Source organism: Kaistia sp. MMO-174, assembly GCF_037147815.1.
In the GTDB taxonomy this organism is placed as follows: domain Bacteria; phylum Pseudomonadota; class Alphaproteobacteria; order Rhizobiales; family Kaistiaceae; genus Kaistia; species Kaistia nematophila.
Map to the genome: position 1 here is coordinate 1 of NZ_JBBCUO010000003.1, position 52,643 is coordinate 52,643.

67 protein-coding genes, 1 tRNA gene and 1 pseudogene (1 of these 69 running past the window's edge) are annotated in these 52,643 nt (G+C 65.5%); 29 read left to right on the plus strand and 40 right to left on the minus strand.

Features of this window, described 5'->3' with window-relative positions:
• Positions 1-118: 118 nt before the first annotated feature.
• From WFK98_RS11790 to WFK98_RS27375, 14 genes are all read right to left on the minus strand, one after another.
• Positions 119-1,057, minus strand: coding sequence for a hypothetical protein (locus tag WFK98_RS11790; RefSeq protein WP_336800337.1), 939 nt, complete (start codon positions 1,055-1,057; stop codon positions 119-121).
• A gap of 3 nt (positions 1,058-1,060) precedes the next feature.
• A complete protein-coding gene (locus WFK98_RS11795) occupies positions 1,061-1,603 on the minus strand; it encodes a helix-turn-helix domain-containing protein (protein ID WP_336800338.1) in 543 nt (180 codons plus the stop codon).
• A complete protein-coding gene (locus WFK98_RS11800) occupies positions 1,600-1,995 on the minus strand; it encodes a VRR-NUC domain-containing protein (protein WP_336800339.1) in 396 nt (131 codons plus the stop codon). Before WFK98_RS11800 ends, WFK98_RS11795 begins: the two co-directional genes overlap by 4 nt.
• Positions 1,992-2,345 carry an HNH endonuclease gene (locus tag WFK98_RS11805; protein WP_336800340.1) on the minus strand — a complete coding sequence of 118 codons (354 nt, stop codon included), beginning with the start codon at positions 2,343-2,345 and terminating at the stop codon, positions 1,992-1,994. The genes WFK98_RS11800 and WFK98_RS11805 overlap by 4 nt, the downstream gene beginning before the upstream one ends.
• Positions 2,342-2,671, minus strand: coding sequence for a hypothetical protein (locus WFK98_RS11810; protein WP_336800341.1), 330 nt, complete (start codon positions 2,669-2,671; stop codon positions 2,342-2,344). The genes WFK98_RS11805 and WFK98_RS11810 overlap by 4 nt, the downstream gene beginning before the upstream one ends.
• Before the next feature lie 105 nt (positions 2,672-2,776).
• Positions 2,777-3,226 (minus strand): single-stranded DNA-binding protein, encoded by a 450-nt coding sequence (ssb, locus tag WFK98_RS11815; protein ID WP_336800342.1) that lies wholly within the window; start codon positions 3,224-3,226, stop codon positions 2,777-2,779.
• Entirely contained in the window at positions 3,226-3,870 is a 645-nt protein-coding gene (locus WFK98_RS11820; protein WP_336800343.1) for an RAD52 family DNA repair protein, read from the minus strand. The genes ssb and WFK98_RS11820 overlap by 1 nt, the downstream gene beginning before the upstream one ends.
• A complete protein-coding gene (locus WFK98_RS11825; RefSeq protein ID WP_336800344.1) occupies positions 3,870-4,379 on the minus strand; it encodes a siphovirus Gp157 family protein in 510 nt (169 codons plus the stop codon). The genes WFK98_RS11820 and WFK98_RS11825 overlap by 1 nt, the downstream gene beginning before the upstream one ends.
• The gene (locus tag WFK98_RS11830; RefSeq protein ID WP_336800345.1) at positions 4,376-4,594 is read right to left on the minus strand and encodes a hypothetical protein; all 219 of its coding nucleotides are present in this window, start codon (positions 4,592-4,594) and stop codon (positions 4,376-4,378) included. Before WFK98_RS11830 ends, WFK98_RS11825 begins: the two co-directional genes overlap by 4 nt.
• A gap of 32 nt (positions 4,595-4,626) precedes the next feature.
• A complete protein-coding gene (locus tag WFK98_RS11835) occupies positions 4,627-5,463 on the minus strand; it encodes a ParB/RepB/Spo0J family partition protein (protein WP_336800346.1) in 837 nt (278 codons plus the stop codon).
• Positions 5,464-5,466: 3 nt separating this feature from the next.
• Positions 5,467-6,426 (minus strand): hypothetical protein, encoded by a 960-nt coding sequence (locus WFK98_RS11840; protein ID WP_336800347.1) that lies wholly within the window; start codon positions 6,424-6,426, stop codon positions 5,467-5,469.
• 75 nt (positions 6,427-6,501) lie between these two features.
• A complete protein-coding gene (locus tag WFK98_RS11845) occupies positions 6,502-6,936 on the minus strand; it encodes a hypothetical protein (protein WP_336800348.1) in 435 nt (144 codons plus the stop codon).
• Between the two features lie 364 nt (positions 6,937-7,300).
• Positions 7,301-7,429, minus strand: coding sequence for a hypothetical protein (locus tag WFK98_RS11850; protein WP_336800349.1), 129 nt, complete (start codon positions 7,427-7,429; stop codon positions 7,301-7,303).
• A complete protein-coding gene (locus tag WFK98_RS27375; RefSeq protein WP_442907408.1) occupies positions 7,426-7,629 on the minus strand; it encodes a helix-turn-helix domain-containing protein in 204 nt (67 codons plus the stop codon). The genes WFK98_RS11850 and WFK98_RS27375 overlap by 4 nt, the downstream gene beginning before the upstream one ends.
• Positions 7,630-7,716: 87 nt before the next feature.
• On the opposite strand from WFK98_RS27375, the gene WFK98_RS11855 reads away from it, so the two are divergent.
• The 14 genes and pseudogenes from WFK98_RS11855 (at position 7,717) to WFK98_RS11915 (ending at position 15,011) form a co-directional block, all read left to right on the plus strand.
• Positions 7,717-8,493: an XRE family transcriptional regulator gene (locus WFK98_RS11855; protein WP_336800350.1), complete on the plus strand. Its 777-nt coding sequence runs from the start codon at positions 7,717-7,719 to the stop codon at positions 8,491-8,493.
• A 352-nt stretch (positions 8,494-8,845) separates the two neighbouring features.
• Positions 8,846-9,391 carry a hypothetical protein gene (locus WFK98_RS11860; protein WP_336800351.1) on the plus strand — a complete coding sequence of 182 codons (546 nt, stop codon included), beginning with the start codon at positions 8,846-8,848 and terminating at the stop codon, positions 9,389-9,391.
• 138 nt (positions 9,392-9,529) lie between these two features.
• Positions 9,530-9,793, plus strand: coding sequence for a hypothetical protein (locus tag WFK98_RS11865; RefSeq protein WP_336800352.1), 264 nt, complete (start codon positions 9,530-9,532; stop codon positions 9,791-9,793).
• A 105-nt stretch (positions 9,794-9,898) separates the two neighbouring features.
• Positions 9,899-10,084, plus strand: coding sequence for a hypothetical protein (locus WFK98_RS11870; protein ID WP_336800353.1), 186 nt, complete (start codon positions 9,899-9,901; stop codon positions 10,082-10,084).
• Entirely contained in the window at positions 10,081-10,362 is a 282-nt protein-coding gene (locus tag WFK98_RS11875; RefSeq protein ID WP_336800354.1) for a hypothetical protein, read from the plus strand. The genes WFK98_RS11870 and WFK98_RS11875 overlap by 4 nt, the downstream gene beginning before the upstream one ends.
• A gap of 97 nt (positions 10,363-10,459) precedes the next feature.
• The gene (locus WFK98_RS11880) at positions 10,460-11,809 is read left to right on the plus strand and encodes a DUF4942 domain-containing protein (RefSeq protein ID WP_336800355.1); all 1,350 of its coding nucleotides are present in this window, start codon (positions 10,460-10,462) and stop codon (positions 11,807-11,809) included.
• Complete coding sequence (locus WFK98_RS11885) at positions 11,806-12,489, plus strand: hypothetical protein (protein WP_336800356.1); 684 nt, start codon at positions 11,806-11,808, stop codon at positions 12,487-12,489. The genes WFK98_RS11880 and WFK98_RS11885 overlap by 4 nt, the downstream gene beginning before the upstream one ends.
• Entirely contained in the window at positions 12,482-12,673 is a 192-nt protein-coding gene (locus tag WFK98_RS11890; protein WP_336800357.1) for a hypothetical protein, read from the plus strand. The genes WFK98_RS11885 and WFK98_RS11890 overlap by 8 nt, the downstream gene beginning before the upstream one ends.
• Positions 12,667-12,978 (plus strand): hypothetical protein, encoded by a 312-nt coding sequence (locus tag WFK98_RS11895; RefSeq protein ID WP_336800358.1) that lies wholly within the window; start codon positions 12,667-12,669, stop codon positions 12,976-12,978. The genes WFK98_RS11890 and WFK98_RS11895 overlap by 7 nt, the downstream gene beginning before the upstream one ends.
• A complete protein-coding gene (locus WFK98_RS11900; RefSeq protein WP_336800359.1) occupies positions 12,975-13,178 on the plus strand; it encodes a hypothetical protein in 204 nt (67 codons plus the stop codon). Before WFK98_RS11895 ends, WFK98_RS11900 begins: the two co-directional genes overlap by 4 nt.
• Complete coding sequence (locus WFK98_RS11905) at positions 13,175-13,444, plus strand: hypothetical protein (RefSeq protein ID WP_336800360.1); 270 nt, start codon at positions 13,175-13,177, stop codon at positions 13,442-13,444. Before WFK98_RS11900 ends, WFK98_RS11905 begins: the two co-directional genes overlap by 4 nt.
• Positions 13,445-13,517: 73 nt before the next feature.
• Positions 13,518-13,688: pseudogene (locus WFK98_RS27380) on the plus strand (helix-turn-helix domain-containing protein); the annotation flags it as partial.
• A gap of 14 nt (positions 13,689-13,702) precedes the next feature.
• Positions 13,703-14,845 (plus strand): tyrosine-type recombinase/integrase, encoded by a 1,143-nt coding sequence (locus WFK98_RS11910; RefSeq protein WP_336800361.1) that lies wholly within the window; start codon positions 13,703-13,705, stop codon positions 14,843-14,845.
• 91 nt (positions 14,846-14,936) lie between these two features.
• A tRNA-Thr gene (locus WFK98_RS11915) sits at positions 14,937-15,011 on the plus strand.
• Between the two features lie 101 nt (positions 15,012-15,112).
• On the opposite strand, the gene WFK98_RS11920 is transcribed toward WFK98_RS11915, so the two are convergent.
• Positions 15,113-15,757: an alpha/beta hydrolase family protein gene (locus WFK98_RS11920; RefSeq protein ID WP_336800362.1), complete on the minus strand. Its 645-nt coding sequence runs from the start codon at positions 15,755-15,757 to the stop codon at positions 15,113-15,115.
• Positions 15,758-15,960: 203 nt separating this feature from the next.
• Between WFK98_RS11920 and WFK98_RS11925 the strand changes: the two genes are divergently transcribed.
• On the plus strand, positions 15,961-16,170 hold the full coding sequence (locus tag WFK98_RS11925) for a hypothetical protein (protein WP_266338207.1): 210 nt from the start codon (positions 15,961-15,963) through the stop codon (positions 16,168-16,170).
• A gap of 39 nt (positions 16,171-16,209) precedes the next feature.
• On the opposite strand, the gene WFK98_RS11930 is transcribed toward WFK98_RS11925, so the two are convergent.
• The 8 genes from WFK98_RS11930 to WFK98_RS11965 all read right to left on the minus strand — a co-directional run bounded on the left by WFK98_RS11930 (position 16,210) and on the right by WFK98_RS11965 (position 27,167).
• Positions 16,210-17,349, minus strand: coding sequence for a hypothetical protein (locus tag WFK98_RS11930; RefSeq protein WP_336800363.1), 1,140 nt, complete (start codon positions 17,347-17,349; stop codon positions 16,210-16,212).
• 42 nt (positions 17,350-17,391) lie between these two features.
• Positions 17,392-18,489 carry a hypothetical protein gene (locus WFK98_RS11935; RefSeq protein ID WP_336800364.1) on the minus strand — a complete coding sequence of 366 codons (1,098 nt, stop codon included), beginning with the start codon at positions 18,487-18,489 and terminating at the stop codon, positions 17,392-17,394.
• Positions 18,486-19,562, minus strand: coding sequence for a glycosyl hydrolase family 8 (locus WFK98_RS11940; RefSeq protein WP_336800365.1), 1,077 nt, complete (start codon positions 19,560-19,562; stop codon positions 18,486-18,488). The genes WFK98_RS11935 and WFK98_RS11940 overlap by 4 nt, the downstream gene beginning before the upstream one ends.
• Positions 19,559-22,279: a cellulose biosynthesis cyclic di-GMP-binding regulatory protein BcsB gene (locus WFK98_RS11945; RefSeq protein WP_336800366.1), complete on the minus strand. Its 2,721-nt coding sequence runs from the start codon at positions 22,277-22,279 to the stop codon at positions 19,559-19,561. Before WFK98_RS11945 ends, WFK98_RS11940 begins: the two co-directional genes overlap by 4 nt.
• On the minus strand, positions 22,276-24,480 hold the full coding sequence (bcsA, locus tag WFK98_RS11950) for a UDP-forming cellulose synthase catalytic subunit (protein ID WP_336800367.1): 2,205 nt from the start codon (positions 24,478-24,480) through the stop codon (positions 22,276-22,278). The genes WFK98_RS11945 and bcsA overlap by 4 nt, the downstream gene beginning before the upstream one ends.
• A 110-nt stretch (positions 24,481-24,590) precedes the next feature.
• A complete protein-coding gene (gene bcsN, locus WFK98_RS11955; RefSeq protein WP_336800368.1) occupies positions 24,591-25,460 on the minus strand; it encodes a cellulose biosynthesis protein BcsN in 870 nt (289 codons plus the stop codon).
• A 334-nt stretch (positions 25,461-25,794) separates the two neighbouring features.
• On the minus strand, positions 25,795-26,214 hold the full coding sequence (locus WFK98_RS11960; RefSeq protein ID WP_336800369.1) for an HIT domain-containing protein: 420 nt from the start codon (positions 26,212-26,214) through the stop codon (positions 25,795-25,797).
• The gene (locus tag WFK98_RS11965) at positions 26,211-27,167 is read right to left on the minus strand and encodes a UDP-glucuronic acid decarboxylase family protein (RefSeq protein WP_266338214.1); all 957 of its coding nucleotides are present in this window, start codon (positions 27,165-27,167) and stop codon (positions 26,211-26,213) included. The genes WFK98_RS11960 and WFK98_RS11965 overlap by 4 nt, the downstream gene beginning before the upstream one ends.
• A 321-nt stretch (positions 27,168-27,488) precedes the next feature.
• Between WFK98_RS11965 and WFK98_RS11970 the strand changes: the two genes are divergently transcribed.
• A complete protein-coding gene (locus WFK98_RS11970) occupies positions 27,489-28,391 on the plus strand; it encodes a DMT family transporter (protein ID WP_336800370.1) in 903 nt (300 codons plus the stop codon).
• Positions 28,392-28,529: 138 nt separating this feature from the next.
• Here WFK98_RS11970 and folD read toward each other — a convergent pair whose 3' ends face one another.
• Together folD and purU are read right to left on the minus strand one after the other, a co-directional pair.
• Positions 28,530-29,462, minus strand: coding sequence for a bifunctional methylenetetrahydrofolate dehydrogenase/methenyltetrahydrofolate cyclohydrolase FolD (folD, locus tag WFK98_RS11975; RefSeq protein WP_266338216.1), 933 nt, complete (start codon positions 29,460-29,462; stop codon positions 28,530-28,532).
• Positions 29,434-30,294 (minus strand): formyltetrahydrofolate deformylase, encoded by an 861-nt coding sequence (gene purU / locus WFK98_RS11980; protein ID WP_336800371.1) that lies wholly within the window; start codon positions 30,292-30,294, stop codon positions 29,434-29,436. Before purU ends, folD begins: the two co-directional genes overlap by 29 nt.
• Positions 30,295-30,470: 176 nt before the next feature.
• On the opposite strand from purU, the gene WFK98_RS11985 reads away from it, so the two are divergent.
• Both WFK98_RS11985 and WFK98_RS11990 read left to right on the plus strand, forming a co-directional pair.
• Complete coding sequence (locus tag WFK98_RS11985; RefSeq protein WP_336800372.1) at positions 30,471-31,163, plus strand: fumarylacetoacetate hydrolase family protein; 693 nt, start codon at positions 30,471-30,473, stop codon at positions 31,161-31,163.
• 96 nt (positions 31,164-31,259) lie between these two features.
• Positions 31,260-32,042, plus strand: a complete 783-nt coding sequence (locus WFK98_RS11990) for an NAD kinase (protein ID WP_266338219.1) — start codon at positions 31,260-31,262, stop codon at positions 32,040-32,042.
• Positions 32,043-32,139: 97 nt separating this feature from the next.
• Here WFK98_RS11990 and WFK98_RS11995 read toward each other — a convergent pair whose 3' ends face one another.
• On the minus strand, positions 32,140-32,715 hold the full coding sequence (locus tag WFK98_RS11995) for a nitroreductase family protein (RefSeq protein WP_336800373.1): 576 nt from the start codon (positions 32,713-32,715) through the stop codon (positions 32,140-32,142).
• A gap of 234 nt (positions 32,716-32,949) precedes the next feature.
• Between WFK98_RS11995 and WFK98_RS12000 the strand changes: the two genes are divergently transcribed.
• Positions 32,950-33,969 carry a hypothetical protein gene (locus WFK98_RS12000; protein WP_336800374.1) on the plus strand — a complete coding sequence of 340 codons (1,020 nt, stop codon included), beginning with the start codon at positions 32,950-32,952 and terminating at the stop codon, positions 33,967-33,969.
• A gap of 836 nt (positions 33,970-34,805) precedes the next feature.
• Here WFK98_RS12000 and WFK98_RS12005 read toward each other — a convergent pair.
• Positions 34,806-35,165, minus strand: coding sequence for a hypothetical protein (locus WFK98_RS12005; RefSeq protein ID WP_266338222.1), 360 nt, complete (start codon positions 35,163-35,165; stop codon positions 34,806-34,808).
• A gap of 25 nt (positions 35,166-35,190) precedes the next feature.
• Here WFK98_RS12005 and WFK98_RS12010 point away from each other — a divergent pair, with 25 nt between their 5' ends.
• Together WFK98_RS12010 and WFK98_RS12015 are read left to right on the plus strand one after the other, a co-directional pair.
• On the plus strand, positions 35,191-35,643 hold the full coding sequence (locus WFK98_RS12010; RefSeq protein WP_336800375.1) for a hypothetical protein: 453 nt from the start codon (positions 35,191-35,193) through the stop codon (positions 35,641-35,643).
• A gap of 36 nt (positions 35,644-35,679) precedes the next feature.
• Positions 35,680-36,027, plus strand: a complete 348-nt coding sequence (locus WFK98_RS12015; RefSeq protein WP_336800376.1) for a hypothetical protein — start codon at positions 35,680-35,682, stop codon at positions 36,025-36,027.
• A 57-nt stretch (positions 36,028-36,084) separates the two neighbouring features.
• Here WFK98_RS12015 and WFK98_RS12020 read toward each other — a convergent pair whose 3' ends face one another.
• Positions 36,085-36,366, minus strand: coding sequence for a hypothetical protein (locus WFK98_RS12020; protein WP_336800377.1), 282 nt, complete (start codon positions 36,364-36,366; stop codon positions 36,085-36,087).
• A gap of 510 nt (positions 36,367-36,876) precedes the next feature.
• Between WFK98_RS12020 and WFK98_RS12025 the strand changes: the two genes are divergently transcribed.
• Positions 36,877-37,311, plus strand: a complete 435-nt coding sequence (locus tag WFK98_RS12025; RefSeq protein ID WP_336800378.1) for a hypothetical protein — start codon at positions 36,877-36,879, stop codon at positions 37,309-37,311.
• A gap of 100 nt (positions 37,312-37,411) precedes the next feature.
• Here the strand turns inward: WFK98_RS12025 and thrS are convergent, their stop codons facing one another.
• Together thrS and blaOXA are read right to left on the minus strand one after the other, a co-directional pair.
• Positions 37,412-39,382: a threonine--tRNA ligase gene (gene thrS, locus WFK98_RS12030; protein WP_336800379.1), complete on the minus strand. Its 1,971-nt coding sequence runs from the start codon at positions 39,380-39,382 to the stop codon at positions 37,412-37,414.
• Positions 39,383-39,591: 209 nt separating this feature from the next.
• On the minus strand, positions 39,592-40,425 hold the full coding sequence (gene blaOXA, locus WFK98_RS12035) for a class D beta-lactamase (protein ID WP_336800380.1): 834 nt from the start codon (positions 40,423-40,425) through the stop codon (positions 39,592-39,594).
• Positions 40,426-40,527: 102 nt separating this feature from the next.
• On the opposite strand from blaOXA, the gene WFK98_RS12040 reads away from it, so the two are divergent.
• A complete protein-coding gene (locus tag WFK98_RS12040) occupies positions 40,528-41,421 on the plus strand; it encodes a LysR family transcriptional regulator (protein ID WP_336800381.1) in 894 nt (297 codons plus the stop codon).
• Positions 41,422-41,426: 5 nt separating this feature from the next.
• Here the strand turns inward: WFK98_RS12040 and WFK98_RS12045 are convergent, their stop codons facing one another.
• Entirely contained in the window at positions 41,427-42,377 is a 951-nt protein-coding gene (locus tag WFK98_RS12045) for an AraC family transcriptional regulator (RefSeq protein WP_336800382.1), read from the minus strand.
• 125 nt (positions 42,378-42,502) lie between these two features.
• On the opposite strand from WFK98_RS12045, the gene WFK98_RS12050 reads away from it, so the two are divergent.
• Positions 42,503-43,396: an SDR family oxidoreductase gene (locus WFK98_RS12050; protein WP_336800383.1), complete on the plus strand. Its 894-nt coding sequence runs from the start codon at positions 42,503-42,505 to the stop codon at positions 43,394-43,396.
• A gap of 57 nt (positions 43,397-43,453) precedes the next feature.
• Here WFK98_RS12050 and yidD read toward each other — a convergent pair whose 3' ends face one another.
• The 4 genes from yidD to WFK98_RS12070 are packed head-to-tail and all read right to left on the minus strand — an operon-like array spanning position 43,454 to position 44,986.
• On the minus strand, positions 43,454-43,792 hold the full coding sequence (yidD, locus tag WFK98_RS12055; RefSeq protein WP_336800384.1) for a membrane protein insertion efficiency factor YidD: 339 nt from the start codon (positions 43,790-43,792) through the stop codon (positions 43,454-43,456).
• A gap of 31 nt (positions 43,793-43,823) precedes the next feature.
• Positions 43,824-44,123 (minus strand): hypothetical protein, encoded by a 300-nt coding sequence (locus WFK98_RS12060; RefSeq protein WP_266338233.1) that lies wholly within the window; start codon positions 44,121-44,123, stop codon positions 43,824-43,826.
• A 34-nt stretch (positions 44,124-44,157) separates the two neighbouring features.
• Positions 44,158-44,529 carry a VOC family protein gene (locus WFK98_RS12065; RefSeq protein WP_336800385.1) on the minus strand — a complete coding sequence of 124 codons (372 nt, stop codon included), beginning with the start codon at positions 44,527-44,529 and terminating at the stop codon, positions 44,158-44,160.
• Between the two features lie 4 nt (positions 44,530-44,533).
• A complete protein-coding gene (locus WFK98_RS12070; RefSeq protein ID WP_336800386.1) occupies positions 44,534-44,986 on the minus strand; it encodes an iron-sulfur cluster assembly scaffold protein in 453 nt (150 codons plus the stop codon).
• 129 nt (positions 44,987-45,115) lie between these two features.
• On the opposite strand from WFK98_RS12070, the gene folE reads away from it, so the two are divergent.
• Together folE and hisI are read left to right on the plus strand one after the other, a co-directional pair.
• Positions 45,116-45,730, plus strand: a complete 615-nt coding sequence (gene folE, locus WFK98_RS12075; protein ID WP_336800387.1) for a GTP cyclohydrolase I FolE — start codon at positions 45,116-45,118, stop codon at positions 45,728-45,730.
• 86 nt (positions 45,731-45,816) lie between these two features.
• Positions 45,817-46,278, plus strand: coding sequence for a phosphoribosyl-AMP cyclohydrolase (hisI, locus tag WFK98_RS12080; protein ID WP_336800388.1), 462 nt, complete (start codon positions 45,817-45,819; stop codon positions 46,276-46,278).
• Between the two features lie 18 nt (positions 46,279-46,296).
• Here the strand turns inward: hisI and WFK98_RS12085 are convergent, their stop codons facing one another.
• Positions 46,297-46,725, minus strand: coding sequence for a CBS domain-containing protein (locus tag WFK98_RS12085; RefSeq protein WP_266338238.1), 429 nt, complete (start codon positions 46,723-46,725; stop codon positions 46,297-46,299).
• Positions 46,726-46,954: 229 nt separating this feature from the next.
• Positions 46,955-47,695 carry a rhomboid family intramembrane serine protease gene (locus tag WFK98_RS12090; protein ID WP_266338239.1) on the minus strand — a complete coding sequence of 247 codons (741 nt, stop codon included), beginning with the start codon at positions 47,693-47,695 and terminating at the stop codon, positions 46,955-46,957.
• 410 nt (positions 47,696-48,105) lie between these two features.
• Between WFK98_RS12090 and WFK98_RS12095 the strand changes: the two genes are divergently transcribed.
• The 3 genes from WFK98_RS12095 (at position 48,106) to WFK98_RS12105 (ending at position 51,129) form a co-directional block, all read left to right on the plus strand.
• Complete coding sequence (locus WFK98_RS12095) at positions 48,106-48,747, plus strand: PAS domain-containing protein (protein WP_336800389.1); 642 nt, start codon at positions 48,106-48,108, stop codon at positions 48,745-48,747.
• 420 nt (positions 48,748-49,167) lie between these two features.
• Positions 49,168-49,782 (plus strand): transglutaminase-like cysteine peptidase, encoded by a 615-nt coding sequence (locus WFK98_RS12100; RefSeq protein WP_266338241.1) that lies wholly within the window; start codon positions 49,168-49,170, stop codon positions 49,780-49,782.
• Between the two features lie 267 nt (positions 49,783-50,049).
• Entirely contained in the window at positions 50,050-51,129 is a 1,080-nt protein-coding gene (locus tag WFK98_RS12105) for a CAP family protein (protein ID WP_266338242.1), read from the plus strand.
• A 75-nt stretch (positions 51,130-51,204) separates the two neighbouring features.
• On the opposite strand, the gene WFK98_RS12110 is transcribed toward WFK98_RS12105, so the two are convergent.
• The 3 genes from WFK98_RS12110 to cysE all read right to left on the minus strand — a co-directional run.
• Entirely contained in the window at positions 51,205-51,726 is a 522-nt protein-coding gene (locus WFK98_RS12110; RefSeq protein WP_336800390.1) for a gamma carbonic anhydrase family protein, read from the minus strand.
• A gap of 162 nt (positions 51,727-51,888) precedes the next feature.
• Positions 51,889-52,104 carry a DUF3126 family protein gene (locus WFK98_RS12115; RefSeq protein ID WP_266338244.1) on the minus strand — a complete coding sequence of 72 codons (216 nt, stop codon included), beginning with the start codon at positions 52,102-52,104 and terminating at the stop codon, positions 51,889-51,891.
• A 117-nt stretch (positions 52,105-52,221) separates the two neighbouring features.
• Positions 52,222-52,643 carry the 3' portion of a serine O-acetyltransferase gene (gene cysE, locus WFK98_RS12120; RefSeq protein ID WP_266338245.1) on the minus strand. The gene runs 403 nt beyond the window's last position, so the window shows 422 of its 825 coding nt (coding positions 404-825); the start codon falls outside the window, past its right edge — the gene reads right to left on this strand; the stop codon is at positions 52,222-52,224.

The following is a 52,643-nucleotide window of genomic DNA, read 5'->3' on the forward strand; positions in this document are numbered from 1 at the left end:
ACCCACCATGGCTGCCGATCCACGCGAGAACCCGGTTTGCGCTCTCCATCGTTCCTTCAAACTGCGTCGCTTCGATCACGACGGGCTTCTTGCGGAATGCTGCCATCTCTCTTCCTCGCTAGGCTGCTTTGCTGGGGGACGTGGGGGGATATTCGGTCGGGACGGCGAACGGCTTGCCCGTGTTACGGGCCTCGTCCATGAGGCGGGTTGGTGTCCCGTTGGCTCGCTTGAATTCGTACCAAGCGGTCCATTGGGCGGTGCCAGGCTCGATCGAAGTGAAGGCGGGCTTTGGAGCGGCGCCGGGCTCCGCTGTTGGCGCAAACCCACGATCATCGGCGAATTTGCGGATCCAGTTCCGCCACGTCGCAGACCAGTCGAGCTTCACGCCGTCCTTGCCAGGCTTGGCGATCCAGAAATCCCGGAAGCGCTCGAACTCCTTCGCGGAGAGATGAGCCGGGACGCCCAGCGAAGCAGCAAAGTCGCGGTCTTGCTCGGGAAGCTGGTACTCGGCCGAAAGCCTTGTCCCCTTCGGCGACTTCGAGACTGCCGGTTCTTTTGCAGAAACCGGTAGGTTTCTGTTTTCTTGCTTCTTCTCTCCTTCTTTCCATCCTCCATCCTCCATCTGCGGATACTTTTCCGCTTTCGGGAGAAATGGTGGCTCGTCATCTCCGGTCATTTCTCCATTTCGGGGAAATGCAGGAGCGTCAGCGACGGGAAGGCCGACATAGACACGCATCTCGTCGGTCAGATCGAAGGTGTTACTGGGCGTCTTCGGGCGCTGAAAACGACGGAAATTGCGGATGGCTCCGACCATCCTGCCGCCCAGATCGAACCGCTTGATCAGGCCGTTGGCCTCGATCTCGTCGAGCAGCGCGGACACATCAGCAGCGTCGGCTGGGAGCAGCCGCATCTTCAGTTGGATGGGCTTCCACTCAAAGGCGCCCTGGTCATCGGCCTCGGTCCAGAGCCCGATCACGAGGATGCGGGCCATGGGTGAGCAAGACACCCACGCCTCGTCGGTAAATAGTCCCGGATGTACGCTGCGAATGCGGGCCATCGGTCAGCGGCTCCCCGGCTTCATGCCGCGAGGAAGTGGCAACCCATTGCGCAGGGCATGCTGGCGAATGGCGAAGATAACGGTTGAGTTGTCGCGAGAGATGGCCCGGCCGATTGTGGATAGGCCGGCCGGCGTGAGGTCATAGGCCAGGTAGATCGCCTCCTGACGAGCGTAGGAGATGCGGCGGATGCGCCTCATGGACCGAAGATCAGATACCCGCAGGCCATGCTTGGAGGCGGTCGCAGCAATGATCTCGGCGACAGTCAAGGTCGCGCTGGACGGGTCCAGGTCGATCTTGGCGGCGGCCTCTTTCTCGGCGGCAACGGCTGCACGGATCGCCTTCAGCTTCTTCTCGAAGGTGCGGGCGCGCTCCCGGTCAAGCTCATCCTCGGCGTGCTTCAGGGCCCTGGCACGCGCCTCTTTGATCGCGTCACGAGCCCGCTCGATGCCGATGTGGACGGTGGTGGCGATGGCATCCGGGGAGAAGCCGCGCATGGTCATGTCGGCAATCTTGGACGCCGCGTAATCGGAAAGCTGCTCGGTCATGCCGCCACCTTCCCACCGCCGAGCGCACCCCATTCAGTGAGGATGGCAACAGCCTGGTCGATCGACGTGGCGATGGCATAGCGTGCGCCAGATCTGGCCACGTCTTCCTCGAAAGCCTTCTGGTGCTCGGATTGTCGCCCCTTCGCCGATTTCAGTTCCAGGAATGCCGACTGGCCGCCCTGCAGAACCAAGCACAGATCGGCAACGCCACGGCGCACGCCCATACCCTTGAGCTTGCTGCCAGTGACATCGGACCGGGCCTCGCCGTTCGGGCAATGAAAATAGACGACGCCGGGCGCTGCGTTGAACTTGAGGTGCTGGATCACTGCACGATGGATTGCGTCCTCGGACACGGGGCGTGGATCGCGAAGCTTGATCGCATGCATAGTCATGGCTGGTACTCCGCACGCTTTGGGAACGGACGACTGCGCATCGGGTGCGCGGATTTGTAGATGCCGAGGTGCTTCTGGCGGATGCGCTCGACCTTGGATTTCTCTGCGACGTCGAGGGCGGTCTTCTCGCGGTGCTTGTCGCGGAGAGCCGGCGCCAGGTTGCTTTCGCGGTTCTCACCGCCGTTAATCAGGGCGATGACGTGGTCGACGTCCCACGCCTCCCCCGCCCGGATCTCACGACCGGAGATGTGGCAGATGCCCTTGTGAGCGAGGAACACGCGGGTACGAACGCGCGGCGGGATGGGCGTGTTGTCGGTCTTGCCGATCCATTCAGGGACTTCGCGGGTCATGCTGCCTCCGCCAGGAATGAGAGAGGATCGATGCCGGTCTCTTCGGCGATGCACTGCATGGCGCGGTCGAAGTAGACCTTGAATTCGTCTTGGCTCATGGCCTCGAAGCTGATGCTGTCGACCTCCTCAGAGACCGATCCGTCGAGGTTCTTCACAGACGACACGTATCCGAGCGCCCGCTTGACGGCGCGGTGCAGATGGCCGGTCGTCGGCCAGGCTTCGGTGGCGTTCACAACGAGGGCTAGCGCCTTCCAATAAGTGCGGTGCTGCGGCAAAGAACGACGCGAGCGCGGCACGACATCGAACTCAGCGCCGAGCGTCATCATGGCCAACATCTCGGCGTCGAAGCCGGAGACGGGCGAAAGCCCGCGAGCCGTGCGGCGAACGATGATCGTCGGCTTATCGTTTGAGCGCTTGGCCATGCTGCGCCTCTAGAATGGGATGTCGTCGTCGAGGTCGGCGGCGTAGCTGGACTGGAGCTTCTCTTCCTCAGTCGGCTTCAGTGCGTGCGGCAACCAGTCGCCACCCGGCTTGCCGTCCAGCAGCGTCAACTCACCGCGGAAGCGCTGAAGCACAATCTCGGTGGTGAACTTCTCGGCGCCCGACTGGTCGGTCCAACGGCGCGTCTGAAGCTGGCCCTCGACGTAGAGCTTCGAGCCCTTCTTGAGGTACTGCTCAGCGACCTTGGCGAGGTTCTCGTTGAACACGACGACCCGGTGCCACTCGGCCTTTTCCTTGCGCTCGCCACTCTGCTTGTCGCGCCAGCTTTCCGACGTGGCGAGGTTCAGGGTGACGACGGTCTCGCCGGCATTCGTGCGGCGCACTTCAGGATCACGCCCGAGGTTGCCGACCAGAATCACCTTGTTAACAGATCCAGACATCAAGCGGCCTCGCTGAGGGTTTCGGGGAGTTCGGATTTCGCCTTATCCAAGGCGCGGTCGAATTCGGCCCTCTGCGTCGGCGAGAGGCCGTTGATCTCTCGCTTCTGGCCACCAAGCCAGATGCGGACCTCGTCCTTGCTGCCGGCCTGGTTGAGCGCGGTCAGGAGGGCTTCTAGGATCAGCCGGTCTTCCGGCTCGGGCTCGTGCCCGACGTTCTCCTGCGCCTTGTCGTAGAGGGCGAGGCCGAACGGGTTGCCGAATGTCATGAGGGCGCGCTTCATCGCGTCCGTCTCGGCTTCCTTCAGGGCGCTCTCGTGCGCCTGGCCGACATCCTTATCGATGCCTTGGCCAAAGCCGCAGCCGTCACGAACGACGCCGCCGACCGTGATGCGGACGCGGGCCATGTAGTTTACGCGCCACTGGTCCTTGCCGTTCTTGTCCTTGCCGACCGATGGCTCGCCGAGCAGCCGAAGCTCGACTGTCTCCCGTTGCCAAGCGTCAAAACCAAAGATCCGGTTGGCTTCCGCGATGGCGTGCCAGCCTTCGATGTAGGAGAGCTTCCGCCCAGCCTGTTCACGGCTCTTGATGCTGTCGGGCGACAGCTTCGCGCTCAGAAGCTTGGTCTGTTCGGGGGTAAATGCCATCAGCGCGTCCTCACCGTCAGCGTGGGTTCAGGATTGCTCAGGAGGGCGCCAGGAACGGTCTTCCCGTCCTTCAGCGCGTCGCCGATCGCGGTCTTGTCCGGCGAGCGAGCGACCCGGATAAAGTCCTCGGGAAGCGCGCCTTCATCGGCGATGATGACCTTGCTTCGGCTCTTGCCGACCGATGCCGTAAAGTCGGCCTGCTCCAGCTTCGGAATGTCGGCCGCTTGGAGTAGAGCCAGAGCAGCCTCTCGCTGTTTCATCGCGCGCTGGCCGAACCGGGTGGCGCGGTCGCGCTTCTCGGCGGCGAGTTTGGCGCAGGCTTCCTCGAAAGCCTCGTCATCGAGCGCCGAGCGGATCAGGGAAGCCGCAGCGTCGATCAGACTGGTTTCGCCTTCGAGCGTATCGGCCAGCGCCTGCTCGTCATCGGCAAGCTCCGGGAACGACGCCAGCAGCATCTCGCGGACACGCTGATACTCGGCGATCAGGGATGCGGGAGCGATGTAGCTCATGCTGCGTCTCCCGCAAGGATATCGAGGTCGGTACGGGCGCGGCGCAGATACCAACGGGCGTCGTCGATGCGCCGGGCGGCGGCGGCTTTGTACTCGTTGTCGGACTTCGGCCACTCGCGGGCCATACGGCGCCAGTCTGCAGCCGAGCGGCGTGCTGATCCGGCAGCGTCGATCATCACGGCGACGGAAGTGCGAAGGCGGGCGTAGCGGGTCATTTCGGCTTCCTCCACGAAAGCGCGTTGATGGGTTAGGCGTAGCGGCGGTCCATGAGGGGCGCGTCGATGCGGCCCATGAACTCTTCGCGGGCCTCGGGGCTTGCGCGGTTCCACGCTGACATCAGCGCGGCCACCTGCTTTTCCTTGGCCTCGAAATCATTGAGAGGAGTGTCTGCCAGCTTGAGCGCAGCGTTCGACTTCGCAGCGCGTTCGTTACGACGCGCCAGCAACAGATCGCGGTTGACCGCGGCCACCTGGTCGTTGGGGCTCAGCTTCTTGATCTTGTCGAGGTAAGTGCCGGTATCGAGAGCGGTGCCCCGGATCAGATCCAGCGCCTCGTCGATGACCTTCTCACCGCGCTCGGCGTCGCGTTGGATGGAGCGTTCTGGCCGACCAGTTGCGTTCGCCGTGTTTTCAGTGAACCGCTGAGTATCGTTCAAGTCGCCAATCTGGCGACTTGAACGCCTGTCGCCGCCATGGGCCGTTCCAGGGTGCTGGATCTCATAGATTTCCTTGCGCCGCGCCGTGAACCGCGCCCTGTCGGACGGAGACAACTCTGCTCGGCAGAGGTTCTCGTCGATCATGATCAACTCATTGACCAGATCGTCGGCGTCGCTGACGACGCACTTCACCGTCTCCATCTTCAGCACCACGGCGCATGCCTCATAACGGTGGTTCCCGGCGACGACCTCCCAAGCCTCGGCCTTGGCCCCATGACGGACCTTCAGGGCCTTCTTGACGATGATTGGATTGATCAGCCCGACTTCCTGAATGCTCTGCGCGATGGCTTGGACCTTGGCTTGGTCAAGTCCTCGTGCCTCTATTGGCGGGTAGATCAGCGCAATTGGAAGGTCGACGACGGAGCCCATGGCCTAACCCTTCCGGCCGTTGACCGGCGTGCCGGCAATTCGCAGAACATGGTTCTGGGGGACCTTGATGATGGAAAGCGATCGGCCTTCGAACCATGCGTTCCAAGCCAAGGCCGCAGCCACAACACCCTGACCGTGCGCGCCCGAACTGACGTCTCGGGCAGTCAGATCGCGGACAAACACATGACGGGGGTCATTGCGCTTGAGCCCGTCGTTCCGAGCAGTGCCGCGCCAAAAGTCGAAGGCCTTCGCTTCTTGGTAGCGCATCGTCATCAGCGCCACAGCGAACGTGCTGCCACGAAGAATGCGGGGCTTCAGATCAGTCTGAGCGCCTTTTAGCGCTTCCTCGATCCGCCGAGCTGCCGGCCACCAAGGCTCGCAGGCCTCGACACGGAGGTCGACGATACGTAGTTTGGCTACCGCTTCGGTCTTGACGGTGTAGTTATTGGGGACGGTGAACCCGTTGGCGATGACGCCAATCGCGCCATAAGTCGCTGCGGCAATCCCCTTCGACACCCCATGGGTCGCGGCAAGGTCGATGGCGTTCAGAATCTGCTGATTCGACCGAACCCGCATGACTGTGTCGAACCGGTAGTAAAGCGCCCTGACCTCTTCCGGCGTCGAACAGAGGTTGACCGCGACCCTGAACTCGACTTCCCGACCAAAAGCGATCACTGCCTGCAAGCGGTGCTGGCCGTTGACAAGGGTCAGATTGCCGTTGAGCTTGGCAAAGGTGATGGGGTCTGACAGTTCCCACAGCCCCCGGCGCATCATTTCGGCATAGACGCCGACGTCTCGCTGCTCGACCTTGCGCTGACCGCTATAGTTGGCCTCTTTGAGGATACTAGCGGCGAGGTCTGGGCCGATGGCCATGCGGCCTTCCCGAATATCGGCCTCCCACGTCCGGATGCTCCGGATGTTCCCGTGGGAATTGATGTCGGCCGAGCGATGGAATAGATTCATACTCGATCTCCTTGATCCAAGGCCTCGTTCTGCGGTGAAGCGCGGACGGGGCCTTTTCGTCCGCCGCAGTCTCAGCTAGGCCGCCTCAGTTCTGGGGCGATCCAAAGCGCCAAGCGCGCAAGCCGCGCGCTCGTGTTGAGCAATCTGTTGGCTATGGAAATCCGGATCGATCTCCCGAAGCCGCTCCGCCGCGACGGCGAATAGAGCTCCGAGTTCTGTGGCCTGTGCACGGGCTGCTTCCTCTTTTCGACGACGGATCAAGTCGCGCATTTGAAAATCGCGAACCGCTTCGCCGCTCCAGCAACCCGCCTCGCCATACCAAGCGGCCTTAACCCGCCAGAAAGACGGGAAGCCGAGAGCGGCCCAGGCTTTCCGGATCTGGGCCTTGACCGTCTCGCCGGGCCGAGGATCAGCGGCGGCGTAGACGATGGTCTTCATGTCACTCGCGAGCGTGCTCACGGTTCCTTCCTCATCTTGAGAACATTTATGGAACGACAACTTGTCGGACATTCCCGAAACTCCTCATGCCAATCTCCGATTGTGGACCGGAGGTTGGACGAGGAGTTTCGAGGCGATGAATGGCGAAGCGAGAGGCCCACCATCCGATCGGCGTGATTGAAGACGCCGACTTCATTTCGCTCGGAGCGCTCGCCGCAGGAGTTGTGCGTAGGGCAGCGCTCAAACGAGCTGGAAGAGTGCGGGTGGCTCCGGGAGGAAGGAGAGCCACCCGCGTTGCCGAGGCGGGCGGAGAGACCGGCACTCACCTTGGCAAGCTTGAGTAAGGAGCCCCGGGCGGGGAGGTAGCCGCCCGGGGCCAGTTTGCTGCGCGCCCGGGAGGAGTAAGCGGCAGCGGGGGAAGGTCTGGCAGTCGCGCTCATAACGCGTCGCTCAGGTTCGAATAGTCGTCGTCCGGTCGGCGCTGGCTCTGGCGAATGACAGAGTAGATCCCGCAGGCCAGGAATGCGGCGCAGATCAACCAGAAGAACATGGTCGCCCAGCTCATGATGCCCTCGCCTGTTCGACGTAGAAGTCAGCCGCCGTGACCTCCCCACCTGTCGCCGCTGCGATCCTCGACATCTGTTCCGGCCGAGGGATGCGCTCGCCGTACCGCCACTTGCGGACAGCTGCGGGCGACGCGCCGACCTTGGCGCCGAAGGCGTCATTGGTCAGACGATGGGTCAGGAGGTAAGCCGCGAGTTTCATACCCCAGCTTATGCCCCATAACGGGGTATATCGTCAACCCCATAATGGGGCACGCGGAAAAGATTGATTCCGGGGCACATTCCCCAGATGGCAAAGAACGGGCTCGCTGCACTTCGAAACAGTCGCGGATGGACGCAGGACGATGTGGCCGACAAGATCGGCATGTCGCTTGGTGGCTATCGCAAGCTTGAATACGGGGAGAGGTCGCTAAAAGCGGCGCAGATAGCGATGTTTGCGAAGCTCTTTGGCGTGACTGAGACTGAGGTCATTCACGACGACGGTGAGGATGACCGCCCCCAACCCCGTCGCGTTCCGCTCGGCCAAGAGTTCGATCCCGATCCCGAGTTCGATAATCCTGCCACGATGGGTTCGGAAACCGGAAGGCAAGGGCTTCCCAAAGGCAGCATCGCCGAGATCGACGTGACCGCAGGGCTCGGCGCCGGCGGGCTGACGACCGTGTCGGAAGCAACCGCCGCCAGTGGCATGCGGTTCGCCGCCGAGGTAGTGCGCGCCCACTGGACGTTTCCCGAGTGGTTCCTTTCGCGGCTGAACCTGCGCCCCGAGTGGGCAGCGCTGTTCCCGTCGCAGGGCGATTCCATGTTCCCGACGATCCTCGACGGCGACGTCATCGTCGTCGACACTCGGCATCGCGTCCCCTCTCCGCCTGGCATCTATGCTCTGACCGACATGTTCGGCGGCGTGATCTTCAAGCGGCTGGAGGTCGTATCGGCACCGTCCGACCCGGACGTGATGGTGAAGGTGGCGTCCGACAATCCGCGTCATGACACGGTGATACGCCCGTTGTCGGACGTGTATATCATCGGGCGGTTTGTGAGTCGTATGACGTCGGATGTCGGCAGATAGCGCGCCATAGGGCTGCATGTCTGCCTTGCAGGTCACCTGCATCTTTTACGCAGCGACTCCGTTGTAAGTCTGTTATGCTTGCCTACCTTGACAGCGAGCGCTGAGCGTTTCGCTAGTCGCTAGTGCTAGTTTTTGACAGAAGGAGGTTATGCCATGGCTGCCTCTGATCGCGCGCGCCGGGTGTCCGCTTGGCGTCGGGCAATCTTTGATGGGGCTGCATCAGCTCGGTATGTGATAGTGCCGCCTGATATTGCGAAACAACTGCCTCGGCCAATTGACGTGCCGAGCAATATACGGGCGGATCAAGCCGTGCTTGCGTCTTTTGCATTCGCACTCAAGGAACTGATGCCGAGTGAGCGAGACTGAGGGTGAGCCGGGGGGCCTCACCCAAATTAAACTCCCTGATGAAATCGTCGCAACAATCGACACCTTGCCCAAAGAAACCCGCGGGCCGATCCGGGAACTGGTCGTAAAGGTGGCTCAGTCTCATTTTCGGGGGCCATTTCCTCCGCCAGACATGCTGGATGACTATGAGCGGCACCAGCCAGGCTTTCTGGCCGCATTGATGCAAAGGGCCGGTGAGGCCCAGACCCACGCCCAAGACATGGAGCGGCTCTCGATCGAGGGGCCGCTGATTTACGCAAAACGGGGGCAGATATTTGGGTTCCTCATCGTTGTCGTCGGCGCAATCGGGGCCACGGTTTGTGCCACATATGGCGCGACTGGTATTGGGATCACCTTGGGCTTAGGAGCAGCCGCTCCGATTATTGGCCACTTCGTAAAGAACCCGTTGTCAAACACCCCGGCCCCGCCCGACCCTAAAACCAAACAGTCAAATGGCAGGACGGGCCAGCAGCCCGTAACCAAGCCCAAGACCCCGCCTCGCCGTAAAAGGTAGCCGAACGACCCAGAAGCCCGCCCCTCCGGCGGGCTTTTTTGTGCCTCAACAAATATTCCCCATTTTGGGGTTGAATAGTGCCCCATAACGGGGTATAAGAGTCCCCATCAGCACCCACCAAGCCGATGAGGGACCGACGTGGATATCCCCAAGCTCGAATTCCGCGATGACATCACCCGCTATGTCGGGCCGTTCGCGAGCATCAAGTTCAAGGCCAACAACGGCCCTGACAAGCGGTACCAGCCTTTCGAGATCGAGATCTGGAACAGCGGCTTCCACGCCAGCCGAACGCTCTCTGCGGACGAGGTGCTGGCTGCCAGCGATTGGTTCGCAGCTCGTGCTGCGGAGATCCGCGCTGCTGACGACGTGTCCGTGGTCAGCCGGCTGGAGGACGCAGCATGAGCGCGCACCTCGACTACACGGTCACGCTCTCTGACGACGGCGCCGTCGTGTCTGACCATCTCGACCGAGATTTCGTCTGCTGATTTCGACATCTCCGTCACCTCGGTGGTCGTCAATGACGTCGACCTCCTCCAGAGCCATGACCCCGCCTTCAAGCGCCTGGGAATGATGATCGCCGAGAAGGCCGAGACCGACGAGTGGGTCATCGAGCAGATGATGGCCAACGAGAACATCGTCTACGTCGGCGCCGGTTACAACGACCCCAGCGGGCACTACGAGGTGGCAGCATGAGCCCGGCAGAGGACGGCGGGGCGGTGGAGGGGCTGGTGGCGCGGCTGCGTGCGATGGCGCCTACCGTTGGGGGAACATTGTCATTCAAGGGCCGCTCCACGCGGGCCATGAACGATGACATCCGCCGCGCCGCCGCCGAGATCACCCGCCTGCGCGCGGAGGTCGAGCGGAAGGATGAGGCGCTATCCAAGATCTCGAAGGGTGGGACTGCATACGCCAACGCAACAGTTCGCCGGCTCTGCGCCATCGCCCGCTCGGCCCTTGGAGACCAGCCATGATCTCCACCCTCCGTTCCAACCTCGCCGAGATCCCTGCTGCGTCCGTGTATCTGGCGGTGATCTGCATCGCTATCGCAGCCGCATGGGGGTGGAAGCCATGAGCACCCAGACCTATGGCACCGAAGTCGCGCCGGCTCGTCGTATCCACGACATGGTGGACGAGTACGAACGCAAGGTCGCCTCGCTGCCGGACGCTATCAATGCGTTCCAGAACGCAGGGCAGGCTCTGAAGACCGCAGCCTGCGTCGGTGGCGAATGGGGCGATGAGCGGATCGAGACCGGAAGCGCATCGGAACATGTCCTGGCCCGCAGTCTTCGCCGGTCAGCGTGGAAGAATGTTTGGAAGGCCCTACGTCTACCGGAGATTGCCAGTGCCAAGGACAAGCAGTCGTTCGAGCGGGCGCTGGCAGACCCGCCGCCGTTTGACCTGGACACCGTCCGCTCCACTTTCTGGCCCTACCTCGAAAACCCGCGCCTGACGATACTGCGCGGGTTGGCGGAGGTCTTCGCGGATCTGGACCCGGCCTACAAGAGCCACGAGAAGGTGAAGATCGGCGTCAAGGGCCTGCCCAAGCGCGTGATCCTCAGCAACCTTGGGGTCGGCGGGTGGGGCCGCGACCAGTTGCGCGACATCCTCAACGCGCTTGCTGCCTATCAGGGCAAGTCGCTACTCGATTATGCCGAGCTCCAGCTGCTCCTGCAGGATGGCGACGCCCTAAAGGAAGGGGGCACTTTCCCGCACCCGCACAACAGCCGTTACCAGCAGGAGACGTTTACGGTCATCGGCCGCGGCGTTTGGCTTCGCCGGTTCCAGAACGGCAATGGCCACCTCTTCTTCGGCCCGGTCGCCCTGCGCGACATCAACATGGCGCTCGCCGAATTCTATGGCGACGTTCTGCCCGACTGCCATGACGAGGCTGACCGGCCGGCACAGCGCACGAGCACCGCGGTGGCGAAAGATCTCCAGTACTACCCGACGCCTGCGGCTGTGGTAGAGCGCATCTTGGCTGACATCTACATCAAGCCCGGCACTCGCGTTCTAGAGCCGTCGTGCGGCTGCGGTCGCTTCCTGGACGGGCTCGCCTCTACGGGCGCAGACGCCTTCGGGATCGAGGTTGATCCAGCTCGTGCCGCCGAGGCCCGCGCCAAGGGGCACGCCGTGATGACGGCTAACTTCCTGGATGTCTCGCCCAACGGCGAACTGTTCGACTTCGTGGTGATGAACCCGCCGTTCTACGGGCGCCACTACGAAAAGCACGTGCGACACGCCCTGAAGTTTCTGGGCACCGGCGGTCAGCTCGTTGCGGTTTTGCCTGCGACGGCTCGCTACGACCACGGGCTGCTGGATGACCTCCGCCCGAGGTGGCACGACCTTCCGGTTGCATCGTTTGCCGAAAGCGGAACGCGCGTTTGCACCACCATCGCAAAGATAAGGATCGCCGCATGACGACCGCAATTGAGCCGAGCGCCGAGGAGATCGAGCTGAAGCCGTGCCCGTTCTGCGGCGAGCACTTGGTGCATAGTCCCGATCTATCGACCCGGACCAGCAAGATCTTCGTACACCCGGAGACCGCGCATTACTGCGTAGTCGAGCACGTCATGATCAGCACCGCCGGCGGTGGACATCGTGTGGTCGCTTGGAACCGCCGCGCCGAGGTAGTGGGGGAGCCCGCGCCCCAACTATCCGGAAATACCGGAGAGTTGCCCGCGCCAGCCGTGGCGGTGCCGGAGGCGGCGATTGACGCCCTCGCTGATCGCTTCTGGCGAGTGCACCCGCGCGAGATACAGGATAGCGGCCTTACTCGCGCTGAGTGGTACGCGGCAAGAATGAAAGAGCTTCTCGCCGCCGCGACTCAGCCTCCCGCAACCCGGAGCTATGCGCCGAGCGACGAGGCAACCCGCGACCAGATCGCGGCCGTCATGCTGCTGCATGGCACGCCGGACCAGCAGCGCGAAGCAGCCGAATATGCCGGCGTCCAGCCTCCCGCAACCCGGAGCTATGAAGAGGGGCGCGACGACGGGATCGAGGCGGCGGCATCGTTGGTCGAAGATCGGTATCGGAAAGCCTTGGACGAAGACGAGCTTGCCGATTGGGTCCGCTCCCTGAAAGGCCCCAGAGATGAATAGCACGGCAGACCTCATTTCGCAGCACAAGCAGTTGGCCGTCTTCACCCGGAAGTTCGTCGATATGACGGGCGACGAGAGCAAGACGACCGAGGAAAAACTGGAGGTGGTCATCAACTGCGTCCTGCAAATTCTCCTCTCTGAACAGAACGCAATCGCGGAAAAGATCAGGGTCTCACAATGGTGAATAATGCATGGGAGAGGGCCGTGGAGGCCGGGGCGCGGGCGCTCGCGCACGATTCGTCGGGCCACGACACCTATTGGCGCAGCCACGTTACCAAGGCGGAGATCCCCCTCCGCGCCGCCTTCCCGATCCTGGCGGAGGAGTTGGTGAAGCTGGCCGAGGCGGAGAACAACGCCGCCATCGACAATGGGATTGGAAGCACCTCGAACCATCGGATGATCCATCACATGGGGCGTTCCGAGGCGGCGATCACCATAACGACGGCTATTCGCGCCCGCATCGAGCAGATGAAGGAGATCACGGAATGAGCCGCAAAAAGCCGACCAATCGTCAGATCGCAGACGCCTTTGATGAAGCCGAAGACGACTTCGGCGACAAGAGCACCAGTTTTCTCGCCCACATCGTCATCGACCGGCTCGGGGTCGAATACAGCGACGTGATCGACGCGCTCGCATGGCAGGCCTCCCTCCCCGCCCCTCCGGCTGCGGCACAGGGGGATGAGGGATGAGCGAAGACACGAAGCCTTGGGCAATCCAAGATTTTGATGATGATAGCGACGATAGCGGGCTGACCGTCGCCCACCTATGCCAATCCGTCGCGACGTGGTCATGCATGCAACAGCGCAGCGTCTCGGTCGCGGAGGCAGCGCTGGCCTTCAACACCACGCCGGATGTGGTCCAGCATGCGATCAATGAGCATGGAGGGTTCTACCTCTACCTCATTGGCGAGGACGATGACCCGACCGAGCAGTTCATCGAGCACGACGGAGAATGACCATGGCGGCAAACAACGTTGGCAAGGGTCATCTCCGCGCCAAAGCGGCCGGCATCGAAGTGAGAGAGGGATGATGGGACAGCCGGCCCCTCTACCAGAGCGCATCCGTGCGCCGGCCGCGGCGGCTATCCTTGGCGTCGAGGTTAGGACTGTGCAAGCCTTGGCCGCGCGGGGCGAACTGCCAGGTGCCGCCAAGATCGGCAAGCTGTGGACGTTCGATGAACCCGCGCTTCGTCATTGGCTTAAGGAGCGTTCGACATGCCTGACAAACCGCCTGCCCCTAAACACACTTACTGGCGCGGGGACACGCTTTGGGCGCGCTTTACCATTGCAGGTCGCGAATTCCGTGAGAGCCTCCGAACAGGCTCTCCAAAAGTTGCGGAGAAGCGGGTCAACGAGATGAAGGCCAAGGCGATCGGCAGCACGCTGTTCGCCGAGAACCCGATGCTCTGGGATGATGCCGTGTACGAATGGACGAACTTCATATCGCGCCACGTTGGTTCGCCCCGCACCGCCAAGCGCTATGCAGACTCTCTGATCATCGCGGGCCGCTACTTAAGCACCATGCCAATAGCCGGCATCGGCAAGGACGAGATCAACAAGTTCGTCACCGCTCGCCGGAACCAGAAGAGCCCGCCCATCACGAACGCCACCATCCGCCGTGACCTGCAGGCCATCTCGTCGCTGTTCGACTTTGCAGAGGATGAGGGGTGGCGCGAAGGCAACCCTGCGCGGGACAAGATGCGGCGGCTGAAGGAGCACCGCGACCCGATCGTGCTGCCCGATGAAGGAGACTACGAGTTCGTGCTGTCGCGACTGGCGCCGGCTCATGCCGACATGCTTCGCGCCGCCCGAGCAACCGGGATGCGTCAGAACGAGTTGGCCACCATCCTGCGGAAGAACTTCGACCCGATGCGCGGGTCCGTCCTGCTCGTAGGCAAGGGCCGCAAGCAGCGGACCATCAGCCTATCGCCCGAGGCCATCGCCATCTTCTCCCGACAGCCGGCCGGGCTGAAGTGCGACACGCTCTTTCACCACAACGGGAAGCCGATCACGCAGGCCGCCTTCATCTTCAGCCGGGCCCGGAGGTCGGCACAGGCGGCACGAAAGGCGGCACAGAAGGCACAGGCAGAAGCCAAGCAGAAGGTGGCCCCGGACTTCGCCGGCTTCCGCTTCCACGACATGCGCCATCTCTACGCGGTCGAGTTCCTGCGGGCGGGGGGCGACATCTACACGCTGAAGGAACACCTGCGGCATTCCTCGGTGAAGACGACGGAAATGTACCTAGAGTTCCTGACGCCGGAAGAAGCGGAGATTGCGAAGCGTGGCGGCGCAAAGGCGCTTGACGCGGATCGCGCTATGGGTGAAGAGACCGCGTCCGCCAGTTCCGGCCGGGTTTGACCCACGTCACGAAAGACGGCACACGACAATCGGTTTCTCGTGTGACGCCATTGAGCTAACGTGTTGAACATGCGTTGGAATATCGGATTTTGCCGGTTTAGCTCAGCGGTAGAGCAGCGGTTTTGTAAACCGAAGGTCGGGGGTTCAATCCCCTCAACCGGCACCATTTCCCAGAAAAGCCCACGCGCCCCCCAACGTTTCGCCTGGCTCCCGGCAGGTTCGCAGCTCGCGTCCCCTCCGCTCCGCCTGTTGCGACCGCTCTGGCTATCAGCGCTCCACCAACCCGTGGATCCAGCTCGATGCCCGGGCCGACATCGTCTTAAGATGGTCCGCCGCCGTGAAGCCGGAGACGCTCTTGCGCGGCTTCAGGTCGTGGTCGCCATCCTCGAGCCAGAGAACCTCGATTCGTGGCGACAGCGCATAGCCGCCAACCTCTTCCCGTGTTCCGAATTCGTCGCGCGTGCCCTGGCAGATCAGCGTCGGCGTCCGCAGCTCGACGAGATGGGCCGTGCGCAGCTCGTCCGGCTTGGCCGGCGGGTGGAAGGGATAGCCGAGGCAGAGCAGACCGGCGATCTCGCCAGCGGCATGGAATTCGTCGGCGACCATGCTGGCGACGCGCCCGCCCATCGACTTGCCGCCGATGATCAGCGGCGTCGAGGCGGCGAGCGCCGCAATCGCTTCGCGATATTCGGGCATCAGCCTGTCGGCGCGCGGCGGCGGCTTGCGGCCGGTTCCGCTCCGCCGCTCGGCCATATAGGCGAACTCGAATCGCGCGACACGGAGGCCCGCCGTCGCGAGCGCCCTCGCCGACGCCGTCATCGAGGCCGAATCCATCGGCGCCCCGGCGCCGTGCGCCAGCAGGATGGTCGCCCGCGCGTCTTCCGGGCCATCGAAGAGAAAATTTCCTGTCATCTCGCCGCCCTCGCCTTCCCACATTCGAAGGCGCAAGTTTCGCCCATCCTTCAGGACGGCTCAATGCGGCCCTCCCACGCCCGGGGAAGCCCCGACACGCACGGATCACGGCGATATGTAGAAAGGGCGATTCGGCCGCGTGGTAGTCCTAGCGTGACGGCTGGCGGGCTGTTGCCCATCCCCGGAACGCAGGAGAGATCATCATGAAATCTTCAGCCTTGGGTCGTGCCCGACTGGCCGGCCTCGCCGTGATCATGGCAATGACCACACTGATGGCCACCTCGCCCGGCGAGGCCGTCGTCTATTGCCGCGCCGGCGCCTATGTCAGGGGCTGCGTCCAGCGTCCGCCTGCGGCGGCGCCCGCCGTCCGCTGCGGCCATGTCGGCTATACGCGCGGCTGCGTCGTCCGCTAGGCCCTATCCGAGAGAACGCAGCGCTGGCGCCGCGTCCGCTCAGTGCGGCTTCATCGCCTCGGCCAGCGTCGCCAGGGCGCGCTGCGCCTCGCGCGAGCCGGTGCCGGCGACCGCGACGAAGATCGTCTTGGCGTCGTTCCAACGGCGCAGGTGAAAGTAGGACCAGCCCCGCATCATCATCAGGTCGTTCTGCTCGGGTGCGATGCGCGAACGCTCGTCGAGCATCAGGAGCGTCTCGATGTAGCGGCCATCATTGTAGGAGCCGATGGCGCGCTGGGTCAGGATCTCGGTCTTGAGCTCGATCGCGCGCTGGACGGTCTGCGAGGTCTGCGCGGCGGAAGCTGCTGCCTGGTCGGTCAGCCCGGCGCGCAGATAGGCGAGCGTCTTGCCATAAGCGGCGTCCTGCGCGACCTGGCCGTAGCTGGTGCGGAGCGCGACGTCGAACGCGTCGGCCGCCTCGATCGGACGGTTCAGGTCCATCAGGCACCAGCCGCGATTGAGCGCGCTCATCGACGAAAGCAGCGCCGGACGCACTTCGCCGGTGCAGGTGCGGCCGCTGCTGCGGGAGGCATTGCGCGGGGCGGCGCGGCGCTCGGCCGGCTGGGCAGCGGCCTGCTGCCGGCGAGCCGGACGCGCCGCCGGGGCGGGATCCGCCTCTTCCTCGTCGGCAACGGTCTCCACCCGCGCCGCCGGGGCGGGATCGTCGACCGCCACGGCTCCATCGGGACCGGGAATGGCCTCGGCGGCCGGGATCCGCTGCCGGGCCGCCTTCGGATCCGCCAGCGCGGCGATGCGCGGCGAACGCGGACCCCACTCCCGGATGATCTTCTCGAAGCCGGCCTTGTCCTTGAGCTTCTGGTTGGCGAGCGCCAGGCCATAGGCGGAGGGCTCATCGTTCGGCATAAGTGACAGCGCGGTGGCGAACCAGCGGGCGGCGATCGCCGTCTGGCCGATCTTGTAAGCGTACCAGCCGAATTCCTGCGCGCCGGGGCCATACTTGGCGTCGCTGATCGCGGTGGCCATGCGGGTCAGCACGTCGCGCTCCAGCTTCACCGGCGGATCGATGGCGAGCGTGGCGGTCGCGACGACGAGATAGGCGTCGGTGTTTTCCTTGGTGGCGTCGCGCCACTTGTAGGCAGCGGTTTCGGCATCGACGGGCCGCTTCAGCGCGTTCAGCACATAGGCATAGCCGCGCGCGATCTCCGCCGTGTCGGCTCGCCCCTAGGCGAGTTCGAACCACTGCGCCGCACGGGTCGGGTCGTTGTGCTGGAACCAGTAGGAGCCGAGAAGCACCGCATCGTCCGGGCCCGTGCCCTCCCGCACCAGCCGCTCGACGAGCGCGATATCGTCGGGCGCGACTGCGAGGCTCGGATCCTTGGCGCCGGCGGCGAGGCGGCGCCGGGCCAGGTCGCCCTTGACCGGCGCGAACTCGCCCTGCCCGTCCGGACCGGTGCGCTCCAGCTTGAGCAATTCGTTGAGCTCGGCATCGTCGAGATAGCCCATCGCCTTCTGAACGGTGGCGAGACGTTCCTTCGGGTCCTGGCAGTTCGTCAGGATGTAGACGCCGACATCGCGGGCGCGCGGCGTCCGCGCGGTCTTGGCGAAGCCTTCGGCGACGCGCCAGAGCACGTCGACATCGGCACAGGTCAGGAGAGCCGGCGTCGCGGCGGCGACCGAGACGACCGTGTTCCACTGCTGCGCGTTGGAGGCATTGACCAGCCGGTCGCGCGCCTCGCCCACTTCGAGGCGGGCGAGCAGGTCCGGCGGCACCTGCCAGTTGGGCTCGCGGGCGAGCCGTGCGGCGATGGCGCTGCGCACGGCGGCATACTGGCCGTCGCCATAGAGTTTCCACATCTGGTCAAGCACCGGATCGGAAATCGGCACCGGCGCCGAGAAATCGTCCGGCGGTGTCCAATCGGGGTTGAGGGCTCGAAGCCGGGCGATCTCCGCCTGCAGACGACGCTGGTCACCCTGGCGGGCAAAATAGCGGAGCGCAGTCTCGTCGACAGCGGGAGCTGCCGCCAGCGCCGGCGCCGGGGCGATGGCGGGGGCCGGCGCCGCAGGCGCGACAGCCGGAGCCTGGGCCGGAGCCGCGGGCGCCGCCGGGGCCTGCGCCATGCGGACGGTTCGCGTCGGCACGACCGGGACGCTCGCGGACGAGCCATAAAAGTCGGTGGCGGCGTCTTGCACCCGCCGTACCTGAAGCATCTGCGCGGTTTCGTCGCCCGCTTCCGCCGGCGACAGCGCCTGGTCGAGGAGATAGGCGCCTTCCAGGCCGATGACCACAAAGGCGCCGAGGATCAGGAGCTGCTGCTTCACAGGCATTCCGCGCGCCTTTCTTTCAGAAAGGACAAGGAGAGAAGGTGGAGGGTCGACGGGTAGTAGAGCGTCGGCGAGAAGGTCTTGAGGTCGTCCGGAACCGGCTTGCCGTCCCGCACGCAGGCCAGCGCCGCGGCGACGATGCGATAGCCGGGCTCGCTTAGCGTGCTCTCGACCGCGTTGGTCTTGACGTTGATCACGGCGGGACCCGGCTTGCCGGGTCCGAACCAGGCCTTTTCATAGGGCCCGAGCAGCGCGGCGTCGGTGATGCCGGCGCGCAGGATGTAGAGCGGAATGCGGATGGAATTGTAGCCGAAGACGGGATCGAAGCCGTCGGCCGGCTCCACCCGCTTTTCATGCACCGTGATCCAGTCGGTCGGCAGATGCTCCTCGCCGAACTGCGCCTGCCGCAGCAGCGACAGGCCGGAATTCGCAAGTCCCTTCCAGTTGGTCGCCGGCGCCAGCTGCGCCATCACGGGAAACGCCTCGAAGATCCAGTAGGAGAGATTGACGATCGGCCCGTCCGGGCGCGCCGAGCGGCTGAAGCCATCGACGCCGGGCAGCAGCAGCTCCCGGCCGAGATCCTTCACCACGGTCTTCTTGCCGAGCGCGGTGGCGATCGCCGTGGCCGACTGGAGATAGCCCTTCTCCTTCCACGCCCAGCCCGCCTCGGCGAGCGCATAGGCGATCAGCAGGTCGCCGTCGCTGGCATTGTTGGTGTCGGGCACATGCGGCAGCGTCGGCCGCCAGCTCCAGACGGCCAGGCCGTCGTCGCGCAGGAGCAGTTCGGTGCGCGTGAAGCTCCAGATCCGCTCGAAGGCGGCGCGGTCATCGGCGGCGAAGGCAAGCAGCAGTCCGTAGCCCTGCCCTTCGCTGTGGCTGATGTCGCCGTTGGCGTCGTCGATGACGCGTCCGTTGGGAGCGACGAAGCGATCGCTGTAGGTCTTCCAGTCATCGGCCGAGACGGTGCCGCGCATGGTGAGTTGCTCCGCGTGGGCGGCCACCGCCACCGACATCAAGCCGCCGGCGATCAGGGATGCGACACCCGAAATGCGGAGGAAAGAACCAATCATGACCGTCTCCCCAGGCGTGCCAGAAGGCCCGTCGTGACAATGCCGAGAACGATACACAAAACCACCAGCCCGATCGCGTAGACCACGACGTTGCTGGAAAGCCAGTTGGCGGCGATCAGGCGCAGATTCCCCGGCGCGACCGGCTGGGTCATCACGAATTCGAAGGTCAGCAGCGGCCGGCTCTCGATCGCGTCGGTCGTCGCGGAATATGTGGTGAGCGCCCCCCCGAGCAGCGGCCAGCGCTGGACCGTCGAGATCGACTGGATGCCGGTGATCAGCCGCTCCTCGGAAGGCGCCGTCAGCACGGTCCAGGTGCCGCCGCCGTTCGGGCTCGCCTGCTGCGCCACGATCAGGCTCGTCTTCGGCGCCGGGTCATAGGGAGGCGCCGCCGCCTCGCGCAGGCGGAAGGTCGAGAACGAGATGTCGAAATTGCGCTGCAGCCAGCCTTCGAAGCCGGCGAGCTGCCCCTGCAGCCCGCCGCCACCGACCTCGCTGCGCCAGCGATTGAAGGTTGCGCTGGTGTCCTCGGTCTCCGGGCTGGAGGCCGGCGCCTGGCCGATCTCGGTGCCCGGGCGATGCAGGGCGCCGTCGAGCGCCTCGAACCCGGCAGCAGCCGAGGCGGGCATGACACGCTTGCCCGCGCTCGTCTCGTCGCGCCAGCTGGTGCGGATGCTTTCCGCGACATGGACCTGGCCGAGCACGCTGGCGGGCATCTGTGCCGCCGTGCCGACGAAGATGGCGGAGCGGTCGCCGACGCTGGCGGCCGGCGTCGGCGTCAGCGGCACGATGCGGCCGGCCTGGATCGCCATCCGGGCCACCAGGCTCGCGGCTGCCGAATAGATGGTCGGATCGGCACGGCCGAGAACGAGCGCGCTCGGCTCCTCCGCCCGGTTGTAGGGGAAGGCCGTGCCGGCGAAGGCCGCCAGGTTGGGCCGGCGCCCGATTCGCGCGAAGTTCGGCATCGCGAAGGTGGTGGTGTCGAACAGCACGAAGCGCTGGCCGCCCGCCGTCGACCCGCCGGGCGCGCAGACTGCGTCCTCGGCCGTATCGAGCATCGCGTTGATCGAAATCCGGTTGACGCCCGGCCGGAAGTGGCGAAGCGGGACCTGGATCGGAAACTGGCGGTAGATGCCGCCCTGCTGCCGCGTGATGCGTGTCGTCGCCGCGATCTGGTCGTTCACATAGATGTCGATGTGGCTGGCCGGGCGGACGGCCGAGGTATAGGCCGCGTCGAGCAGCAGCGTGGCCTCGCCATAGGCCTCGGCGTAGAAATCGGAGGGCACGCCCACCGCGAATTCCGTATGGAAGCGGCGGCCGGAGAATTCCTGCGTGCCGGCGCCCGCGTCGGCGATGCGGAAGCTGTCCTTGCCGGTGACGAAGCGGACGTCCGGCGAGAGCCAGGGCGCCGTGTTCATGACGGTGCGCACGACGCTGATCGGGCGATCGACCGCCGCCGCCATCGTCTCGATGGCCGTGCCGATCTGACCCCAGTTGGCGCCGGAGACGACCAGGACGGACGTACCGAGCCTCTCGTCATCGACGAAGCCGACGATCGGACGGGAGATCGCATCCGCGGGGGGATGCGTCAGGGCCGCGCTGATCTCGCTCGCAACGCCGAGCACGACGGTCAGCGAGCCGTCGCCATCCGGCTTGGTCACGGTCTCGGAGACCGTGACGACCGGGTTCGGATAGTTGCCGGTCAGGGCGAGCGCCTGGACGAGCTTCAGGAGATGCGGCGCGATCGTCGGCTGGTTGCTGCCGGGCGCGATGACATGGATCGGCGTCACGCCCTTCTCGTTGAAGCCGATGGCCGGCAGGTCGACGAGACCGCGCAAGCTGCGCGGCGCGTCGGCGCGCGCAAAAATCAGCGACGTCCCGGCGGGATCGATCTCGGTCCAGAGCTCGAAGGTGGACTGGACGGTGCAGTCGGTACGGTGGCGCTGCGCCACCTGGAAGCGGATCGTGTTGGCGCCGGCCTGCAAAAGCCCCGGCGGCACCATGGCCATCACGTCGCGGAACGATTCCGAGGACGAGAGCGCCGTCTCGAGCACGGGCTCGTTGTTGATCGAAACCCTCAGGCGCGACGCCTCGGGCATCACGACGATGGCGTTCTTGAACGAAACGTCGAGGCGCGCCGGCGTGGCGGCCTGATCGGCCGTCAGAAAGATCGCCCAGGCGCGCTGGTCCATCTCGCCCTCGAGCCGCATCGACGCGGAGGGAACGATGTAGCGGCGCTCGAAATTGGCCGGCAGCGCCGGCTTGGCCGCAGTCGCAGCCGCCACGTCCTGGGCCGGCTGCGGCGCGGGGGCCGGCGCTGGTTGCGGGGCGGCCTGGGCCGGCTGCGGCGCGGGCGGCAGTTCGACCGCCTCGGGCTCGGGGGCGACGGGAGCGATCTGGATCTCGCGGATCGGCTCGGGCCGGGCGGCCGCCGAAGGCTGCGCCGGCGCGACGACCGGCGGCTGGGGAGCGGCGGCCGGCGCCGGCTGGACGGGGACAGGTTGGGCGGGCTGCGCCGGCTGGACGGGAGGCGCCAGCTGGAACGGAGCCTCGGGCCGGGCGACCGCGGCCGGGTTCAGCGCGGCGGGCGGAGCCGCCGGCGCCGGATTGGCGGCGCGCTCGCCGCTCATGTCGAAGGGTTGCGGCGCCTGCGCGATGGCCCAGATGGCGCTTGTGCCGAGCAAGCCGATGGCGAAGCCGGTGCGGATCAGCGTCTTCATGAATTCGGCTTTCCGGCGGCTGCGGCCACGGAAGCCTTGTCGGGCTGCGAGCGGCGGAACGATCTCAGGAAATAGGCGAGGCCGCGCCCGGTCTGGTAGACGGACAGGCTCAGGAACCAGACGGTGCCGCGCAGGATTCCGATGTTGGTGCGGCGCGACCACTGGAACTTGGTCCAGAGATCGGAACTCGCGAACACAAGATCCGAGATCAGCCGGTAATGGTCGGCGACGGAGGGCTCGTAGCGGACGCCGAGCATCACGCCTTCGGGCTTGCGGATCATGCTGCGGATGCTGATCGGCATGGACGGGGTCGCGATCTCGACATTCGTCTTGAAGCGCACGTCGCAATAGAGGTCGCGGGCGATCTCCGGCACCTTCACATTGCCGAGGTTGATGCGGGCGCCGCCGACCGAGGCGTCCTCGATCGTCGCCGGGATCACCTTGTCGCCGACGAGGATCTCGCAGCGGCGCTTGACGTCGACGCGGCGGCTGGCGCGGTTCTCCTGGCGCTCGGACACCACGCCAAGCGCGCAGCCGGCGATGATCAGGTTGAGCAAGTTCCAGCCGCCCACCACGAAGGCGACGTCGGCCTTCCAGGGCTCGTTGATGATGCGCCAGGCGGTCATCAGCACGGCGAACACCAGCACGGCGAAGATGATGAAGAACGGCCGCGACAGTTCCGAGACGCGGGCGACGTCGAGCGATTCGCTCTTGGAAGTCACCTTGAAGGTCGGCTTGCTCGGATTGAGGATGACCGAGAACAGTGCCGGCAGCAGGTAGACCGACTGCACGTACTCATACAGCTCCGAGATCCATGGCCAGCGGAAGCGGCCATAGAGGTAGTTCTGCATCATCAGGTTCACGATCATGTAGGACGAGCTGTAGGCGACGAACTCGCCCGCCGATGCCGTGAAGATCTCGAGGTTGAAGAACAGGTAGCAGAGCGGCGCGAGCAGGAAGATCCAGCGCGTCAGCGGGAAGAACCAGAACAGCGTGCTCGACATGTAGCAAAGCCGCTGCGGGATCGAGAGACCGCGCTTGCCGGGCGGGAAGCGGAACCGCAGGATCTGGTACATGCCCTGCGCCCAGCGGCTGCGCTGGCCGATAAACGAGGCGAAGGTGGCGGGCTGCAGGCCGGCGATCAGCGGGCGATCGACATAGACGCTGTGCCAGCCGCTGGCGTGCAACTCGAGCGCGGTCTCGGCGTCCTCGGTGATCGAGACGCCGGAGAAGCCGCCCGTCTGGTCGAGCGCCTCGCGGCGCAGCACCGCGGCCGACCCGCAGAAGAACGAGGCGTCCCACTTGTCGAGGCCGCGCTGGATGATGCCGTAGAACATCTCGTTCTCGGACGGCATCGTCTCGAAGGTGCGAAGGTTGCGCTCGACCGGGTCGGGGTTGAGGAAGAAGTGCGGCGACTGCACCAGGAAGAGCTTCGGATCCTGCTTGAAGTACCCGACCGTGTAGAGCAGGAAATCGCGCGCCGGCGCATGGTCGGCGTCGAAGACGACCACGAGTTCGCCCTTGGCGAACTGCAGGCCGTTGTTCATGTTGCCGGCCTTGGCGTGCTCGTTGCGCTCGCGCGTCAGGTAGCGGCAGCCGAGATCCTCGGCGAGCTTCTGCAGCGTGACGAAACGCTCTTCCGCCTCCTGCGCCGCCTGCATGTTCTCGGCGTTGCGCTTCTGGACGGTGCCGCCGTCATCGAGCAGCCAGACAGTCAGCTTCTCGGCCGGATAGTCCATCGCCTTGGCGGCGGCGAGCGTCGTCGCCAGCAGCTCCGGTTCCTCGTTGTAGGTCGGAACGAAGACGTCGACGGTCGGCAGGTCCGGGTCGGAGGACGAAATCTTGAGGTTGCGCGGCGGATGCGGAAGCATCACGACGAACAGGCTCAGGAACAGCATGAAAATGCTGTACATTTCACAGATGTAGACGAGAAAGCCGGGAATGAAGTTCTGCAGCTCGTTGATCGGCGGCAGCGTGCTGGTCGTACGCCAGTAGGCGTAGCGCAGCACCAGCGACGTGCCGAGCGCGAGCGCGATCTGGCGCCAGACGCCGCCGCTCGTGAAGGTCTTCAGGACCATCATCACGCCGAGCACCGCGGTGCCGGCGATCAGGTGCGCCTGCAGGCTGATAGGAAGGGTGATGAGGAAGGCCGTCGCCAGCGCCGCGATGGCCCAGAGCAGCCCGATGCCGATGCGTCCCATCACGAATTCCCCATTTCATGCCGGGAGCAAAGCCCGGACGGCCTTACGGCCGCACCGGGGCGGCTCCTGTCACCGAAATGCGCTGCGGCACCACACGTCATGTCATGCGCTCAAAGTTGGGGAGGCGGGACAGCTGCGAAATCGTCGAAGCGGCCGCTATCGGCCGCCGGCACCGGATCGGCGGCCTCGACGGGCGCCTTGCGGACGACACGGCGCACCGGAGCGGCCGACGCTGGCGCCGGTTCCGGCGCCAGCTGCGGCGTCACCTGCGCGGTCGGCAGCACGGTCGTGCCGAGCCTGCCGAGATCGGCCGGGATCGGTGGCGCGCCGCCATAGGGATTCCAGTTGGCAGCCATGATGTAGGAGCTGATCGTCATGCCGGTCATCACGGCGAGCAGGTTGGCCTCGGTCGTGTTCGGCTCGCAGAGGCGGAGCCGCAGCGTGATGGTGCCCTGCCCGATCGTCATGTTGGAATCGAGATCGGGTGTGCGGATGCGCTGCCAGGCATAGATGCAGGTATCGCCCTGCGCCGAGCCGCCCATGGCATAGCCGAACGAACCGTAGCGGTTCTGCGCGTAATAGGGCGAGACGCGCATCGGCACGCCCGGCAGGGCCTGGCGCATCTCGGCGCCGATGGCGCTCAGCGTGATCGCGGGATTGGCCTGGGTGTTCTCCGGCCCGGTCACCGATTTCACCGGCCCGAACAGCGTCGCCGTCACCATGTTCTGGCCGGGCGTGTGCGAGCGGTTGGAGAGGACGATCTCCTGGGTGGTCGAGTTGGCGTAGTGGCGCTCGATCACGCCGACGACGCCGGGACCGCCCGGCGGCATGTCGACGAAGGCCTTGTCGATCGTAACGCTGGTGGCGATCGAGCCCGACTGGATGTTGCGGCCGCCGATGCTGCCGCAGGCGGCCAGGCTCGCCAGCGCCAGGGCGCAACCGACCATTCCGAGGGGAGAGCGGGAAAAGGCCCGGTTCATCAGGCGGCACATCCCCGAGCGAGACCGGACGCCGCGCGGCGCCGCCCATTGACCCGGTTCCTAAGAATTCGCCGCATCGATCGTCCCCTGTGCGCCAGCAATTGCAATGTCCGGCCTGAACGGAACCCAGCCGGCTGCGACAGCCGATCAGCCCGGCTGCGAACAGCCACGGGCCTCGATGCTCAACCTCCTTCGAGCATGGTTAACAACCGGTTACCAAGGGATTGTTAAGGGCCGTTAATCTTGCACTGCGGCATAGGATCAACAGGGAAAAGTGCAGGCACGGGCTGAACTTGCGGCCGGGACCGCCGATCGCCCGCGCCCTCCATCACGGTTAACGCGCGGCCCTCAGATGATTCTGCAACCTGCGGACGAGATCGGCGCGCTCCACGTCCGGATAGGATTCGCGCGTCCCCTGCCCCCAGACCGGGCCGGGCCAGGCGGCGTCGTCGACGGAGCGGCCGATGACGTGCACATGCATCTGGCGAACAATGTTGCCGAGCGCGCCGACGTTCAGCTTGTCAAAGGTCGCGACCGCCCCGAGCGCCTCGCCGGCCCGCTTGATCTCGACGGCGAGCACGGCAAGTTCTGCCTCGTCGAGCTCGGTCCATTCTTCCAGTCCGGCCCTGCGCGGCAGGAGCAGGAGCCAGGGGAAGCGACGATCATCCATCAGACGCACCTGGCAGAGCGGCCACTCCGCCACCAGCACGCTGTCCGCGGCGATCCGCTCGGCGACTTCGAAAGCCGCGCTCACGCCGCATTCTCCGAAAGCAGCTTGTCGAAATAGGCGATGGTGTGCCGGAGTCCCTCGTCGAGCTCGATCGTCGGCTTCCAGTCGAGCAGCTGCCCCGCCAGCGTGATGTCGGGCTGGCGCTGGCGCGGATCATCCGAGGGCAAGGGCTGGAAGACTAGCTTCGAGGAAGAACCCGTCAGGGCGATCACCCGCTCCGCCAGCTGGCGGATGGTGAATTCGTTGGGATTGCCGATATTGACCGGCCCGGTGACGTCGTCGCCGGTCTCCATCAGGCGGACCATGCCGTCGAGCAGGTCGTCGACATAACAGAAAGAGCGCGTCTGCCGGCCCTCGCCATAGATGGTGATGTCCTCGCCGCGCAGCGCCTGCACGATGAAGTTCGACACCACGCGGCCGTCGTTCGGATGCATGCGCGGGCCGTAGGTATTGAAGATCCGCATCACCTTGATGCGCAGCTTGTGCTGGCGCCAGTAGTCGAAGAACAGCGTCTCGGCGCAGCGCTTGCCCTCGTCATAGCAGGAGCGGATGCCGATCGGGTTGACGTTGCCCCAGTAGTCCTCGGTCTGCGGATGCACGGAGGGATCGCCATAGACCTCGGAGGTCGAGGCCTGCAGGATCTTCGCCTTCACGCGCTTGGCGAGGCCGAGCATGTTGATCGCGCCATGGACGCTGACCTTGGTGGTCGCGACCGGATCGTGCTGGTAGTGCACGGGCGAGGCGGGACAGGCGAGATTGTAAATCTCGTCGACCTCGACATAGAGCGGAAAGGTCACGTCGTGGCGCATCAGTTCGAAGCGCTTGTGGCCGATCAGGTGCTCGATGTTGCGGCGGGAGCCGGTGAAGAAATTGTCGGCGCAGAGCACCTCGTCGCCGCGCGCCAGCAGCCGGTCGCACAGATGCGAGCCGAGGAAACCGGCGCCGCCGGTGACGAGTATCCGCTTGTTCGCGTGCATGAGTAACCCTTCGATTCGTGCGCGCCATACTGACCGCTCGCGCAGCGCCCGCCAATGCGGCCGATGCCCCGCGCCGGGGCTTTTCGGCCACAGGGGACCGAACAACATCATAACATCATCATGATGGCCCCGAATCGGCGCGAATACGCCTTGATTCCGTCATCGGCCGGGGTTTGCATCAGCTTGCAACCATGGCTGGCGAGTCTCGCCTGCCGGCCTGCCACCGCACACACCCGAGGCCGTCGTGTCCATCCCCGCCGAGAAGCGCTGCGTCGCCGCCGACGCGCGCTGGATCAGCCCGCTTCATCGGAGCGCGTGCTGATGTCTGCCGTGCTGCCATCCACCACCCACGAGCAGACAGAACGCGTCGTCGCCGGCATCCTCATCGCGCTGTCGGGCAACATCATGTTCGCTACCAGCGATGCGATCGTGAAGCTGCTGACGGCGCGCTACTCGGTGTTCCAGATCATCGTCAGTCAGGCCCTCTTCGCGCTGATCCCGCTGACGGTGATGATCCTGCGCAGCGGCGGCTTCGGCAGGCTCCGCGTGCATCATCCGCGCCTCGTGCTGCTGCGCGGCGCGCTCGCGGGCACCGCGACCGTGTTCGGCTTCTACAGTTTCTCGCAGCTGCCGCTGGCGGAAAGCTATTCGATCGCCTTCTGCACGCCGCTCTTCGTCACGCTGCTATCGATCCCGATCCTCGGCGAGAAGGTCGGGCTGCATCGCTGGGGCGCGGTCCTGGTCGGGTTCGTCGGCATCATCGTCATGGTGCGCCCGGGCTTCGAGACCCTGCATGTCGGCCACGCCGCCGCGCTCGTCGGCGCCGGCCTTGGCGCCTTCACCGTGCTGGTCATGCGTCGCATCGCCCGCGAGGAGGCCCACGCCGTCATGGTGCTGGCGGTCGTCACGGGCCTGATCGCCGTCAGCCTGCCGGGCATGATCCTGACCTTCCGGATGCCGACCCTGCCCGACATGGCGCTGTTCGCTTGCACGGGCCTGCTCATGGGCAGCGCCCAGTTCTTCGTGGCGAAGTCGCTGTCTCTGGCGCCCGCCTCGGTCATCGCACCGATGCAGTATTCGATGATCCTCTGGGCCATCATCTACGGCGCGATCCTGTTCGGCACCCAGGTCGATCCGGTCATGGTGTTCGGCGCGGCGATCGTGATCGGCAGCGGCCTCTACATCATGCACCGCGAACGCCGCCGCGCACGGCTGGGACGGTAGGGCCGAAGCAAGCCCCTCACCCTGCCCTCTCCCGCCAGCGGGCGAGGGTTTCGGCCGGCAGCCTTCATCAAGACCCAGCGCTTCAACAGCTCAGTCGAGCCCCTCTCCCGCTTGCGGGAGTGGGTTGGGGTGAGGGTCCTAGAACGTCGGCTCAGGCTGGCCCGCCGCGCGGCAGGCGGCCACCAGCGTGTTGGCCATCAGCATGGCGATCGTCATCGGGCCGACGCCGCCCGGCACCGGCGTGATCGCCGAAGCGATTGCGGCCGCCTCGGCATAGGCGACGTCGCCGACGAGGCGTGTCTTGCCCTCGCCGCGCTCCGGCGCCGGAATGCGGTTCATGCCGACATCGATGATCACGGCGCCGGGTTTGACCCAGTCGCCGCGCACCATCTCGGGCCGGCCGACCGCCGCGACGATGATGTCCGCCTTCCGGGCGAGCGCCGGCAGGTCGCGGCTGCGCGAATGGGCGACCGTGACCGTGCAGCTTTCCTGCAGCAGCAGTTGCGCCATCGGCTTGCCGACGATGTTGGAACGGCCGATCACCAGCGCGTCCTTGCCGGCGAGGTTTCCGCCGAGCACGCGCTGGATCAGCAGCAGGCAGCCCGCCGGCGTGCAGGAGACCAGCGCGCGATCCCGCTCGCCGATCGCAAGACGGCCGACATTGATCGGGTGGAAGCCGTCGACGTCCTTGGCCGGATCGATTGCCTCGATCACCTTCGACGTGTCGATGTGACGGGGCAGCGGCAGTTGGACGAGGATGCCGTGGATGGACGGATCGCGGTTCAGCTGGTCGACGATTGCCAGCACCTCGGCCTCGCTGGTCGAGAGCGGCAGCGTGTGCTGCACCGAATGGAAGCCGAGTTCCTTTGCCTTGCGCCCCTTGGCGCCGACATAGACCTGGCTCGCCGCGTCGTCGCCGACGAGCACGACGGCCAGACCGGGCGCGACGCCGCCGGCCGCGATCAGCCGGCCCGTCTCGGCCGCGACCTTGTCCGTGATCTCGGCGGCCACCGCCTTGCCGTCGATGACGGCTGCCGGAGCCTTAGCGGAAGACGACTGTCCGTGTGTCATTGAGAAGGACCCGATGCTCGATGTGGAACTTGACCGCTCGGGCCAGCACAGTGTTCTCGATATCGCGGCCAATGGCGATCATCGCCTCCGCCGACATGGAGTGATCGACGCGGCCGACATCCTGTTCGATGATCGGGCCTTCGTCGAGTTCGGCGGTGACGTAGTGCGCCGTCGCGCCGATCAGCTTGACGCCGCGCTCATGGGCTCGGTGGTAGGGCTTGGCGCCCTTGAAGCTCGGCAGGAAGGAGTGATGGATGTTGATGACGCGGCCGGCCAGGCGCGCCGACATGTTGTCCGACAGCACCTGCATGTATCGCGCGAGCACGACGAGATCGATCTTCTGCTCGTCGATCAGGGCGAGGATCTCGCCCTCCTGCTCGGCCTTGGTGCGGCCGTCCATCGGGATGTAGTGATAGGGCAGCCCCTCGCCCTCGACCCGGCGGCGCATCGTCTCGTGGTTGGAGACGACGGAGACGAGATCCATCGGGATCTGGCCGATCGAGTTGCGATAGAGCAGGTCGTTCAGGCAGTGCCCCATCTTCGAGACGAGGATCATGACGCGCGGCTTGACCTTCAGGTCATGCAGCTTCCAGTCCAGGTCATAGGCCGTCGCGACGGGCTCGAAGCCGCGCGAGAAGCTCTCGACCGTGGTTTCCTCGAGACCCGAGAACGAGACGCGCATGAAGAAGCGGCCGCTGTCAGCGTCGCCATACTGCGCGCTCTCGACGATGTTGCAGCCCTGCGAGGCGATGCAGTTCGCCACCGCCGCGACAATACCTCGACGATCGCCGCACGACAGGGTGAGGACAAAACGCGCGGGGTCGACTGACATGGGTCTACTAAGCCTCTTTGGAATGCGGCGGAGCCGGGCTCCGCAGGCGGGCAGCACTAGCGTCCGAGCCGCCGCGCCGCAACAGACAACTGCGTCGCACGAGGGAAAACCGCGAAACGCTTGCGCGCGCGGGCGGGCTCGGGACAGAGTGGGCGCGCCGCATACAGGAAATCGTCATGACCGAACCGAACTACGTCGTTGCCCCGCCGCCGAGCGTCTCGGTCGCGGTCCGCGATTCGACGGCCCGCTTCCCTGTGCATCGGATCTATTGCGTCGGCCGCAACTATGCCGCGCACGCGCGCGAAATGGGCCATGACGGCCGCGAGCCACCCTTCTTCTTCCAGAAGAACCCCGACGATCTCGTCGAGGCGGGCAAGCCGGCGCCCTACCCGCCCCAGACGGCCGACCTGCATCACGAAGTGGAGCTGGTGGTCGCGCTCGCCGAAGGCGGCAGCGATATCGCGGTCGAAGACGCGCTTGCGCATGTCTATGGCTATGCGATCGGCCTCGACCTGACGCGTCGCGACGTGCAGGCCGAAGCGAAGAAGGCCGCCCGTCCCTGGGCAACGGCCAAGGCCTTTGCGAATTCGGCGCCGATTGGGCCGATCGTTCCGGCCTCCGCAATCGGCCACCCCAAGTCTGGCCGGCTGACCGCGACCGTCAATGGCGAGCCGCGCCAGGACGGCGACATCGCCGACATGATCTGGTCGGTGCCGGAAATCATCTCCCACCTGTCGCGCTGGTTCCTCCTCGCGCCGGGCGACCTGATCTTCACGGGCACCCCGGCCGGCGTCGGCGAACTGAAACGAGGCGATGTCGTCGTCGGCGCGATCGAAGGTCTGGGCCAGCTCGAGGTTCGGATCGTTTGAGGCAGGGCTTCAACGGTTTTGAAACATGCCGATGGCATGATAGGGCCGACGGGTAGGCATTGCGGCCGCGACGACCGTCGCGGCTCGGAGGAACGAATGGCGATCGAACCGGTGCAGCATGGGGCGATCGCCTTCATTGCCAGCACGACAGCGGACGCGACCGAGGCGCAGGCGCGCCTGACGAAGCTCTATGGCGGCGTCGATCCGGAAGCGGCGGACATCATCGTCGCGCTCGGCGGCGACGGCTTCATGCTGCAGACGCTGCACCGCTTCATGAATTCGGGCAAGCCGATCTACGGAATGAACCGCGGCTCGGTCGGCTTTCTCATGAACGAGTTTCGCGAGGATGGCCTGCGCGAGCGGCTCGCCGCGGCCGTGCCCTCGACGCTGCATCCGCTGCGCATGGACGCCCACGACGCCATGGGCAACGAGCACCGCGCTTTCGCCATCAACGAAGTGTCGCTGTTCCGCCAGTCCTACCAGACGGCGAAGCTGCGCATCTCGATCGACCAACAGGTCCGGCTCGAGGAACTGATCGGCGACGGCGTGCTGGTTTCGACGCCGGCCGGCTCGACCGCCTACAATCTCTCGGCGCATGGGCCGATCCTGCCGATCCACGCGCCGCTGCTGGCGCTGACGCCGATCAGCGCCTTCCGGCCGCGCCACTGGCGTGGCGCGCTGATCCCGGACCGCGTCACCGTGTCGATCGACGTGCTCGAGCCGGAAAAGCGGCCGGTCAACGCGGTCGCCGACCACACCGAGATCAAGTCCGTCCTAAAGATCGCAATCAAGCAGGACCGGCGCGCCAAGAGCCTGATCCTGTTCGATCCCGGCCATAGTTGGGACGACCGCATCCTGGCCGAGCAGTTCCGCTACTAGTCTGCCGTCGGCCGGAACAGTCCCTCACCCCAACCCTCCCCCGCGAGCGGGAGAGGGTTGGGGTGAGGGCTTTCTTTTCGAAGGGAGGCCGTCCGGCTCAGGCGACCGGCGACCACTCGCTGACGATATCGGCGAGCGCGGGGCGCGGACGCTCGAACGGATCGGTATTCGGCGTGCCGACATAGACGAGCCCGACCAGGCGCTCCGTATCGGCGAGGCCGAGCACGTGGCGCGCCTCGGCGTCATAGGTGACCCATTCGGTCAGCCACTGGGTGGCGAAACCCATCGCATTGGCAGCGACGATCAGGTTCATCGCCACGGCGCCGGCCGACATCAACTGTTCCCATTCCGGGATCTTCACATGCGGCGCGGCGCGGCTGACCACGGCTACCACCAGCGGCGAGCGCAGGAAGCGGTTCTTCTCATGCGCCAGCGACTTCTCATCGATGTCGGGCCGGTTCTTCAGCAGCACAGCCGCCGTCGCCTCGCCTGCCGCGGCGCGCGCATCGCCCCGGAACAGGATGAAGCGCCACGGCGCGAGCTTGCCATGATCCGGGACGCGGCTGGCGATGGTCAGCAGGTCGGTCAGTTGTTCCGGCGTCGGGCCGGGCTCGACGAGGTTCATCGACGGGAACGAACGGCGTGTCTTCAGAAGCGAAATCGTATCTGTCATGGGGACCGCGAACAGGGAGGACCGGGAACTGGCGGGCGGCTTGCGACAGGCAAGGCGCGGCTGGCTGCCCCTGACATCGGACGAATCCGTCCCCATTACAACCCCCGGCCCCCCGCCGGCCGCCGCGCCCTCTGGCGGATCGGCCGCGACGCAGCGCGTCCGAGGTCTTGAAATCGCCACGCTGATCGGGCTCTAACGGGACACGGCACGATCGATCGAGACTGGGACCCGGATTTGCGCGAGAACGCTTCACACTGGTTGCTGCGGCAGGCCCGGACTGCGGGAAGCGCCAGCTTCATCGTTCTCGCGCTCTGCACCGGCCCCGCGCTCGGGCAGGACGCGCCGCCGATCCCGCCAGCCGACATTCCCGATGGCGCGGCCCCATCCGATCCGATGTCGCTGACGCCGCTGCTACCGGAGAAGATCGATCCGGCGGCGCTGCTCAAGACCGGCAAATCGGACATGACGAGCTCCAAGCCGACCGAGAGCCGGCCGCAACCGGGGCTGATGCTCGAAGCCAAGCTGGTCGATGGCGGGCCGACGATCCCCAAGGGCGTCGTCTGGCGCGTCTTTTCGAAGACGCCAGGCAAGGACGGCAAGTTGCCGCTCGTCCGCGAGGTCGAGGGCGGCGCGGTCAGCCTGCCGCTGAAGCCGGGCGATTATGTCGTGCACGCCGCCTATGGCCGCGCCGGCGGCATGAAGCCGATCAGCTTCACCGGCGGCGACGAATACGAGACGCTGGTGCTCAATGCCGGCGGCCTCAAGCTGGACGCGCTGGTGGGCAAGGACCTCGCGCCCATCCCCAACCTGGTCAAGTTCGACATCTTCCCGGGAGACGGGGCGTCCGGCGAGGACCGTTCTCCGCTCGTCCCGGCGCTGCGCGACGACCAGATCGTGCGTCTGAACGCCGGCACCTATCACATCGTCAGCCGCTATGGCGACGCCAACGCCATCGCCCGCGCCGACATCGTCGTCGAGGCCGGCAAGCTCACCGAAGTGCGGATGTTCCACCAGGCGGCGCGGATCACGCTGAAGCTGGTCTCTGAAAGCGGCGGCGAGGCCCTCGCGAACACCTCGTGGAGCGTCATGACGCCGGCCGGCGAAACCGTTTTCGACAGCGCCGGCGCCTTTCCGGACGTGGTGCTCGCCATCGGCGACTACACGGCCATCGCCAAGCACGACAACCAGATCCACGAGCGCAACTTCAAGGTCGAGCCCGGCCTCAATCGCGAGATCGAGGTTCTGGCGAAATAGGCCAGAGCTTGGCCCTTTCCCTGCCGCAAAAGCGCGCCCGGCGTGCTCGACAGGCCCCTGTCCGGGCCCGGACTGGCCGGATCCTACCCCTTTCGACTTAGACGATGACGGTTGCCGCCTCGGATCTACTTGGGGCGCCACTTTGCAGCGGCTTTCCGGACGCGGAAGTCGATCACGACCACTTCGGTTCCAAATGGCGTTTTGCGCGACATTGACGTAACGGCAACCCCATGGCGGACCGTCGTTTCTCTGCCCGGACGTAAAGAAGCCTGTAGATTCCGCGCGTGCATCGCGCGCTCTCACAACTGCGTTACACTTGGGTAGTGCCGGGCGAGTTCGGCCCAGTCCGTTTCATCCCATGAATTGGCGAAGCCGAATTAACCGGATATTCACCATAGTGAACGGCGTCATATTTTTTTCGTTAAAGCGAAATCTGAAACAATCCACAGCTATTTTTGAGCAACGAGCCCGCACCTGCGAAACGCAGATCCGATCTGATGCCGGAGATCACTCTCCCCGTAGCGGCGAAATCGCATCGCTTTTCCCAATCAATTCTTCAAATATTTTGATGAAAAAGCCGCCCATCGAACGGATACTTGTACTTCGATACTGCCCCAATCCCCTTCAATACAGGATCGGAATGGCCTAGTTTTGGGCACTGGAGAACGAAGCTCTGGCAGGGGACTTCGCCCTCTCGACTCCTTTTGTATTTTGTATTTTGGACAAGGGGTTCACATCATGTTTCGGCGAATGAATTCGCCTGTCCAATTGCTTGGACCGGCATCGCGATTTATTGCCCTCGCAGCAGTCCTTTGGATGGTGGCCCCGCCCCTCACCTACGCCCGCGGCCACGGCTCCAGTTCATCCCCCAGCAGCACCAGCGGCACCACCGGCGGGTCGAGCACCTCGACCAGCAGCAGCGGCGCGCAGACATCGCAATCCGACGGCGGGTCGGCCACCGCGGCCGGAGCCGGCACCAGCGCCACCGCCAGCGTCTCGAACGAAGGCGGCGTGATGCAGGCCTCGTCGTCCGCGACGGGCGCCGCCGGCGCTTCGGCGACCACGCCGACCGACGAAACCTCGGCGACCGCCGGCACGACCGTGACCGCCGTCGCCGTTGCGGGCGACACACCGACCGCGACGACTTCGTCCGGCACGGAAACCACCGCCACGGCCATCGGCGGCAAGAATCCCACGACCACAGCCACCGGAGGAACCGTCGTGACGCGCAAATTGCGCGGCGGCGGCTCGGAATCAATCGCCTACACCGATACCGGCGCCTACTCGATCGCGATTTCGACCCGCACCAGCGCCACGGCGATGTCGAGCACCTTTGCGGCGGGCAGCGCGTTCACGGCGAGGGACGTCTATGCGGCGGCCCGCAGCGCGGCGACCGCATACGCCCACGCCACCCAGACCAATGCCACGGCATGGGCCCGGGCAACCGCCTTCGCCAAGGGCAAGACGCCGACCGGCTTGTCCAGCGCGTCGAGCAGCTCATTCGCCAGCGCCAACTTCAACAACCGCGCGTCGACGACCAATTTCGGCCTCGGCAGCAACCTTGGCAGCGGCCCCTTCAAGACGGTTCGGATCGCCAGCCTGAACGGCAAGGGCGCCACCACCTGCGTCTGGAGCCAGCAGCAGAAGACCCTCTACTGCCAGCCGTTCCGCTAGGTCGGTAGCCGCGGAACAGCGCTCGGAGTACACATCATGCGTATCACCTGCCCTATCCATCCCGCCAAGCTCGCCGCCCTCAGCCTCGCCGCCGGCCTGCTGGCCGTCGGCGCCACCGGAGCAAACGCCAGCAACACCGGCGGGAACACCATGCTGAACGATCCCGCCGACTGGTTGCTCCGCCAGGCCGAAACCCTGACGCCGGGAGGCGGCATGACCACCGCGCAGAGCAGCGCTTCGGCCTGGTCCCAGAGCAACGGCGATCACGGCATGACCGTGACCACGACCCGATCCGGCGACGTCACCAGTTGCATGGTCGTCGAATGGAAGCGGGAGAACGGCGCCATCCGGAAATGGCAATACCGCTGCGACGCCCAGCCCTGATCGGACCGGCCCGGACCGGGCAGGGATCGGCAAGCCGCCGGAAGAAAATGCAGAGGTTCATCCAAGTCTATTGCGGTTCCCTTTGACGGGAACAATCAGGGGAGTTTCAAGCATGCGTCCGTATTCCATCACCAAAATATCGCTTGTGACGTCAGCGGCGCTGGTATCGCTTCTCGCCTTCAGTAGCGCCCCTCTGGCCGCCGGCTCCGCCACCAGCAGTAGCGGCAGCCATTCGAGCGCCTCCTCATCCGGCCCCTCCGGATCCGCTAGCGCCTCCAACACCTCAAGCGGTAGCGCGAACGGCAGTGGCGGCGGCGGGTCGGCCAGCGCCGGGGCCAATGGTACGTCAACCAGCGGCGCGAATGCGTCGTCGTCTGGAATGGGCAGCGCCGGGGCCTTGGCCTATGGCGGGTCGGACTCCACCGGCAATGGCTGGGATGGGGGTACGGCTACTGCGACACAAACAGCCAAGGTAGGCACGTTCGCTGGCGCCTACTCCGAGGGCCCGGACGGCGATCCGGGCCCAGGTCCAGGTCCAGGCCCAAATCCGAATCCATCGCCGAACGGCTTCTTGGCCAGGTTGTTCGGCTCGAGCAACCAAACCGGATCGAATATCGACTGCACGAACTACAAGCCGACAACCTGGAACCAGGCAAAATACTGGAAGTATCACTGCGAATATAGGCGATAGAATTTCGCAGAATAACTCACGATTCTTGATCACATATATTTCAATCAGAATTCATTTCAAATTACGAAATAATAAGAAATAATCAGACTTGGCGCCGACTTACGATTATCGCGACGCCACAAATGTCGAAGTATCGCGTAAACCAAGGGAGTTATACTATGACCAAGTATCGTACTGCCCTCGTCGGCGTTGCCGCTTCAGCATTGTTCGTGCTTGCCTCCGCTTCGGCTATGGCGGGCCAGGCCTCCAGCTCTGCCACGCAGAGCGCCGGCGGCACTTCCACGACATCGTCGACCGTGACCGGTAGCGGCTCCGCCGGCTTGGCCAGCGGCAGCGGCGGCGCCACTGGTGCCAGCACGAGCACGTCCGGAAGCTCGTCGACCACGCAGACGGCCTCTTCGAGCAACAGCTGGGGTTCGGTCGGCGTGGCCGGCGCCATCGGCGGTTCTTCGGGCAGCGCTGGTAGCGATTATCACGGCGGTGGCGGCGGCTCGGGCTTCTTCGGTGGCCATGGCGGCGGCGGAACCTCGGGCGGCTCGTCGCAGGGCAGCTCGGCAGGCACCGGCGGTCTCAGCTTCTCTTGGGGCCCGTAACAGGCTCCTGACTGCTTGCGGGTTCGTATCGAGTACTGCGAGCAAAAAAACGGCCGGGGGAAACCCCGGCCGTTTTTCGTTTCTTCAATACGTCGAAGGCTTAGCCTTCGAGTTGCGCCCGGATCAGGTCCGGCGGGGTCGCCTCGGCAACCAGCGACGCGATCGCCTCATCCAGCGACATCGACACCTGATCGCGCGACCCGATGCGGCGCAGGTTCACCGTCTGCTCTTCCGCCTCGCGCTTGCCACAGACCAGGATCACCGGGATCTTGGCCAGCGAGTGCTCGCGAACCTTGTAGTTGATCTTCTCGTTGCGAAGATCGACCTCGGCGCGCAGGCCGGCCTTGCGAAGCTTGGCGACGACCTCTTCCGCATAGGCATCCGAATCCGAGGTGATCGTCGTGACGACCACCTGCTGCGGCGCGAACCAGAGCGGGAAGTGTCCGGCGAAGTTCTCGATCAGGATGCCGAGGAAGCGCTCCATCGAGCCGCAGATGGCGCGGTGGATCATCACCGGCGTCTTCTTGTTGCTGTCGGAATCGACATAGAAGGCGCCGAAGCGTTCCGGCAGGTTGAAGTCGACCTGCGTCGTGCCGCACTGCCATTCACGGCCGATCGCATCGCGCAGGGTATATTCGAACTTCGGACCGTAGAACGCACCCTCGCCTTCGAGGATGCCGGTCTTGATCTTACCGCCCGACTGCTCCTCGATCGTCTTCAGGACCCTGGTCATGACCTCTTCGGCATGATCCCAGTTCTCATCCGAGCCGACGCGCTTTTCCGGACGCGTCGACAGCTTCACGACGATCTCGTCGAAGCCGAAATCTGCATAGGTCGAGAGGATCAGTTCGTTGATCTTCAGGCACTCTTCCGCCATCTGCTCTTCGGTGCAGAAGATGTGGGCGTCGTCCTGCGTGAAGCCGCGCACGCGCATCAGCCCGTGCAAAGCGCCAGACGGCTCGTAGCGATGCACCGCGCCGAACTCGGCGAGGCGCAGCGGCAGGTCGCGATAGGACTTCAGGCCGTGCTTGAAGATCTGCACATGGCCGGGGCAGTTCATCGGCTTGATCGCGAAGACGCGCTCGTCCTCGGTGTCGTCGCCGGCCGACTGCGCCGCGAACATGTTCTCCTTGTACCAGCCCCAGTGGCCCGACGTTTCCCAGAGCGACTTGTCGAGCAGCTGCGGCGCGTTGACCTCCTGGTAACCAAGCGGACGCAGCCGCCGGCGCATGTAGGAGATCAGCTCCTGGAACATCGTCCAGCCCTTGGCGTGCCAGAAGACGACGCCCGGTCCCTCTTCCTGGAAATGGAACAGGTCCATCTCGCGGCCGAGCTTGCGATGGTCGCGCTTCTCCGCCTCTTCCAGCATGTGGAGATAGGCGTCGAGCTGGACCTGGTCATGCCAGGCCGTGCCGTAGATGCGCGTCAGCATCGGATTGTTGCTGTCGCCACGCCAATAGGCGCCGGCCACCTTCATCAGCTTGAAGGCGGAACCGATCTGTCCCGTCGAGGCCATGTGCGGGCCGCGGCAGAGGTCGAACCAGTCACCCTGGTTGTAGATCTTCAGATCCTGGCCTTCCGGGATCGCGTCGATCAGCTCGACCTTGTAGGCCTCGCCCTTGTCGGAGAACACCTGCTTGGCGTGGTCGCGCGACCAGACCTGCTTGGTGAAGGGAGCGTTGCGCGCGATGATCTCGCGCATCTTCTGCTCGATCTTCGGCAGGTCCTCGGTCGTGAAGGGCTCGTTGCGGGCGAAATCGTAGAAGAAGCCGTTCTCGATCACCGGGCCGATGGTGCATTGGGTGCCGGGGAAAAGCTCCTGCACCGCCTCGGCCATCACATGCGCCGCGTCATGGCGGATCAGCTCGAGCGCGCGCGGGTCGTCGCGCGTCACGATCTCGAGCTTCGCATCACGGGTGATCGGGTCGGAAAGGTCGGACAGCACGCCATCGAGGGTCATGGCGACCGACTTCTTGGCGAGCGACTTAGAAATGCCTTCGGCGATCGCCTTGCCGGTCACACCGGCGTCGAACTGGCGAACGGAACCATCGGGAAATGTCAGATTGATCATATCTGTCTCCTGCTCACTCCCGCAGACGAACGCGGGTAAGCGGTTGGGCTGAAAGAAAAGCGAGATCCGGACCCCGCCCCACCGGCCGACAATGCCGGTGCGAGACGGCTATACGATGGCAGCGCGCCATTCAAGCCGCAGTCCCCAAATGGGAACGAAACCGGCGGAAATCGAGCGCCCGGCCCGCTTTCCGCCGATGATGGCGCCCGTCAGCCGCCGGCCAGCCCGGCGAAATCCGCGATCATCGCGTCGCGGGCGATCATGCCGCCATAGGTCTTGGAGCGTTCATTGCCGAGATTGAAGCGGGCGAAGGCGATCCTGCGGCCGCCCTTCTCGCCCCAGCCAACGAACCAGCCGATCGGCCTGGCCCGGTCGGACGCGCCCTTCGCCGTGCGCAGGAAGCCGCTGCCGGTCTTGCCGTGTAATGTCCAGCCGCCCTCGGCCGGAAACTGCGCCAGGCTCGCCTCCGTCGCCGCATAGGCATGGTCGGACACGGCGAGCTTGCGGTCGAGGAAGCGGCGGATGAACGCCACCTGCTCGTCGGGCGAGATGGTGAGCGACGAATTCAGCCAGGACTGGGTGAGCCCGTCCTTCTTGCCCGGATTGCCCGAGACGTCCTCGTTGCCATAACCGAAGCGGGTGACATAGTCGCGGAACCGCGCCTCGCCCAGCTTGCGGGTCAGCTCCTGCGAATACCAGACGATCGAATCCTTGAGCCAGATCGTCGGATCGGTCGCCTTCTTCTGCTGTTCCATCGTGGTCTGGAATTCCGGCCGGTAGTCCCAGAGCGGATTGTGCGGATCGACCAGAACGCCGGAATCGAAGCCCATCACGGCGAGCGGCAGCTTGAAGGTCGAGCAGGGCGAGAAGCGCCGCTCGGCCGGGCCGTCGCGATGGACCGTTTTGCCGGTCGCGACATCGACCAGCACCCGGGATACAAATTTCTCTGATGCCAGCGCGGCCGTGGCAAAGCCGGGTCCGCCGAACAGGGCCGTGCCGGCCGTCAGCATAAGACCCTTGGAAAACTGCCGCCTGTCGATCATTCGAGCCATCTCCGTTGGTTGAGGGCTCCTTGGTAGGTCACTCGCCAACGCCGGACAAACGATGATATTTCTGGCAAGCCATAAGAAAATCTAAGGTGTCCGATGGTCCGCCCACATCTGCCGCTGAACGCGCTCAAGGCCTTCGAGGCTTCGGCCCGGCATCTGAGCTTCACCCGCGCCGCCATCGAGCTCGCCGTGACGCAAGCCGCCGTCAGCCACCAGGTCAAGTCGCTGGAAGAGCGGCTGGGCTCGACGCTGTTCCGCCGGCTGCCGCGCGGACTGGCGCTCACCGACGAGGGGCAGGCGCTGCTGCCGGCGCTGCGCGATTCCTTCGACCGCATCGCCGCCGTGCTCGAGCAGTTCGAGGGCGGCCATGTCCGCGAGGTGCTGAATATCGGCGTCGTCGGCACCTTCGCGGTCGGCTGGCTGATCGAGCGGCTGCCGGAATTCAAACTCGCCCATCCGTTCGTCGATCTTCGCCTCTCGACCAACAACAATCGCGTCGACATCGCGGCCGAGGGGCTCGACTTCGCCATCCGCTTCGGCGACGGCGCCTGGCACAGCACGGAGGCGGAACGCCTGTTCGCGGCGCCGCTTTCCGTGCTCTGCATCCCCGAGATCGCCGAGCGGCTTGCGGAACCGCAAGACCTCCATGGCGAGACGCTGCTCCGTTCCTATCGGGCGGATGAATGGCCAAGCTGGTTCGCGGCGGCCGATGTCGCGGCGCCGACGGTGAAGGGGCCGGTGTTCGATTCCTCGCGAACCATGGTCGAGGCGGCCCTGCTCGGCGCCGGCGTGGCGCTGGCGCCGCCGCTGATGTTCCGCCGCCAGCTCGGCGCCGGCACGATCCAGCAGCCGTTCCAGACCACCGTCACGAACGGCAGCTACTGGCTGACCTGGCTGAAATCCTCGACCCCGACGCCGGCCATGCGATCGTTCCAGGCCTGGATCCTCGCCGCGTCCCTGCCCTTCGCGGATGCGGCCGCTGCCGGCTAGCAGGCCTATGCCGCCAGCCCGTCCGCGACCCCCTCGCCGGTCGAGGCATGGCCGACACGGCCATATTGCCGGGGCGAGCAGCCCATGACCCGCTTGAAGGCCGTGCTGAACGCGCTTTCGGATTCGTAGCCGAACGACAGGGCGATGCTGGAAACCGAATCCCGCGAGTTCGCCAGCCGGTCGCCGGCGAGCAGCATGCGCCAGCGCGTCAGATATTCCATCGGCGACTTGCCGACCGTCTCCTTGAAGCGCAACGCGAAGGACGAGCGCGACATGCCGGCCAGTTCCGCCAGAGCCTGCAGCGTCCAGCGCCGCGCCGGCTCGCCATGCATGGCATGGATCGCCGCCCCCATCTGCCGGTCGCCGAGCGCGAACAGCCAGCCGACGCCGCCGCCCGGCCCCTCGGCCATATGCAGCCGCAGCGCCTGCACGAGGATCATGTGGGCCAGGTGCTGGATCACCAGGAAGCCACCCGGCTGCGGCTCGCGCAGCTCCTGCATCATCCGCTCGACCGACCAGCGCAGGGTCTCCTGGTCCGCTTCGTGGCGCAGGTGAACGATCGGCGGCAGCACGCCGAGCAGCATGGCGGCATAGTTGCCGTCGAGCGCGAAGCGGCTGCTGACGAGGAGGCAATCGCCGCCGCCCTTGTGGGTGACGATGCCGCCCTTCGGCACGCTGGCAAACACCGTCGACGCATCGACGGATGGCAGCGCCAGGTCGCTGGCGAGACGAAACGGCCGGCCGCTCGGCAGCAGCATGCTGTCGCCCGCCTTGAGCAGCACCGGCTCGGCCGCGCCGTCGACGGCCAGCCAGCAACGGCCCGAGACGACCGCGCCGCACTTGATGCTCTGCTGCTGGTCGGGAAACTGGATCGACCAGTCCCCGCCGGCATCGAAGCCGGCCGACATGTAGTTGCGCGGCCTCATCAGGGACAGCACGTCGGAAAGGGGATCCATGGTCTCACCGGACGATTGCGAAGATAATGCGGACTTTCCAGCATAGATCGTATTGGGGCTATCGCCTAGCTTGCCGGCAACCGGTCGCCCGCGACCGCAACGAGCCATGAGAGAAGGACATCGTCATGCGCGTCTTCGTCACCGGAGCCTCGGGCTTCATCGGCTCCGCCGTCGTGCGGAACCTGCTCGATGCCGGGCATCAGGTGCTGGGCCTTGCCCGCTCCGACGCCTCGGCCAGCGCCCTCGCAGCCATCGGCGCCACGCCGCACCGGGGCGACCTGCAGGACCTGCCAAGCCTGCGGTCGGGGGCTGAACTCTCGGACGGCGTGATCCATACGGCGTTCATCCACGACTTCGCGAAGTTCAAGGAGAACTGCGAGATCGACCGGGCGGTCATCGAGACGCTGGGCGCGGTCGTCGCCGGCACGGAGCGCCCGCTGGTCGTCACCTCCGGCACGGGCCTGCTCGCGAATGCCGGGCGCATCACCGAGGCCGATCGGACCACGCCGGGCGCCGGCCATCCCCGCGTCGCCTCGGAGGAAGCCGCGGCGGCAGCGGTGGCGAAGGGCGCGCGCGTCTCGGTGGTACGCCTGCCGCCTTCCGTCCATGGCGTCGGCGACCACGGCTTCGTGCCGCTCCTGATCGGCCTCGCCCGCGAGAAGGGCATTGCCGCCTATGTCGGCGACGGCGCCAACCGCTGGCCGGCCGTCCACCGCCTCGATGCCGCCGACCTCTTCCGGCTGGCGCTGGAAAAGGGCGAGGCCGATGCGCGCTATCACGGCTCGGCCGAGGACGGCGTGCCGTTCCGCGAAATCGCCGGAGTGATCGGCCGCCGGCTCGGCCTGCCGGTCGTCAGCCTGTCGCCGGAAGAGGCGGCCGGGCATTTCGGCTGGTTCGCGCATTTCGCCGCGATGGACAATCCGTCCTCGAGCGACCGGACGCGGCAGACGCTCGGCTGGCGGCCGACCGCGCCCGGCCTGATCGCCGATCTCGACCAGCCGGCCTATTTCGGCAGCTAGACTTGTTGGATCGCGTTTTCTTCACGCGAACCGGTATCCACTTCGCTCGAAAACGCTCTAGACGTCCAACCGGGTCGCAGGATCGATGTGCTTGCCGGTCCACTGGCCATAGGCCCAGGGCCGGTACCACCGGCCCTTCGTCGGCAACTGCTCCGGCACCGGGTCATAGCCGGACGCGCCGAACGGGCCGCAGCGCTGGAAGCGGGCAAGCGTCATCCAGCCGCCGGCCCACAGCCCGTAGCGGCGGATGCATTCCTCGCCATAGCTGGAGCAGGTCGGCAGATAGCGGCAGTTCTGGCCGATGAAGGGGGACAGCGTCAGCTTGTAGACCCGGATCAGCCCGATGCCGATCCAGCCCGGCCAGCGCGACGGCGAAAAGCCGCCTGTCGCCCGCATCGTCGTAGAGGGCGAGCCGTGCGCGCAGCCGTCACGATGGGCAGTGGAAGTACAGATAGCGTCCGGCCTCCTGGCCCGCGGCCCGCGCAATCGCATGGTCGCCGTTGATCTTCTTCGCCTCCGCCAGCGCGATCGTGGCCGCCGTGACGACCTGGGTCAGCTTGCCCCGGTCGGAACAGACCGGATGCAGGTTCGGCGTCGTCGCCCTGACCCGGTCGACGATGGCCTGGGCGTCGGAGGATAGCGCGAAAGCAGGCGCCAGCGCAGCCAACAGTCCGAGCGCGGCGCCTGCGAGACCCGGCACGACGCCATGGCGATCGATACGTGTCATGCGACTCCCTCCTCCAGGCGGGCGCACCGGCGCGTCAGGTCTCGGCGCGGCGGCACACCGCTTCGATGTTGTGTCCGTCCGGGTCAATCACATAGGCCGCATAATAGTCCTGGCCATAGCCCGGCCGCAGTCCGGGCCCGCCATTGTCGCGACCGCCCGCCTCCAGCGCGGCGGCGTGGAACGCGCGCACGGCGGCCCGATCCCGCGCCGCGAAGGCGACATGGATGCGACCGCCCGGGCCCGCCGGCTCGCCAATCCACAGCAGGACATGGCCGTCCTCGCCGAAGGCCGCCCAGTCGTCGCGTTCGTGCAGGATGCCGATATCGAGCGGCGCCAGCGCCTGCACGTAGAAATCGCGGCTTCTCAGGAAGTTGCGAACATTGAAGCCGACATGATCGAACGGCATGCCTTCACCCCGTCGCCAGCAACTGCGCCCGCTTCGCTTCGATCTGGCCGATCGCGTCGACGACGGCGTCGAAGGTAAGCAGCGTCGAGGCGTGCCGGGCCTTGTAGTCACGAACGGGCTCCAGGAACTTCAGGTCCTCGAAGCGGCCCTCCGGCGGCGCACCGTTTTCCTTCAGCATGCGCTGCATGGTTTCGCGCAGCGCCCGCAGGGTCGCGGCATCCGTGCCGACGATATGGCGCGCCATGATCGACGACGAGGCCTGGCCGAGGGCGCAGGCGCGCACCTCGTGGCTGAAATCGCTGACGACATCGCCGTCCATCTTCAGATGCACGGTGACGGTCGAGCCGCAGAGCTTCGAATGCGCCGTCGCGCTCGCATCCGGCTGATCGAGCCGGCCGAGCCGCGTCAGGTTGGCGGCGAATTCCAGGATCCGCGCATTGTAGATGTCGTCGATCATTGCGACCTCCTGGCGCCAATATAGAAACTCGCCAACCGAGGGACCAGATAGTAGGACTGCGGTCAACACGTCGCATCATCGGCCCGATCGGGACTTTCCGCCCGCATCCGGCCCAGTCGGAGTACCCCCATGGACGCCAAGAGCCCCGAGACGTCGCCGAAGCCGCGCGCAACCCTCCGTCCGAGCCGAGAAGAGGCCGAGGCCGCCGTCCGCACGCTGATCGCCTGGGCCGGCGACGATCCAACCCGCGAGGGCCTCATCGATACGCCGAAGCGCGTCGCCAAGGCGTTCGGCGAGTTCTACAAGGGCTATCACGAGGATGCCGCCGAGACGCTCGACCGCGTGTTCGACGAGGCCGGCGGCTATGACGACATCATCCTCGTGCGCGACATCCCCTTCTTTTCGCATTGCGAGCACCACATGGTGCCGTTCATCGGCAAGGCGCATATCGCCTATTACCCGAAGGGCGGCGTCGTCGGCCTGTCCAAGCTGGCCCGCGTCGTCGACATCTTCGCCCGCCGGCTGCAAATGCAGGAGCGGCTGACCAACCAGATCGCCGAGGCCATCGATACCGGTCTCGATCCACGCGGCGTCGCCGTGATGCTGGAAGCCGAGCATCATTGCGTCTCGATGCGCGGCGCCCACAAATCGGGCGTCTCGACGATCACCACCAGCTTCACCGGCATCTTCCACAAGGACCCGGCCGAGCGCGCCCGCTTCCTGTCGCTGGTCCAGCACCGCTAGGCCCACCCGCCCGCCTGTCGCCGCCTTTTCCGCTTCCTTCGCCGCCGAGCCGGCGCTATGGCAGCTACAACCTGCCGGAGTAGACCATGACCACGACGATATTCGCCGCACCGGGCTCGCATGCCGAGGTCGAGGAGGGCACCGCCCTGACGCCGCGCTTCGGCGCCGACGGCCTGATCGCGGCGGTCGTCACCGATTTCGACACCGGCGACGTCGTCATGCTGGCGTGGATGAACGCCGAGGCGCTGGCGAAGACGATCGAGACCGGCGAAGGCTGGTACTGGAGCCGCTCGCGCAAGGAGCTCTGGCACAAGGGCGCCACCAGCGGCCACGCCCAGACGGTCCGGGAAATGCGGGTCGACTGCGACCAGGACGCGATCTGGATCAAGGTCCAGACGGCCGGCACCGGCGCCAACTGCCATACCGGCCGCAAGGGCTGCTTCTATCGCAGCGTCCCGGTCGGCCAGGCGGCCGGCACCGAAACCCGGCTCGCCTTCACCGGCGACGAGCCGCTGTTCGACCCGAAGGCCGTCTACGGCGACGCCTGAGGCAAGCGCGCGGCGCGGTCACGCCATCGCGATATAGGCGCGCATCTCGTCGGCCTCGCGCTCGACCTGCTCGATCCGCGCCTTGACCACGTCGCCGATCGAGACGATGCCGGCGAGCTGCCCCGCGTCGACGACCGGCAGATGGCGGAAGCGCCCCTCGGTCATCCGCGCCATCACCTCGTTGATGGTGTCGCGGTCGGTGCAGGTGACCACCTTCGCCGTCATGATCGACGATACGGCTCCATCGATGGAGCCGACGCCTCGGGCGAGCGCCCGCACAACGTCGCGCTCCGAGACGATGCCGACGATGCGATTGGCGGGATCGGTGACGACGACGGCGCCGATCCGGCGATTGGCCAGAAGATGGACGACGTCGGAAATGCTGAGGTCGGCGGAGACGGTGACGACGTCTCTCCCCTTCTTCGACAGAATCGCGGCAACGGTCATTGGCGTCGGCTCCCTGTTCCAACAGGGCCGGCCGCTCTCTGAGGTGGACCGGTCCGGACCCAATCATGATCGGAGGCACGATCGCCTGGCGATCATCCACCGTGCACGACGCCGAGGCTTCTGCGCTCTGGTCGCCCTGCCCGTTTCCTGATGATGGGACCGGACGCAAGGGAATGCAAGGGAATGCAGGCCATGACCGCGCGCGAGCCGGCGCCAGGCCAGCCCTCGATCAGCGACGGCGACTACCGACCGGGTCGAACCAGGGGAAGCACAGCAGGCCGAAGACGAAGCCGCCCAGATGAGCCTCCCAGGCGATCGTGCTGTTGGTCACGCCGGGTGGCGTGAAGATCAGGCCGAACACCAGGTTGAACACGAACCAGACGCCGAGGAAGGCGACGATGCGGCGGTCGCGCGCCATCTCGAGGATCGAGAGAGCCGGCCGGAAATCGGCGTCGGGACGCGGGATGCCGCCGCCGAGCCGGCCACCGGCCGAGAAGGCGAAGCGGGCGGAGGCCGCCATCTGGGCCGAGATCGCCGCCGAGGCGCCGATCAGCGGCGCCTGGCCGGAAGGATAGAGCAGAAGATGCGCCGCCGCGCCGGCCGCCGCGCCGCCGAGCGAAAAAACCAGGAAACGCCAGGGGCCGAAGCGGCGGGCGAGCGGCGTGCCGAAGGCGGCGAGCCACAGTGCATTGACGCTATAGTGCATCCAGTCGCCATGCAGGAAGGCGTAGCTGAAGAAGGTCCAGACATCGCCGGCGACGCCGCCCGGCCAGTAGAAGCCCGGGATCGCGGCTCCCGTGAGACGGATGGGGAAGAAGGCGAAGGTGGCGATCAACCAACTCGCCTGCGCCTCGTCCAGCACATAGACGCGAACGGCGTGCACGATCGCCAGCACGGCCAGCGAGGCAATGATGACGGCGGGAAGGTTGAATACGGGTTCGCGCTCGGCGCGTTCGCTTCTCGGGCTCATTGGTCCGGCATAGTCGGCCCGCGATTTCGGCGCAAGCGCGGCGACCCCAACGGCTATGAAAGAAACCAGGCCACGAGAGGAAACAGGGGCTTAGAAATGGATCGGCCGTCCGGCGCGCTTCTCAGACGGGCACGCACGGACGGCCTTCGTCACGCCCCGTCTAGCCCCCCGGCATAAGACGCCCCGTGAACGCGACGTAACCTGTCATGCTTCAAATTTAAGATCAATATCGAAATGCCCTCAACTTGTGCGTAACCCTATCCGGCGGCTTTTGCCCCGTCGGTCGCGCCATCTGCTATGAGCCCATCCGAGGCGGCGTTTTCTCTCCCCCATCATCCGCCCGCCCGACCCGCAAGGCGTTGTGACGCCAGCAAAACCGGCCACAGCGCGCTCATGAGCTTCGCATATCTATGAGGCATTCCTCGACCCAGCAGTTGCATGCGTATTGGCTCCGCAAGCGTGGCGGCAGTCCTGCGCCGCTGCGCAGTGCGATCGAGCCCGCTGCTATCGTCCCGCTGCTGGGCGACCTTTTCATCCTCGATGCCGCGGCGCCGGGCACGGCCCCGTTCCGCCTCGCCGGCACCCGCTTCTGCGCCAACCTTGGTCGCGAATTGACGGGATCGGATTTCCTCTCGCTCTGGCCGAGCGCAGACCGCGACGCGTTGACCTCGGCGCTTGGCGCAATCGTGAGCAACGGCGCGACGGCAGTTCTGGAGGTCCTCGGCCGCACCGGGCGAGGCAATCCGCTCACGGCCGAAATGCTGCTTCTGCCCGTCAGCCAGGACGGGAGGCGCATCGACCGCGTCCTCGGCCTGCTGGCGCCGCTGGAGCGCCCCTATTGGCTCGGCCTGCATCCGATCCCTCAGTTGGAGATCGCCGGCCTGCGCTGGCTGCCACGGGAAGAAGCACCGCCGGCAAGGCCAACGGTCCTGGCCACGCCGCCCCCGGCGGCCTCCCCGGCGCCACTCGGCCGGCCTGCGGCGAGCGAGCCGCCGCTTGCGGCCGGCCGCCGTCATCAGCATCTCGTCGTCCTCGACGGCGGCAGGGATTGAGCCGCCACGTCTGCACGCCCGGCCAAGACGGCGGGCGCCCTATCCCTTCGACGCAGCGCGAGAGAGCCGCCTCCCCGCTCGCGGCAGAACCGCGCCCGCCCGAACGGCCGGGATGGGGTCGAAAGGCACGCCCGCGGGCCTCCCCGAAGCGCTATTCACAATTTCCTTACCATGCTGTGTCGGCCGCATCACAGCGCGTTCAGGAATCCAGCGATTCCGCGAGATTGCGCTGATCGATCGCCGCGCATTGTCCACCCACGATAGACAATGCCGCGAGACCAATTGGTTAATCGTTCATTAAACGAAAGCTTAAACTTCGTCACGAATTTGAAGAGAAGTCGATTAGAATCATCGCACTTGGCTTAGATCGCAGTAAAAGTCTATATGGCATAGTCTTCCTCGGACCAGAGGACGGGTTTTATGTCGTTTGTACGCGTATCGAGTTGCATTGCCGGGCTTGCCATGTTCTTCGGCCTCATCGCCGGAGCCGCCGCGCAGGATCACCCCGCCTTCATGCGGGTGACGGGCAAGACCAGCCAGCCGGTCGGCCATTTCGAGCTCTGCTCGCGGATGCCGGTCGAATGCAACGAGATCACGCGCAACACCGCCCCCGTTCATCTGACGGTCACGCGCTGGAACGAGCTGATCGCCGTCAACGACAACGTCAATACTGCCATCGAGCCTGTAACCGACCAGGAACTCTATGGTCGTGAGGAATACTGGAACTATCCGGAAGACGGTAAGGGCGACTGCGAAGACTTCGTTCTGCTGAAGCGGCGCGAGCTGATCGAGAAGGGCTGGCCCGCCGGATCGCTGCTGATCACCGTCGTCCGCCAGACCAATGGCGAAGGCCACGCCGTGCTGACGGTCCGTTCGGACCGGGGCGACCTCGTGCTCGACAATCTCGAACCCAAGATCAAGCTCTGGGGTGACACCGAGTACCAGTTCGTCAAGCGCCAGTCGGACCAGAACAGCGGCCGCTGGGTTTCCATCGACGACGACCGTCCGACCCTGGTCGGCAGCATCAAGCGCTGATCACACCGGCAGGCCGCGCCGCGGCCTGCCCTTCCCCGGTCTTCGCCTGCGCCTCGTCCCTGTAAAGCCAAGCCGCTCCGTGGCTAGGGCAACAGAAAACCGGACACCTTTCCCTAACGTCACTTCCGGGTTACTCTGCGTTCTTCATATTTCCGATCCAGCCTTTCTTCAGGGGGATGTCGGTTTATGTCGAACGCTCGCTCCAGATGGACCGCAGGCGTCCTCGCGACGCTCTGCCTGATCGCGATCATCGGGATCCTGGTCCCCATGACCGCGGCGAACGCCCTAACGAAATTCCCGCCCTTCGGCGGCGTCGGCGACCATGATGACACCGACATGTGCCCCTCCGGCTACTACCTGGTCGGGGCGAAGATTCGCTCTGGATCCTGGCTCGACCAGATGGCGCTCACCTGCGCCCCGGTCGACCCGGCGACCGGGGCGACCGGCCTCGCCAAGGACGTGCTGCCGCCCCGCGGCGGCAATGGCGGCGGCCCATCAAGCGGAACCTGCCTGCCCGGCTTCATCATCCACGGCGTCGGCATGCTGATGACGCCGGGCGACCGTCAGGTCCGGCTGATGATCTTCAACTGCGTCTCCACCATCAGCGCCGACCGGCACAATCTCGACCTGGGCAACAATGCGCCCGTGTTCCCCAACATCGTCCAATCCTGCCCGGCCGGCGAGGCCGTCGTCGGGATCCGCATCCGCCACGGCCGGCATGTGAACGCGCTCGGGTTGATCTGCGACAGCTTCGAGCAGATCACCGTCAAGCCGCCGCCGGAGGTGGTCGTGGTCGATTGCCCGGAATCGGGCGACGAAGTGCCGACCGAATGGAGCGACATGCTCAACGCGCACAATGAGCGGCGGGCAGAGCATTGTGCTCCCAAGCTCAAATGGTGCGAATCCCTCGCCAAATCGGCGCAGGTCTATGCGAGCCAGTGCATCGTCGGCTCACATGACAAGAACATCGCGCCCAACACCGGCGAGAACCTGGCCAATGCCTATTATTTCGACCAGAACGGCACGCCGGTGCTGCCGGCGCTCTCCGATCGCGATGCGTTCGAACAGAGCTGGTACTGCGAAATCGCCAATTATGATTTCAACAACCCGGTCTTCGTCGGCGGCTTCACCCAGAACTGCCAGCGAGTGAACGGCCACTTCACCCAGGTGGTTTGGAAGGACACGGGCTTCCTGGGCTGCGGCCGCGCAACCTGCGAGATCGACGGCCACCAGGGCACCCAGTGGGTCTGCCGCTACAGGCCGGCCGGCAACGTCAATGTCAGCGACCCGTTCGTCCTCAGCCAGCAGGTGCACAAGCCCCTGCAGCCGGGACAGGAATGCCGCTGAGCCCCGCCCCCGGCAAACAAAGAGCCCGCCATTCCGGCGGGCTTTTTGTTGTCTGCGAATGCGCGCGGGAAAAGCCTATTCGAAGCCCGCCGCATAGCGCCGCCAATTGGCGACATAGTGGGCCGCGCCCTCGCGCAGCCGGGCAAAAGTCGTTTCGTCCAGCGCGCGGATCACCTTGGCCGGCATGCCGACGACGAGCGAGCCATCGGGGATCTCCTTGCCTTCCGGAACCAGCGCACCGGCGCCGATGACGCAATTGGCGCCGATCTTCGCGCCGTTCATGACCGTGGCGCCCATGCCGACCAGGCTGTTCTCGCCGATCGTGCAGCCATGCAGAATGGCGCGGTGGCCGATCGTGCAGCCCTCGCCGATCACAAGCGGAAAACCCATGTCGGTGTGAAGGACGCAATGTTCCTGGACATTGCTGCGCGCACCGATGGTGATGCGCTCATTGTCGCCGCGCAGCACGGCGCCGAACCAGATGCCGACCTCGTCGCCGAGTGTCACCTTGCCGATCACGCGCGCATCCGGCGCGACCCAGTAGCGATCGGCGGCGGGGACTTCCGGCCAGAGGCCGTCGAGGGCGTGCAGGGGCATGGCGGGTTCCGGTGCAGGACGCCGATCGAAGGCGCACGGCGCCGGGATGCGGCGGAAAGCGGCGCAAGGAGCGCCGCCTCGGGCGGTGTCCACGATCGGCGCGCCTTCGAAGCGACGACGCCAATCATGGAACCTCATTCCGTCAAACGACGGCGCGACGTCTCAAGCTTCCTCGAGATCGATGTCGAGAATCGCCATCGTGAAGTTGTAGGAGAGTTCGCCCTCCTCATCGTCCCGGAACAGGACGCCGACGAACTCGTCGCCGAAATAGACCTCGGCCGTGTCGTCCTTGCGGGGGCGCGGACGGACGGTGATGCCCTTCATGTTAAAGCGGCGCTGGAAGAAGCTCTCGAGCTTCTGGATCTCTTTGCGATCCAATTTGATCTCCTGAGGTTCGGGGTAACTACCGGGTATCGCCACCGCGCCGCTAGGCGCCGCGACAGGTCGCAGGCACCGCCCCGAGCGGCGCCGCCACAACCCATGAGACTGATCCGATTATGCCTGATCCGGCACGATCTGGTCCATCATTCGCGACGGTTCCGCACAGGGCGCCTTGCCGACCACCTTGGCCGGAACACCGGCGACGGTCGTGTTGGGGGGCACCGAATGCAGCACCACGGAACCCGCCGCAACGCGCGAGCAATGGCCGATCTCGATATTGCCGAGGATCTTGGCGCCGGCGCCGAGCAGGACGCCATGCCGGACCTTGGGATGGCGGTCGCCGGATTCCTTGCCCGTGCCGCCCAGCGTCACGCCTTGCAGGATCGAGACATCGTCCTCGATCTCCGCCGTCTCGCCGACCACGAGGCCGGTGGCGTGGTCGAGGAAGATGCCCTTGCCCATAGGCACGGCCGGATTGATGTCGACCTGGAACACCGAGGAAGAACGGCTCTGCAGGTAATAGGCGAAATCGCGCC

Bases quoted from the DNA above. Each gene is read 5' to 3' on its own strand.
- WFK98_RS12070 (WP_336800386.1), bottom strand. From the start codon at position 44,986: ATGATCGACGACATCTACAATGCGCGGATCCTGGAATTCGCCGCCAAC.
- WFK98_RS11830 (WP_336800345.1), bottom strand. From the start codon at position 4,594: ATGACCCGCTACGCCCGCCTTCGCACTTCCGTCGCCGTGATGATCGAC.
- WFK98_RS12085 (WP_266338238.1), bottom strand. From the start codon at position 46,725: ATGACCGTTGCCGCGATTCTGTCGAAGAAGGGGAGAGACGTCGTCACC.
- WFK98_RS12040 (WP_336800381.1), top strand. From the start codon at position 40,528: ATGGTCCGCCCACATCTGCCGCTGAACGCGCTCAAGGCCTTCGAGGCT.
- WFK98_RS11825 (WP_336800344.1), bottom strand. From the start codon at position 4,379: ATGAGCTACATCGCTCCCGCATCCCTGATCGCCGAGTATCAGCGTGTC.
- WFK98_RS11940 (WP_336800365.1), bottom strand. From the start codon at position 19,562: ATGATTGGTTCTTTCCTCCGCATTTCGGGTGTCGCATCCCTGATCGCC.
- WFK98_RS11945 (WP_336800366.1), bottom strand. From the start codon at position 22,279: ATGAAGACGCTGATCCGCACCGGCTTCGCCATCGGCTTGCTCGGCACA.
- folD (WP_266338216.1), bottom strand. From the start codon at position 29,462: ATGACACACGGACAGTCGTCTTCCGCTAAGGCTCCGGCAGCCGTCATC.
- WFK98_RS11910 (WP_336800361.1), top strand. From the start codon at position 13,703: ATGCCTGACAAACCGCCTGCCCCTAAACACACTTACTGGCGCGGGGAC.
- WFK98_RS12105 (WP_266338242.1), top strand. From the start codon at position 50,050: ATGACCGCGGCGAACGCCCTAACGAAATTCCCGCCCTTCGGCGGCGTC.
- WFK98_RS11810 (WP_336800341.1), bottom strand. From the start codon at position 2,671: ATGATGACGCTCGGCGCTGAGTTCGATGTCGTGCCGCGCTCGCGTCGT.
- WFK98_RS12045 (WP_336800382.1), bottom strand. From the start codon at position 42,377: ATGGATCCCCTTTCCGACGTGCTGTCCCTGATGAGGCCGCGCAACTAC.
- bcsA (WP_336800367.1), bottom strand. From the start codon at position 24,480: ATGGGACGCATCGGCATCGGGCTGCTCTGGGCCATCGCGGCGCTGGCG.
- WFK98_RS11875 (WP_336800354.1), top strand. From the start codon at position 10,081: ATGAGCCCGGCAGAGGACGGCGGGGCGGTGGAGGGGCTGGTGGCGCGG.
- WFK98_RS11895 (WP_336800358.1), top strand. From the start codon at position 12,667: ATGGTGAATAATGCATGGGAGAGGGCCGTGGAGGCCGGGGCGCGGGCG.
- blaOXA (WP_336800380.1), bottom strand. From the start codon at position 40,425: ATGATCGACAGGCGGCAGTTTTCCAAGGGTCTTATGCTGACGGCCGGC.
- WFK98_RS11970 (WP_336800370.1), top strand. From the start codon at position 27,489: ATGTCTGCCGTGCTGCCATCCACCACCCACGAGCAGACAGAACGCGTC.
- WFK98_RS11790 (WP_336800337.1), bottom strand. From the start codon at position 1,057: ATGGCCCGCATTCGCAGCGTACATCCGGGACTATTTACCGACGAGGCG.
- yidD (WP_336800384.1), bottom strand. From the start codon at position 43,792: ATGCGGGCGACAGGCGGCTTTTCGCCGTCGCGCTGGCCGGGCTGGATC.
- ssb (WP_336800342.1), bottom strand. From the start codon at position 3,226: ATGTCTGGATCTGTTAACAAGGTGATTCTGGTCGGCAACCTCGGGCGT.
- bcsN (WP_336800368.1), bottom strand. From the start codon at position 25,460: ATGAACCGGGCCTTTTCCCGCTCTCCCCTCGGAATGGTCGGTTGCGCC.
- WFK98_RS11880 (WP_336800355.1), top strand. From the start codon at position 10,460: ATGAGCACCCAGACCTATGGCACCGAAGTCGCGCCGGCTCGTCGTATC.
- WFK98_RS11990 (WP_266338219.1), top strand. From the start codon at position 31,260: ATGGCGATCGAACCGGTGCAGCATGGGGCGATCGCCTTCATTGCCAGC.
- WFK98_RS11805 (WP_336800340.1), bottom strand. From the start codon at position 2,345: ATGACCCGCGAAGTCCCTGAATGGATCGGCAAGACCGACAACACGCCC.
- WFK98_RS11925 (WP_266338207.1), top strand. From the start codon at position 15,961: ATGAAATCTTCAGCCTTGGGTCGTGCCCGACTGGCCGGCCTCGCCGTG.
- WFK98_RS12050 (WP_336800383.1), top strand. From the start codon at position 42,503: ATGCGCGTCTTCGTCACCGGAGCCTCGGGCTTCATCGGCTCCGCCGTC.
- WFK98_RS11885 (WP_336800356.1), top strand. From the start codon at position 11,806: ATGACGACCGCAATTGAGCCGAGCGCCGAGGAGATCGAGCTGAAGCCG.
- WFK98_RS12095 (WP_336800389.1), top strand. From the start codon at position 48,106: ATGAGGCATTCCTCGACCCAGCAGTTGCATGCGTATTGGCTCCGCAAG.
- WFK98_RS11905 (WP_336800360.1), top strand. From the start codon at position 13,175: ATGAGCGAAGACACGAAGCCTTGGGCAATCCAAGATTTTGATGATGAT.
- WFK98_RS12065 (WP_336800385.1), bottom strand. From the start codon at position 44,529: ATGCCGTTCGATCATGTCGGCTTCAATGTTCGCAACTTCCTGAGAAGC.
- WFK98_RS11845 (WP_336800348.1), bottom strand. From the start codon at position 6,936: ATGTCCGACAAGTTGTCGTTCCATAAATGTTCTCAAGATGAGGAAGGA.
- WFK98_RS27375 (WP_442907408.1), bottom strand. From the start codon at position 7,629: ATGAAACTCGCGGCTTACCTCCTGACCCATCGTCTGACCAATGACGCC.
- WFK98_RS12025 (WP_336800378.1), top strand. From the start codon at position 36,877: ATGACCAAGTATCGTACTGCCCTCGTCGGCGTTGCCGCTTCAGCATTG.
- purU (WP_336800371.1), bottom strand. From the start codon at position 30,294: ATGTCAGTCGACCCCGCGCGTTTTGTCCTCACCCTGTCGTGCGGCGAT.
- WFK98_RS11855 (WP_336800350.1), top strand. From the start codon at position 7,717: ATGGCAAAGAACGGGCTCGCTGCACTTCGAAACAGTCGCGGATGGACG.
- WFK98_RS12110 (WP_336800390.1), bottom strand. From the start codon at position 51,726: ATGCCCCTGCACGCCCTCGACGGCCTCTGGCCGGAAGTCCCCGCCGCC.
- thrS (WP_336800379.1), bottom strand. From the start codon at position 39,382: ATGATCAATCTGACATTTCCCGATGGTTCCGTTCGCCAGTTCGACGCC.
- WFK98_RS11795 (WP_336800338.1), bottom strand. From the start codon at position 1,603: ATGACCGAGCAGCTTTCCGATTACGCGGCGTCCAAGATTGCCGACATG.
- WFK98_RS11800 (WP_336800339.1), bottom strand. From the start codon at position 1,995: ATGACTATGCATGCGATCAAGCTTCGCGATCCACGCCCCGTGTCCGAG.
- WFK98_RS12090 (WP_266338239.1), bottom strand. From the start codon at position 47,695: ATGAGCCCGAGAAGCGAACGCGCCGAGCGCGAACCCGTATTCAACCTT.
- WFK98_RS11965 (WP_266338214.1), bottom strand. From the start codon at position 27,167: ATGCACGCGAACAAGCGGATACTCGTCACCGGCGGCGCCGGTTTCCTC.
- WFK98_RS11920 (WP_336800362.1), bottom strand. From the start codon at position 15,757: ATGACAGGAAATTTTCTCTTCGATGGCCCGGAAGACGCGCGGGCGACC.
- WFK98_RS12100 (WP_266338241.1), top strand. From the start codon at position 49,168: ATGTCGTTTGTACGCGTATCGAGTTGCATTGCCGGGCTTGCCATGTTC.
- WFK98_RS11985 (WP_336800372.1), top strand. From the start codon at position 30,471: ATGACCGAACCGAACTACGTCGTTGCCCCGCCGCCGAGCGTCTCGGTC.
- WFK98_RS11835 (WP_336800346.1), bottom strand. From the start codon at position 5,463: ATGGGCTCCGTCGTCGACCTTCCAATTGCGCTGATCTACCCGCCAATA.
- WFK98_RS11850 (WP_336800349.1), bottom strand. From the start codon at position 7,429: ATGAGCTGGGCGACCATGTTCTTCTGGTTGATCTGCGCCGCATTCCTG.
- WFK98_RS11820 (WP_336800343.1), bottom strand. From the start codon at position 3,870: ATGGCATTTACCCCCGAACAGACCAAGCTTCTGAGCGCGAAGCTGTCG.
- WFK98_RS11890 (WP_336800357.1), top strand. From the start codon at position 12,482: ATGAATAGCACGGCAGACCTCATTTCGCAGCACAAGCAGTTGGCCGTC.
- WFK98_RS11900 (WP_336800359.1), top strand. From the start codon at position 12,975: ATGAGCCGCAAAAAGCCGACCAATCGTCAGATCGCAGACGCCTTTGAT.
- WFK98_RS11995 (WP_336800373.1), bottom strand. From the start codon at position 32,715: ATGACAGATACGATTTCGCTTCTGAAGACACGCCGTTCGTTCCCGTCG.
- WFK98_RS12060 (WP_266338233.1), bottom strand. From the start codon at position 44,123: ATGACACGTATCGATCGCCATGGCGTCGTGCCGGGTCTCGCAGGCGCC.
- WFK98_RS11840 (WP_336800347.1), bottom strand. From the start codon at position 6,426: ATGAATCTATTCCATCGCTCGGCCGACATCAATTCCCACGGGAACATC.
- folE (WP_336800387.1), top strand. From the start codon at position 45,116: ATGGACGCCAAGAGCCCCGAGACGTCGCCGAAGCCGCGCGCAACCCTC.
- WFK98_RS12015 (WP_336800376.1), top strand. From the start codon at position 35,680: ATGCGTATCACCTGCCCTATCCATCCCGCCAAGCTCGCCGCCCTCAGC.
- hisI (WP_336800388.1), top strand. From the start codon at position 45,817: ATGACCACGACGATATTCGCCGCACCGGGCTCGCATGCCGAGGTCGAG.